General features: G+C 63.1%; 35 protein-coding genes and 5 pseudogenes (2 of these 40 cut by a window edge). 13 read left to right on the plus strand and 27 right to left on the minus strand.

The annotated features are described in order from the left end of the window. Positions 1-824: the 5' portion of a 2,3-butanediol dehydrogenase gene (locus BWQ92_RS04895; protein WP_076798548.1), read on the minus strand. It extends 232 nt beyond the left edge of the window; only the first 824 of its 1,056 coding nucleotides appear in the window; it begins with the start codon at positions 822-824; its stop codon lies beyond the left edge, outside the window. A 14-nt stretch (positions 825-838) separates the two neighbouring features. Beyond that, positions 839-2,638 (minus strand): NAD(P)/FAD-dependent oxidoreductase, encoded by a 1,800-nt coding sequence (locus BWQ92_RS04900; protein WP_076798549.1) that lies wholly within the window; start codon positions 2,636-2,638, stop codon positions 839-841. Between the two features lie 171 nt (positions 2,639-2,809). On the opposite strand from BWQ92_RS04900, the gene BWQ92_RS04905 reads away from it, so the two are divergent. Then, a complete protein-coding gene (locus BWQ92_RS04905; RefSeq protein WP_076798550.1) occupies positions 2,810-4,096 on the plus strand; it encodes a GAF domain-containing protein in 1,287 nt (428 codons plus the stop codon). A 363-nt stretch (positions 4,097-4,459) separates the two neighbouring features. Here BWQ92_RS04905 and BWQ92_RS04910 read toward each other — a convergent pair whose 3' ends face one another. Together BWQ92_RS04910 and BWQ92_RS04915 are read right to left on the minus strand one after the other, a co-directional pair. Continuing rightward, positions 4,460-5,458, minus strand: a complete 999-nt coding sequence (locus BWQ92_RS04910) for a nucleoside hydrolase (RefSeq protein ID WP_076798551.1) — start codon at positions 5,456-5,458, stop codon at positions 4,460-4,462. Positions 5,459-5,492: 34 nt separating this feature from the next. Beyond that, a complete protein-coding gene (locus BWQ92_RS04915) occupies positions 5,493-6,923 on the minus strand; it encodes an MFS transporter (protein ID WP_172804248.1) in 1,431 nt (476 codons plus the stop codon). Positions 6,924-7,065: 142 nt separating this feature from the next. Between BWQ92_RS04915 and BWQ92_RS04920 the strand changes: the two genes are divergently transcribed. The 3 genes from BWQ92_RS04920 to BWQ92_RS04930 all read left to right on the plus strand — a co-directional run bounded on the left by BWQ92_RS04920 (position 7,066) and on the right by BWQ92_RS04930 (position 13,185). Beyond that, positions 7,066-7,908 (plus strand): ribokinase, encoded by an 843-nt coding sequence (locus BWQ92_RS04920; protein WP_076798553.1) that lies wholly within the window; start codon positions 7,066-7,068, stop codon positions 7,906-7,908. 941 nt (positions 7,909-8,849) lie between these two features. Then, the gene (locus tag BWQ92_RS04925) at positions 8,850-9,158 is read left to right on the plus strand and encodes a CU044_2847 family protein (protein ID WP_076798554.1); all 309 of its coding nucleotides are present in this window, start codon (positions 8,850-8,852) and stop codon (positions 9,156-9,158) included. 4 nt (positions 9,159-9,162) lie between these two features. Further along, positions 9,163-13,185 carry a serine protease gene (locus BWQ92_RS04930; protein WP_076798555.1) on the plus strand — a complete coding sequence of 1,341 codons (4,023 nt, stop codon included), beginning with the start codon at positions 9,163-9,165 and terminating at the stop codon, positions 13,183-13,185. Positions 13,186-13,435: 250 nt separating this feature from the next. Here BWQ92_RS04930 and BWQ92_RS24680 read toward each other — a convergent pair. From BWQ92_RS24680 to BWQ92_RS24170, 4 genes and pseudogenes are all read right to left on the minus strand, one after another. Continuing rightward, positions 13,436-13,831, minus strand: a pseudogene (locus tag BWQ92_RS24680) (ISL3 family transposase); the annotation flags it as partial. Between the two features lie 21 nt (positions 13,832-13,852). After that, positions 13,853-15,490: pseudogene (locus BWQ92_RS04940) on the minus strand (IS1634 family transposase). A gap of 66 nt (positions 15,491-15,556) precedes the next feature. Further along, a pseudogene (locus BWQ92_RS24465) lies at positions 15,557-15,721 on the minus strand (transposase); the annotation flags it as partial. Positions 15,722-15,745: 24 nt separating this feature from the next. Further along, the gene (locus BWQ92_RS24170) at positions 15,746-15,991 is read right to left on the minus strand and encodes a hypothetical protein (protein ID WP_236783107.1); all 246 of its coding nucleotides are present in this window, start codon (positions 15,989-15,991) and stop codon (positions 15,746-15,748) included. A gap of 112 nt (positions 15,992-16,103) precedes the next feature. On the opposite strand from BWQ92_RS24170, the gene BWQ92_RS24685 reads away from it, so the two are divergent. Then, positions 16,104-16,736, plus strand: coding sequence for an ATP-binding protein (locus BWQ92_RS24685; protein WP_442856743.1), 633 nt, complete (start codon positions 16,104-16,106; stop codon positions 16,734-16,736). Between the two features lie 88 nt (positions 16,737-16,824). Here the strand turns inward: BWQ92_RS24685 and BWQ92_RS04960 are convergent, their stop codons facing one another. The 6 genes from BWQ92_RS04960 to BWQ92_RS04980 form a co-directional block, all read right to left on the minus strand. Continuing rightward, positions 16,825-19,044: a 3'-5' exonuclease gene (locus BWQ92_RS04960; RefSeq protein WP_076798558.1), complete on the minus strand. Its 2,220-nt coding sequence runs from the start codon at positions 19,042-19,044 to the stop codon at positions 16,825-16,827. Further along, the gene (locus BWQ92_RS04965) at positions 19,044-25,103 is read right to left on the minus strand and encodes a DEAD/DEAH box helicase (RefSeq protein ID WP_236783108.1); all 6,060 of its coding nucleotides are present in this window, start codon (positions 25,101-25,103) and stop codon (positions 19,044-19,046) included. The genes BWQ92_RS04960 and BWQ92_RS04965 overlap by 1 nt, the downstream gene beginning before the upstream one ends. 302 nt (positions 25,104-25,405) lie before the next feature. Next, positions 25,406-29,998: an Eco57I restriction-modification methylase domain-containing protein gene (locus tag BWQ92_RS04970; RefSeq protein WP_076798560.1), complete on the minus strand. Its 4,593-nt coding sequence runs from the start codon at positions 29,996-29,998 to the stop codon at positions 25,406-25,408. Position 29,999: 1 nt separating this feature from the next. After that, positions 30,000-30,143: a hypothetical protein gene (locus tag BWQ92_RS23950; protein ID WP_216639969.1), complete on the minus strand. Its 144-nt coding sequence runs from the start codon at positions 30,141-30,143 to the stop codon at positions 30,000-30,002. A 58-nt stretch (positions 30,144-30,201) separates the two neighbouring features. Beyond that, positions 30,202-32,724: a helicase-related protein gene (locus BWQ92_RS04975; RefSeq protein ID WP_216639970.1), complete on the minus strand. Its 2,523-nt coding sequence runs from the start codon at positions 32,722-32,724 to the stop codon at positions 30,202-30,204. 307 nt (positions 32,725-33,031) lie between these two features. Next, complete coding sequence (locus BWQ92_RS04980; protein ID WP_257787668.1) at positions 33,032-36,151, minus strand: DUF3427 domain-containing protein; 3,120 nt, start codon at positions 36,149-36,151, stop codon at positions 33,032-33,034. 292 nt (positions 36,152-36,443) lie between these two features. Between BWQ92_RS04980 and BWQ92_RS23450 the strand changes: the two genes are divergently transcribed. Next, the gene (locus BWQ92_RS23450) at positions 36,444-37,112 is read left to right on the plus strand and encodes a hypothetical protein (protein ID WP_157365100.1); all 669 of its coding nucleotides are present in this window, start codon (positions 36,444-36,446) and stop codon (positions 37,110-37,112) included. Continuing rightward, the gene (locus BWQ92_RS23455; RefSeq protein WP_157365101.1) at positions 37,109-37,846 is read left to right on the plus strand and encodes a hypothetical protein; all 738 of its coding nucleotides are present in this window, start codon (positions 37,109-37,111) and stop codon (positions 37,844-37,846) included. Before BWQ92_RS23450 ends, BWQ92_RS23455 begins: the two co-directional genes overlap by 4 nt. 315 nt (positions 37,847-38,161) lie before the next feature. Here the strand turns inward: BWQ92_RS23455 and BWQ92_RS04985 are convergent, their stop codons facing one another. The 5 genes and pseudogenes from BWQ92_RS04985 to BWQ92_RS05000 all read right to left on the minus strand — a co-directional run bounded on the left by BWQ92_RS04985 (position 38,162) and on the right by BWQ92_RS05000 (position 41,266). Beyond that, on the minus strand, positions 38,162-38,572 hold the full coding sequence (locus BWQ92_RS04985) for a hypothetical protein (RefSeq protein ID WP_076798562.1): 411 nt from the start codon (positions 38,570-38,572) through the stop codon (positions 38,162-38,164). Further along, positions 38,565-39,008 carry a helix-turn-helix domain-containing protein gene (locus BWQ92_RS23460; RefSeq protein ID WP_157365102.1) on the minus strand — a complete coding sequence of 148 codons (444 nt, stop codon included), beginning with the start codon at positions 39,006-39,008 and terminating at the stop codon, positions 38,565-38,567. Before BWQ92_RS23460 ends, BWQ92_RS04985 begins: the two co-directional genes overlap by 8 nt. Continuing rightward, positions 38,983-39,384 carry a hypothetical protein gene (locus BWQ92_RS04990; protein ID WP_157365103.1) on the minus strand — a complete coding sequence of 134 codons (402 nt, stop codon included), beginning with the start codon at positions 39,382-39,384 and terminating at the stop codon, positions 38,983-38,985. Before BWQ92_RS04990 ends, BWQ92_RS23460 begins: the two co-directional genes overlap by 26 nt. Before the next feature lie 267 nt (positions 39,385-39,651). Then, positions 39,652-40,309 (minus strand): annotated as a pseudogene (locus BWQ92_RS04995) (amino acid permease); the annotation flags it as partial. Positions 40,310-40,360: 51 nt separating this feature from the next. Next, positions 40,361-41,266, minus strand: a pseudogene (locus tag BWQ92_RS05000) (aminotransferase class I/II-fold pyridoxal phosphate-dependent enzyme). Between the two features lie 1,703 nt (positions 41,267-42,969). On the opposite strand from BWQ92_RS05000, the gene BWQ92_RS24690 reads away from it, so the two are divergent. After that, positions 42,970-43,155 (plus strand): hypothetical protein, encoded by a 186-nt coding sequence (locus tag BWQ92_RS24690; protein WP_442856744.1) that lies wholly within the window; start codon positions 42,970-42,972, stop codon positions 43,153-43,155. 93 nt (positions 43,156-43,248) lie between these two features. Here BWQ92_RS24690 and BWQ92_RS05015 read toward each other — a convergent pair whose 3' ends face one another. From BWQ92_RS05015 to BWQ92_RS05020, 3 genes are all read right to left on the minus strand, one after another. Further along, on the minus strand, positions 43,249-44,133 hold the full coding sequence (locus tag BWQ92_RS05015) for a GmrSD restriction endonuclease domain-containing protein (RefSeq protein WP_076798565.1): 885 nt from the start codon (positions 44,131-44,133) through the stop codon (positions 43,249-43,251). Positions 44,134-44,389: 256 nt separating this feature from the next. After that, on the minus strand, positions 44,390-44,530 hold the full coding sequence (locus BWQ92_RS23835; protein ID WP_172804249.1) for an MFS transporter small subunit: 141 nt from the start codon (positions 44,528-44,530) through the stop codon (positions 44,390-44,392). A 1-nt stretch (position 44,531) separates the two neighbouring features. Further along, positions 44,532-45,926, minus strand: a complete 1,395-nt coding sequence (locus BWQ92_RS05020; protein ID WP_076798566.1) for an OFA family MFS transporter — start codon at positions 45,924-45,926, stop codon at positions 44,532-44,534. A 295-nt stretch (positions 45,927-46,221) separates the two neighbouring features. On the opposite strand from BWQ92_RS05020, the gene BWQ92_RS05025 reads away from it, so the two are divergent. Further along, entirely contained in the window at positions 46,222-46,410 is a 189-nt protein-coding gene (locus BWQ92_RS05025) for a hypothetical protein (RefSeq protein ID WP_076798567.1), read from the plus strand. Positions 46,411-46,697: 287 nt separating this feature from the next. Beyond that, positions 46,698-47,690 (plus strand): TM2 domain-containing protein, encoded by a 993-nt coding sequence (locus BWQ92_RS05030; protein WP_076798568.1) that lies wholly within the window; start codon positions 46,698-46,700, stop codon positions 47,688-47,690. Between the two features lie 283 nt (positions 47,691-47,973). Here the strand turns inward: BWQ92_RS05030 and BWQ92_RS05035 are convergent, their stop codons facing one another. Further along, on the minus strand, positions 47,974-48,495 hold the full coding sequence (locus BWQ92_RS05035) for a hypothetical protein (protein ID WP_076798569.1): 522 nt from the start codon (positions 48,493-48,495) through the stop codon (positions 47,974-47,976). 146 nt (positions 48,496-48,641) lie between these two features. Between BWQ92_RS05035 and BWQ92_RS05040 the strand changes: the two genes are divergently transcribed. Then, positions 48,642-49,082 carry an HD domain-containing protein gene (locus BWQ92_RS05040; RefSeq protein WP_076798570.1) on the plus strand — a complete coding sequence of 147 codons (441 nt, stop codon included), beginning with the start codon at positions 48,642-48,644 and terminating at the stop codon, positions 49,080-49,082. Between the two features lie 12 nt (positions 49,083-49,094). On the opposite strand, the gene BWQ92_RS05045 is transcribed toward BWQ92_RS05040, so the two are convergent. Beyond that, positions 49,095-49,343 (minus strand): hypothetical protein, encoded by a 249-nt coding sequence (locus BWQ92_RS05045; RefSeq protein WP_076798571.1) that lies wholly within the window; start codon positions 49,341-49,343, stop codon positions 49,095-49,097. Positions 49,344-49,570: 227 nt separating this feature from the next. Between BWQ92_RS05045 and BWQ92_RS05050 the strand changes: the two genes are divergently transcribed. Further along, positions 49,571-50,806 carry an MFS transporter gene (locus BWQ92_RS05050; protein WP_076798572.1) on the plus strand — a complete coding sequence of 412 codons (1,236 nt, stop codon included), beginning with the start codon at positions 49,571-49,573 and terminating at the stop codon, positions 50,804-50,806. 694 nt (positions 50,807-51,500) lie between these two features. Beyond that, positions 51,501-54,014, plus strand: a complete 2,514-nt coding sequence (locus BWQ92_RS24175; RefSeq protein ID WP_442856745.1) for a CBM96 family carbohydrate-binding protein — start codon at positions 51,501-51,503, stop codon at positions 54,012-54,014. Positions 54,015-54,163: 149 nt separating this feature from the next. Here the strand turns inward: BWQ92_RS24175 and BWQ92_RS24180 are convergent, their stop codons facing one another. The 3 genes from BWQ92_RS24180 to BWQ92_RS05080 form a co-directional block, all read right to left on the minus strand. After that, positions 54,164-54,979, minus strand: coding sequence for a helix-turn-helix transcriptional regulator (locus BWQ92_RS24180; RefSeq protein ID WP_076798573.1), 816 nt, complete (start codon positions 54,977-54,979; stop codon positions 54,164-54,166). A gap of 119 nt (positions 54,980-55,098) precedes the next feature. Next, positions 55,099-55,635, minus strand: a complete 537-nt coding sequence (locus BWQ92_RS05075; RefSeq protein WP_157365104.1) for a response regulator transcription factor — start codon at positions 55,633-55,635, stop codon at positions 55,099-55,101. A gap of 574 nt (positions 55,636-56,209) precedes the next feature. After that, on the minus strand, positions 56,210-57,671 hold the 3' portion of the coding sequence (locus BWQ92_RS05080; RefSeq protein WP_076798575.1) for an MFS transporter. Its footprint extends 53 nt past the window's final position; only the last 1,462 of its 1,515 coding nucleotides appear in the window; its start codon lies off the right edge, out of view — the gene reads right to left on this strand; it ends in the stop codon at positions 56,210-56,212.

A 57,671-nucleotide genomic window follows, 5' to 3' on the forward strand; every position in this document is an offset into this window, starting at 1 on the left:
CCCCAGATGGACACGTTGACCACAACGGCGCCTGGCCGGACGGAGTCGAGCATGGTGTCCAGCACCGCGTTCACGCCGGCGCATTCGAACGCGACGTCGGCCCCCGTCCCGCCGGTCAGCTCGCGCACCCGCGCCGGGACGTCCTCCTTGCTCGGGTCCAGGACGTGGTCCGCCACGCCGCTGGAGGTGGCTTTTTCCTTGCGCGCCTGGGTGAGTTCGCTGATGATCGTGGTCACCCCCATGCCCTTCAGGACGGCGGCGGTGAGCAGCCCGATGGGCCCGGACCCGCCCACCAGCGCTGTGTCGCCCGCCTTCACGCCGCTGCGCGCCACGGCGTGGTGCGCCACGGACAGCGGCTCGATCAGCGCCGCCTCATCCAGCGGAATGTCCCCGATGGGGTGCACCCACCGCTGGTCCACCACGATCTTCTCGCTCAGCCCTCCCCCGCCGCCGGACAGCCCGATGAAGCCCATCTGCCGGCACAGGTGGTAGCTGCCGGCCTGGCACATGTCGCAGTCGCCGTCCACAAAATAGGGTTCGACGACGACGTTGTCCCCTTTCGCCAGGCCCGTCACCCCTTCGCCGATTTCCGAGACAGTGCCGGAGAATTCGTGCCCCAGGGTCACCGGGGATTCCTCGTGGGAGAGCGGGTGCGGCTGGCCGGGAGGAGGACAGAAGATGGGCCCTTCCAGGTATTCGTGCAGGTCCGTGCCGCAGATCCCGCACCACGCGACGTCGATCTTCACCGCCCCTGCGCGGAGTTCCGGCTCCGGGATGTCCTCGATGCGGATGTCCTTGCGGGCGTGGAATCGTGCTGCCTTCATGATGGGTTCTTCCTTCAGCGGGTGTGGTGGCTGGGCTGGAGTTCGTACACCGGAGTCTCCAGCCCTTCCATCCGGGCCTTGAGCTGCAGTGCCAGGTAAGAGGAATAATGCCGGCTCTGGTGCAGGTTGCCGCCGTGGATCCAGAGGTTGGGAACGTTGGTTGGTTTCCACATGTTGCGCAGCTCCCCCTCCCAGGGGCCAGGGTCTTTTGGCGTGTCTGAACCGTATCCCCAGCATTTTCCTACTTTGTCCGCGATTTCGGGAGAGACCAGGTCCGCCAGCCAGCCGTTCATGGATCCGTAGCCGGTGGCGTAGACAATGAGGTCGGCCTCCAGCTCGGTGCCGTCGTCCATCACCACCGCGTTGCCGGTGATCTTGGAAACCTGCCCGGACTTCAGCTTCACCCGCCCGTCGATGATCAGCTGGGAGGCGCCGACGTCGATGTAGTAGCCGGAACCGCGCCGCAGGTACTTCAGGAACAGGCCGGAACCGTCCACGCCGAAGTCCAGGTCAAACCCGGCGGCCTCCAGCTGCGAGTAGAACTCGGCGTCCCGCCGGGCCATCTCCTGGTACACGGGCACCTGCGCCTCCGGCAGGATCCGGTACGGAAGGGACGCGAACAGCAGGTCCGCCTTCTCCGTGGTGACGCCGTTGGCGAGCGCCTTCTCCGAGTACAGGTCACCCAGTGCCAGGTCCATCAGCGATTCGCTGCGGGCAATGTGGGTGGAGGAGCGCTGTACCATGGTGACGTCGGCGCCGTGCTCCCACAGGTCCGCGCAGATGTCATGCGCGGAGTTGTTGGAGCCGATCACCACCGCCTTCTTCCCGGTCCAGTCCCCGCCGCCGGGGTGCTGGGAGGAGTGCCGCTGCTCCCCCAGGAAGCTCTCGGCACCGTCGAACGCGGGGATGTTCGGGTAGCCGGAGACACCCAGGGCGAAGACCAGCTGCCTGGGCCGGAGCGTCACCGGTTCGCCGTTGCGGAGGACGCTGACCGCCCATTCCTGCGTGCCGTCGTCGTACTCTGCGCCCACGCACTCGGTGCCGGCCCAGTAGTTCAGCTCCATGATCCGGGTGTAGTGCTCCAGCCAGTCGCCGATCTTGTCCTTGGCGGCGAAGACGGGCCAGTCGTCCGGGAACTTGAGGTAAGGCAGGTGGTCGTACCAGACGGGGTCGTGCAGGTGCAGGGACTTGTAGCGGTTCCGCCAGGAGTCGCCCGGGTTCTGGTTCTTCTCGATCACGATGGTGGGCACGCCCAGCCGCTTCAGCCGGGCGGCGAGGCCGATGCCGCCCTGCCCGCCGCCGATGACCACGCAGTAGGGCTGCTCCTCGTAGCCGAGCCGCGCTTCCTGTTCCTCCTTGAGTTCCTTCCAGGAGCGGCGGCCGCGGATGATTTCGTGCGCTACGCCCTGTTCCCGGCGCGGGCCCTTCTTCTCCTCGAAGCCCTTCAGCTCCTGCATGGTGGTGAGCAGTGTCCAGCACCTGCCGTTTCGCAGCCGGAGGTGGCCGTAGCCGCGGGCGGCGCCGGTTTCGAACGTGATCCAGGCTTCTACGGTCCCGTCGGCGGCGGCGCTACCGGTGGCGTCCTCCGCGAGCGCCCAGCTTGCCGGCCGGACGTGGTCCAGCGTGGCCTCGAGCATGCGGCCGATGTCCGCCTTGCCTTCCAGTGTTTTCAGGTTCCAGGTGAACGCCACGAAGTCGCGCCAGTAGCTTTCGTCCTCGAAGAGGTCCAGCGCGGCGTCCACGTCGCGGCGCTGCAGCGCGCCGTCCAGGCTGGCCAGCCAGGCCTGCGCGGCGGCGGTGGGTGTTTCGGTCATCTCCACTCCTTTGTGTGCGGTCCCTCGGGTGGTCCGGGCTGCCCCGTCCCGCCGGTGTCCCTGCGGTATGCTGGTGCGGGCGTGAGCTGCATCACTATTGGAACGCGGCGGGGGTAACAACCGCGTTACACGGGCACTGCCGGCAAGGACGCCGGCGGTGAGGAGGAGACGGTGGACTACGGCCTGAGGTTCTCGGACCCGGCGAAGTACGCGCGCGCCCTGCGTCGGGCGCACGAGCTGGTCATCTCCGGTGTCCCGCGCCCGGAGATCCCCGTGCCGCTGGCTGAGTCGTGGCGCCGGTCCATGGCGCTGGGCATCAGCCCGGACCAGCACAGCCCGCGCCACGTGCACGATCCGTCCGAGGTGCTGCAGCTGCGGCGGGAGCACCGGCTGCAGCGGGTGATGCCGGCGCTGCAGGACCTGCTGGCGGACGATTCCAGTTCCGGCCGGCACCTGCTGGTGCTCACCGACGCGAGCGGCGAGATCCTGTGGCGGGTGGGCAGCCGGGAGGCGCTGCAGCGGGCGGACCGGCTGGAGTTCTCCGAAGGTGCGGACTGGTCCGAGGCGGGGATCGGCACCAACGCCATCAGCGAGGCGCTGGTCACCGGCGGCCCGGTGCAGCTGTTCTCCGCCGAGCACCTGGTCCGCACCCACCACGACTGGACCTGCACCGCGGCGCCCATCACGGACCCTTTGACGGGTGCGCTGCTGGGCGTGCTGGACGTCTCCGGCCCCCTGGATACCATCAGCGCGGACACGCTGCGGATGGTGCGGTGCGCGGTCCGGGTGGCGGAGACGCTGCTGGGCACGTCCGACGGCGGCGCCTCCTTGGGTGCGTCGTCTTCCGTGCGTGCGTCCCGGCAGGATGCGCGGCGGGGTGTTGCCGCTGTTTCTTCGCTGGAGCTGCTTGGGGACCGGCCTGCCGCGGTGTTTGCCGACGGCAGCCGGGTACCGTTGACGCTGCGCCGGGCGGAGATCCTGGCGCTGTTGGACTCACGGTCGCAGGGATGGAGCGCCGACGAATTGGCGTATGAGCTGCACGGGGATGCGGGCACACCGCAGGCCATCCGGACCGAGATGTTCCGGGTGCGGTCGCTGCTGGGCGCTGCCGTGGAGTCGAACCCGTACCGGCTGGCTGCAGGCTTGGCCGGCTGTTCCGACTCGGGGCGTGTGCTGCGGCTGCTGCGGGAGGGGCTAGTAGCGGAAGCGCTGGATGCGTACTCCGCTCCCCTGCTTAGCCGGTCTGGGGCTCTGGCGGTGCAGCTGCTGCGCGACCAGCTGGACCTGGCGGTTGGTTCGGCGGTGCGGTCCAGTGCGGATGCCAACCTCCTGGTCCGATGGTTGTCCACGGATATGGGGTGCACGGACGCGGAGGGTGTGAAAGCGCTGGGACAGCTGGTGGGCCGCGATGATCCCCGGTATTCGGCGTTCCGCGCTTCCTCTGCGCTCTGTGGCTGAGCTGGCAGAACGCCGTAATTAGCCTGGCAGGAGCCCCGTGACCGCGTTCGTCGAAACCAGGCGTCCGGCGGGGCACGGGACCGGAAGGCGGACCGTTGGTCGTAAATGCATCCCGTTCGTCCTTACCGGTCACGCATACACTGAGCCATGGCTACTTACACACCCGCGGAACTGGCTCGCGAGTTGGGCTACACCGATGAGCAGCGCCCGGGACTGATCGTTCGTGAATATCTCCGAAAAAAAATACCCGGACCATCCGAAGTACCAGCGGTGGCTACTGGACGAACCCCAAGCAGCCGACGTCCGCACTAACGTTCCACGAAAGCGCTAAACGCCGACGCCTGAAAGCGAGCCCACAGAAGGCTACGCGATGGCTGCATCCCATTTCGCTGGCAGGGGAGCATTTTCGAAGTGCCCCAGCAGCGTCTCCACCAAATGCGGCGCGAAGTCGTCCTCCAGCGACAGCACCACCCGGCAGCGGGCGCCGGGCTGCTCCGGGAAGTCCATGTACAGCCCTCGCATGTCACAGACGGTCTGCCCGCGGCCGGGTCCGGACGTGGTGTCGACGTCGACATGCACCATCGGTGCAACGGCAGCCCTAACTGAACCAACCGCGAGCGCCGCGGCAAGCGGATCGTGCATCGCGGAGCAGGCGCGCCCGAACAGGCCCTCGTAGAACCGGAAGTAGTAGCCGAGCATCTCCCCCAGCGCCCGCGGCACGGCACCGGACGATGCAAGCAGCTCCTGCCGGTGGTTCTCCTCCAGCACGTTGGTCATGGTCACGTCCAGCGGCACCAGGGTCACGTTCCAGCCGGCGGACAGCACCAGGGCGGCAGCCTCGGGGTCGTTGGCGATGTTCGCCTCCGCCACGGGCGTGAGGTTCCCCGGGGCCAGGGCCGCACCGCCCATGATCGTGATCTCCGCAACCAGCTGCGGCAGGGACGGCTCCAGCCGCAGCGCCTCGGCGATGTTGGTGAGCGGGCCGATGGCCAGGACCCGCAGCGTGCCGGGGTGCTCGTGCGCCAGCCGCACCAGCATCTCGGCCGCGGTCTCCGGCGCCAGTTCGGCAGCCGCCGTCGAAAGCTCAACCTCGCCGATGCCGTTGGCGCCGTGCACCCACGGCGCTCCCCCGCCGAAGGAACCGGCAAGGGGGTCGTGCGCGCCGAGGGCGACGGGGATGTGCGCGTGCCCGGCGAGCTCTAGCAGGTCCAGGGTGTTGCGGGCGCCGACGGCGGCACTGACGTTGCCGCTGACGGCGCCGATGCCCCGCACGTCGGCCTGCGGGGAGGCGAGCAGGTAGGCCAGGGCGAGGGCGTCATCAATGCCGGTGTCGCAGTCGAGGTAGAACGGGAAACTGGTCATGGGAGTGGTTCTTCTTTCGGTCGGTGCGGAAGGTCTAGTGGGTTTCGCCCTTGGGGGCGGGGACAAAGAGGCTGACGATGAACGCGGCGGCGGTGATGCCCACCGAGATCCAGAGGGCGGTGGCGTACCCGCCGGCGGTCGCCTGCGCGGCGAACGGGGCAACAACCACGACGCCGAGGCTCGCCCCGATGCCGAAGGAGGCACCGTTGATGCTGGGCAGGGAGGCGGGTGCTTCCTTGGGCGAGAGCAGGACTGAGAGTCCGTTGATGGCGGTGAGGAAGAGGCCGTTGTAGAAGATGCCGAGGGCGGCGACGGCGATAATCACCGCGATCTGGTTGCTCGAGAACGCGGCGGCAGCGGCGGCGCAGGCCAGGCTCATCGCGGTGCCGGTGCGGAGGACCTTGATCCAGCCGCGTCGGCCGGCGAGCCAGCCGGCCAGCGGCGCGGCGAAGACGCCGATGAGCGCGGCCGGGGTGAGGAACAGCAGGGCGGACAGCGACGGGCTGAGACCGAAGCCGGAGCCCTTGTCCTGGCTGAGCAGCACCACCGTGAAGTTCATGACGGCGAAGATGCCGGCGAGGGTCAGGACCGTGGAGGCGATGACGGGCCACACCTGGCGGGAGCGCAGGTGGTGGACGGCGATGAGCGGGTGGCTGCGGCGCTTCTCGATCATCCAGAAGGCGGCGAAGGACACGATGGTGCCGGCCAGCAGGGCCAGGGTGCCGGGAGCGGTCCAGCCCGCGGCCGATCCGCCGGAGACAAAGTACGTGATGAATACCAGGAACACCGAGAGCGAGCCCGCGCCCCACCAGTCCATGGCGCCGCGGACGTGCTGCGGCCGCCCCTTCGGGACGGTCTTGAGGATGCAGCCGGCGGCGATGGCGGTGAGCACCAGGACGACGACGAAGATGGACCGGAAGCCGAGGGTCTCGGACATCAGCCCGCCGACGTAGCCGTCCACTCCCCCGACGCCGCCGTTGACGGCGGCGATGATGCCCACCGAGGTGCCGAAGACGCGCGGCTGCAGGTTCTCGCTGAGCACGATGTAGGACAGCGCGAAGACCGCGCTGGAGACGCCCTGCAGGAAGCGGCCAGCGACCAGCAGCGGCAGCGTGGGCGCCGCGATGCAGAGGATGGTGCCGGCGCCCATGATGGCCAGGACCAGCAGGAGGGCCGTGCGGCGGCCGATGAAGTCGCTCCACCTGCCGATCACGGGGCCGGCGATGGCGCCGGCGAGGAAGAACATGGACTGCACGGGGGCTGCGGCGTCGGCGGCGTGGCCGAAGCTGGCGGCGATCTGCGGCAGCGCCGGGGTGACCATGCTGGCGTTGAGCTGGAAGGACAGCACGCCGAGCAGCAGGGTGGTGATCAGCAGGGCGGCCGGGCGGCCGGCAAGTTTAGTCACGTCGGTTTCGCTTTCGACGGCGGCGGGCGGCGATGCGGTCGCGTTGGCTGGGGTGTTCACATCAAACTCCATTGTTCTCTGCAGGAGGTCCTGCCGTTGGGAAATCAGTTGTTATACAACCATGTATGACGAACAAGTACAACCATGCCGTACACTATTTCCTAATTCAGCCGATCTTGGCTCGACCTGATAGGACTTCCTCATGGGCACTCAGCTTCCCGCCGTCACCGTCGTCGGCAGCATCAACCTGGACATGATCGCCACCACCGACAGGCTCCCCACCGCCGGGGAGACCATCGGCGGGGGCGTCCTGAGCCAGCAGCCCGGCGGTAAAGGAGCGAACCAGGCCGTGGCCGCAGCACGGCTCGGCGGCTCTTCTCGGATGATCGGCGCGGTGGGTAACGACGCGCAGGGCCGGCTGATGCTGGAGGCGCTGTCGTCCGCCGGCGTGGACACCGCGGACGTGGCAGTGCTCGACGGCGACGCGACGGGCACCGCGCTGATCGTGGTGGACCGTGACGGTGAGAACCAGATCGTCGTGTGCCCCGGTGCGAACTCGGGGTTTTCGCTGGAGGGCGTTTCGTTCGGGCCGGATGAGTCGGTGCTGTGCCAGCTCGAGGTCGGGCTGGACGTGGTGTTGGAGGCGGCGCGGAAGTCTTCCGGATTTTTCGTGTTGAACGCTGCCCCGGCCATGGACCTGCCGGCCGAGCTGCTGGAGCGGTGCGATCTGGTGATCGTCAACGAGACAGAGTACGAGCTGATCCCGGCGCTGGCCGACGCGAAGCTCGTTGCGGTGACGTATGGAAAGAACGGCTCGGCGATGTTCGAGCACGGCCGGAAGGTGGCGAAGGCTCCTGCTGCTGCTGTGACGGTGGCGAACACGATCGGGGCGGGTGACGCGTTCTGCGCGGCCCTGGTCTTGGCGCTGCGGTTGGGGCTTCCTTACCAGCGGGCGCTCGCGGCAGCTAATGCCGTGGGGGCGGACGCGGTTGGCGACGATGCATCGCAGCCGGTGCTGGGGCGGTTGGAGAAGTACCTTGCCTAAGATGTTTGAGTCCGGAGAATCGCCCAGTAGGCCAGCCTCCACGATGGGTATTTCGCCACCACCCGACATGGCTGAGCTAAAACATTGAATACCCTGGGAGCTTGCTGAGGTCTGACTGGCCGAAGCATCAGGCTCGTCGCTCACCGCAGCGATGCTCCTTTCAGGGCGGAATACGCCCAACTTCCACTTGGAATAAGGTCGATTTTGGAACGATCTTGCTGTTGATCCCGCGGATCAATGGACGGGCAGCACTTGCTCGCATACGCAGAATATTTGCCGACCATTGACTTCGTGGGAAGTGCATTTCTGGCGTGAGTGAAATGCCGCCTTCCTGACGGCATTTCTCCGAAGGTAAGCAATATATTAGCTATCGAGGTTGCGGTAGCCCGTGGGTGGTGCGTTTGCTGCTTTCATCCCGGTGCTGTTCACCTGCCGCAATGTGGCCGCCCTGATGAATCTCTAGTTCCGTTCTCACTGTCCCCTGTCCTCCAGAAGCCCATGCACGGCAGCGCCCTGAGCTGTTCCTTGACCTCCCAGACAGCGGATCCTCCGTGCGGCCGCTTAGTGAACACTTCTTTCGCTGTGCTGCTGACATCTGCGTGAGCATCTTTACCCGCGGCCAGGAGGAGCAATGGGCGAGTCCTGTGCTTGCCGACAGACCTGCCCCGGCGACCCTGGACGTTCTACGACAAGTTCTGCTGGTCTCAGTCCTGATTCGATTCACAGGGGGATCGGATGGAAGCGATCGATCGCGACGACGGGGCAACCCATGGTCAGGCATCTGCATCAACATTGGACGTTAGCAGCGTGCTTTCATGTCACAGCAATACTTTTCGGCAATACTAGTGAAGTAGCGGCGTTGGAGAATTCTCGACGGGAATCCTCTTCGTCGGACTAGCTTGCAAGCCTCAAGAATCGTACAGGACCCGGAGGGCGTCAAAATGCCGAAAACCCCCATCGTTGAGATATCCATGGCCAACGGTGACGTTATTCTCAGTACAGCTGAGGTTGCAGATCCGGAACAGGAGGTTGGCGACGGAAAGCTCGTCATAAAAGCCAGAGAGTTGGTGGCTAAACTGGGGCCTCTCGCATCAGAAATAAAGGAGAGCCTCACGGAGCTCACCCCCGACGAAATGACGGTAACGCTCAAAGTCGGGCTTGCGATTGAGACCGGAGCGGTCGTCGCTATTTTGGGCGGCGGACGAGTAGAGAGCGGAATCGAGGTCGCAATGACTTGGTCACAGGGTTAGGAGCATGCACGCAGCACTCGAGCAGGCACTGTGGCGTGTGGCATTTCCCGTTATTGGTGAGCGTAGAGGGACTGCCTACTACGTCGCTCCCACACTCATAGCGACGAGCGCACATGTTCTGGGGAAGTCTCAGAAATTGGAGTTTACTGGAGGAATCGAGTGCTCACAGGTAGTTCTTTTGCAGGACTTCGAACGGGACCTAGTCTTAATTCGCGTAGACAAGATTTCCGACATCTGGCTAGTACCCACTAGGGAGCCGGCTAGGCTCGGCCAACGAAGCGTTGTCATTGGCTGTCCAGGCGGCCGAAGGGAATCGGCTTTGCTCGTGTTCGAAGGGAATGGCCACACCAACAAGGGCGACCTCGTCGCGAAGTTTGGCCAAGGTCAAATCAAGCCTTCATACAGCGGCGGCCCCGTCGTCTCGTTATCCACTGGCAGGTTGCTCGGCCAGATGCGACTAACACGCGACGAGTCAATGGACTTAGGTGGGTTGGCAGTATCATCGGCGATGATCGCTGAGGCTCTGCTTACCGTTGAGCAAAACGAGCGCAGCGCGGTGATGGAACAACAGTGGGACGCTCTCGTTCAAGGCGCGGCGCAAGAGAAGGCAGCCAAAGTCCGTAAGCTAACGACGATGCCTGCGGTTAAGAACCCCGTCTTGGGTCGTGAATCCGAGATCGCTCGACTGATGGGAATTCGCGACTCCGGAAAATTTATAGAACTGCGGGGGCCGTCAGGATCCGGCAAGACGCGCTTCCTTGCGGAGTTTTTGACGCTTCCCTACCCCTTTGAACAGGGTAGTTCTGCCGCATATATAGACCTTCACGGCTATACCGCCGCGCCCCCAGCTATCTTACGTGCGATGGTAGATCAGCTTGGCATCACTGTGCCTCAGTCTTTGTTCCGCGCCCATGCCGGAGCTGACGGTCTCGCGGGTCTTCGTCACAGAGTATTGCGGGCCTTCAAGAACCGGGCCATTGTCATCGCTCTCGACCACGGCGAGAATTTGCTCACAGTTCCTACTGTTATGGCAGAGCTAGAGGACCTACTGCGCTCCGGTAACTTTGGCGACGCGATCGTCGCCGTGGTTCTGTGGCCAGGAAGCAGTGTCGACGTGGGCTATATGAAGTTAGAAGATCCGATTTCCCTCGGACCTTTAGATGCTCACAGCATGGCTCTCTTGGTCGCAGAAAAATTTGACGTTCCTCTAGAGATAGCCAGCGACGCGGTCGCTGTGCTGGACGACGCCGTCAGGCAACCAGGCTACGTCGCTCGAGCCGCCAACGCCGCCCTGGAAGCCGGTAGGAATCCGGAAGATATCGCCGTAGCAATCGACGGTGCCGCTCGCATGGTCACACTTCGTCAGCTCGAAGCCCTGCTGATTAGCCTTACGGCAACTAGCCCGATGCCTATCGCCTCGGCTATTGCGCACGGCATCCTGGACATGAACTGCTGTAACGCGCTGACAGGCTCAGACGAAGCCATTCGCATCCATGCGTTGACGGCATCGGCAAGGCGCCTTCTCGATGCAAACCAAAGTGCAAACCGAAGTGAGGGGTTGATGAAACTCCTGTCCGCTGAGGCGGCGCTCAAGAATGCCGTCTACGACGTTCTAACAGCTCACCTGCAAGAGCCGAGCATAAGTAAATTGCAACTAGAAGCAGTTGTCGGCTTATTGTCCAATGAACGGGATGAAGCAGGACGCGCCGTCCTAGAAACTGCAGAGAATCTGCTCGCGGAGAAGACCGTCACTGCGCCTTATGGTCCGCTGGTTAGCATCTCGCGACCGGTTCCTACTAGGTCCGGTTCTGCGGCCTTTCTGTATCTGGCTCGCACGGCGCCGTCGGCCTGGCACCTCCAGAATGAGATGCGGACTGAGTCTTGTGAATATGAATTCGTCCCGATCGAGGGGCCGTCTGAACTGGCTGTCTACCGCCAAGCTCTACTCGAGCTTGATGCTAGAACTGATTATGACAGGAACGTCGAGCATCTCCGAGAAACGGTCATGAACATGGCATCGGACTTAGTTTCGACAATCGAGTACCTCTCGCTTTTGTCAGATTCCGCATTTGCATCCGCAATCCAGGGTAAGCAGAAAACTGTGGAATCAAAGGTTGCGGCTATCCAGAATTTTACGTCCGCAGTGCTCCCTGATACAGAGCATTACGATCGTCGTCTGATTGGGGTCCGAGCAGTAATCCAACTGGTTCTTGTTGGACTTGCTTCTTTTCAGGATCGCAGTGACGAAGTGCTGCATGAGCTTGCGGAATTGGTTGCAGTAAATGAAGTCTATGGTGAGGCGGTCTCCTTGCAGGCTGACTTCGTACGAGCTGGAATTGCCCAAGGTGTGCCCCTGCAGGACTTGAAGCGTCATATCGACGCTTTAATTAAGGCCTTACGAACCGCGCCGCCCGATGCGGATATTCTCGGGTTGAGCGCTCAGGTTTCATCAGTAATTCGCCGGGCTGGTATTTATGCTGAACATGCCTCCGACGGCGAGGCGATGTTGCATTTAGCCCGTGCCCTCCTGCTCCCGCTGGAGCAAGACGCGAAGGAGCGGGCACGACTGGGCGACAACCGCCCCCTCCTCGCATTGGCCCGCGTTCAGAGAGCATCCGCACTCTTGTCTGGTCAGCTCGGTGAAACTGGCGCGTTCGAGACTTCCATGTCCCAAAGCACCGCGATCATGAAGTGGATTTCAATAAATGCACCAAGTTCGGGTGCGTGGTGGACTTACCTCAAGTCTATCTCTTTAGAAGGCAGGGGTGTCGAAGGCTTTGATACTTTTAATGAAGAACGAAGAGCACACTATTCAAAACTTCTAGATAGAGAACTTGCACGATATCGCCACTGGGCCCGCCGGAAGAACACCAGGTCATCCCGAGATGTCCAAATCGAGGTATGGGCACTCTCTCTTCAGTGGGCTAAGGAGGGGTCTCTGCACTCGCTCGCAAACCGAAGGACTAGTGCCAGCGGCGACCGTTCGGTTGCCCAAAGACACTCGGCGTTGACAAGTGCGCGAAACCAGCGCATTTCGGTTCTGGAAGGCTTCAAAAAGTCGTACGGGCCAAACAGTCATATCGTGGTGGCGATGTGCGGAATAGAAGCGCAGTATCAGCGCCTGTTGGCGCATGCCGGGGAGCATAATCATGGGCCAGTGATCGCCATGTATGACCGTGGCCTTGCCGAATGCTTGGCCGATCCATTAATTCTCTTGCATAAGGCCCAGTACCTTCGCCGCCTGTGGCTTTACGACGAGTCGTTCCGGATATTTCGGGAGCTCGAACATACGCTCACTGCGGATGCTGCTCTGGTGAGGACAATGAGGATCAGTTGGGCTGAGGCGCTTGTAGCCTCTGTGATCCAGGGCAAGGTTGATCCGGCCGAGGTAGGTGCCAGGTGTCGTCACGCGCTGAGGCTCGTGGACGGCTTGGAGGGGCGATCATCAGTGGCGGCAATCGTTGGCCTGCGTGCACGGTCGGAGCTGGGCCACCACAACCTCAGCGCCTACGTGAGGGAGCTAATCTCGATTTTTGCTGATAAAAAGGGTTATCTACATGCCGCGGCAAATTTCAGTGCTTCGTTTAGGCAAAATGCCGAGAGCAACCGAAAAGAATCGTGCAACTGGGGCCATATCCTAGTCGCCGACGACTTTACATCTCCGGATACATTGCTTAAATACTCAAATTATCTCATTCGTGAATTTGAGCTTCGGCCAGAAAAGAGTCTTCTCTTGATTCGCGGAGCACTAAGTTGCTTAGAGGGTGTCCGTGTCATGTCATCACATAGCCAGCAGAATTCGGAGCAATCTTTCCTCACAGGGAAGGCTTTACTAACAGCCATAGAATATACGCGATCCACGAACCCGATTGGATGGTCGGACATTTATAATTCGCGCTCAAAAACTCGAATGATCGACTTGGCCATTGCTGAAGCGCGGTTGGAGAGCGCCGAAGCGCAGGCCGTCGGAGCGTTTCGAACCTTGATCCGGACCTATAGGGAACGAGCCGTTGCCTTTCGAACATAAAACATGTGGACGACGGCGCGTCGGGTTCACAGTGTAGGTGCAGGTTGCCGCCGGTACTACTGATCAACCTGGCATGTGCACGAATTCTGGTCTGCGCAGCGAGCGTTGCTTTCCCTTCACATGTAGGAGCGGTTGGTTTGTTTGATTCGATTCGATAGGGGCGGTGGCCGCCGGCGACGAGTAGGCATCCAAGTCTGTAGTTGGTGAAGTTGCGGAAGCCGCGGGCGATTCTGCGGGTGGTTTCGATGACGCTGTTGATCGCTTCGGTGGGGCCGTTGGAGGCGACGAAGGTGCCGAAGTAGGCAAGGATCGCTGTCTTCCATTGCTTGAGGTTGCGGCCCGGCCGTGAGATCTCGGGGATCGGGCAGGCCGGGAATGAGGCGATCACCTCGGTGACGGGTTCTCTGCCCCTGGCAGGGCTCGTGTGATAGATGTGGCGGAGCTTCTGGTAGCACTGCCAGGCCAGGGTGACTTCGTGGTCCGGGTCCCCGAGTGCGAGCTTGGCGTCGAGCCGGGCGGCTTGTTTGGCGGTGAGGTGTCCGGCGCCGATCTGCAGCATCCTGCGGATGCCGAAGAGGGGATCGCCCTTGCGGGCGCGATGGCCCAGAGTCTTCTGCTTGACCCGGCGGCGGACCTCATCGACCATGCCGATCGGACCTGACTTGGCTCATTTCCTTAGTGCGTGACTTTTTGGGCCGTGAATCGCGTCGAGGATGGCTTGCTGCTCTGCGCTGATGTCGGGAGCGAATCGTTGTGTGGTGCCGTTGATGGCGATGGTCGCTGAGCGCAGGGGCCGGAGCTGCTTGATGACGTTGGCGACCGCGAGCCCGGTTCTGTTCTGGATGGTTCGGGAGACGGCCAGCGCGGTGAACACGATCGTCAGGTGTGCCTCGATTGCGTCGCGGGTGCGGTGGAACATGGGTCTGGCCCGGAGGTCTGTTTTGCTCATCCGGAAGGACTGCTCGACGTGCCAGAGGTCGTGGTAAGAACCGATGACTTCCGTAGCCGTCATGACGTTAGCGGGGATGTTCGTGACGTAGCCTTTCAGGCCGGCGAGTTGCCGGGCTCGTGTCAGTGATGCCTCGTCGAGGCATCGTTTGCCGCCGGCGGTCTTGACGAAGCGCGGGGTCCGGGCCGCTTTCTGTCCCTCGATGACCTCGCGGGCCCGGTTCTCCTGGGCCGTGAGGGTGGTCGCGTCGCGGACCGCTCTCTTGCGGGAGTAGGCCCACACCGCCCGCCAAGAGCCGGGATTCGTGGCGGGGTCCCAGACGGGTTCGGCACGCAGGTCGGGGTTATTCTCCTTCGTGTGGCCGGTTCTGGGTGTGATGTGTCGATCAGTGCCCGTCGGTGAACGCGTCGCCGTGCCAGCGGAAGTGCGAGGCCAGGCCGGTCGGTGCCTTCGTCATCCGGGAGCCGACGATGAACCGCAGGTTCGCCTCGTCCAGTTCGCGCAGGTTGCCCGCGGAGACATGCCGGCATCGGCCACGACGACCATGTCGGCCAGCTGGTGGCGGGCCTGGAACTGCTTGATGATCGGGATCATGGTCGCGGTCTCGGCCTTGTTGCCTTCAAAGCAGCCGATCTCCAGCGGGAACCCGCCCGGTCAACGAGCAGGCCGACGACGATCTGGGGATCGACGCAGCGTTCCTTGGAATAGCCGACCTTTCGCAGCTCGTCTTCCTTCTCGGCCTCGAAGTAGAGCGTGGTGACGTCGTAGAGCACCAGGGAATGTCGCCGCTGGTGCTGGCGTGCTGGAAGCACCAGGTCGCGATCCGGTCCCGGTACTTGCCCGCAGCCGCGCGGCCGAGGGTGCGCTTCATCGTCGCGTAGCTGGCCGCGGATTGGCCCAGGTCCCGCAGGACTCTCCCGGCATCCAGCAGCGATGTCGGTTCGACCACCCGGGCGATCACCAGGTCCGGAACACCTCATCATCCAGCCCATCAAACCCCAACGCCGTGAACACGCCGGCCAGCGCATCGAACAGGATCCTGGAGTCCGTGCCGACCACACGTCCGGGACCGTCACGACCGGCTGATACCGCCGCGTCAGGAACGGTGAACAGACCCGGATCGCCGACCGGGGCGACCAGGCCTTTCACCGAAGGCGTGGGCTCGATACCGAGCTCGAGGACGCCCTGGGCAGGGTTGGCCAGCAGCTCACGGGCGCGCTGCAGCAGCATGCCGAGTTCGGCCTCCGTATGCGCCGAGCCGACGTGCTCCACAATCCGCTGCCGGCCACGGACGTACTCGGCGATCTGCACGGCCGTCGCTCCCGAGGCCGTCCGCACCCTCCTGATGAACGCCACACCGTGACACTAAAACAAAACCCCTTAGTGCGTGAAAAAGCACCATTCCGCCGACATCACCGCAGGTCAGAGCGTTGCGCGACCGCGAAACCACGACCCGTGAGCCAACTCAGGTCGGAGTTTCACGACGTGGAACGCGTCCAGCACTGTGATGGCTTCGGGCAGTTCATCGCGGATCGCGTTGGCGTAGCCGCGGAACGGATCCAGCGCCGCGGTTTCGATGTCTGCCGTGAATTCCTCTCTGCCTTCTTTGAGTCAGTCGGCCTTCCCGGACCGGCGCGGAACAAGGTCCAGCAACCTGCCGTGCACCACACCTTGATCGTCGCGGGTGTGATCCACGATCCCGGTGACCATGCCAGTGCCGGGCGGGCCGGTATGGGACCAGACGTGCTCATCAACGCCGAGCGCGTCCACTCCTGTCAGCCGGCCTGCCATGGCGATCCGCGGGGCGGCTTCTGCCTTGATCAGTTCAAAGAGGCCCTGACCTCTCTCATCCCGCACCACGGCGCAGCGGCATCAGAACACACTCCCGGCCCTGGCGTCAGCCCGCCCTAACCACGCTCATCTGCGAAGGGCCCTCAAACGCGACATCATCGCCCACCCTGCCACCGGCGTGTTCCTCACTGAAGCGTCCAACATCGTCCTGCTCGGCCCGCCGGGAACCGGCAAACCCCATCTCGCTATCGGACTCAGCCCTCGCGCCACCCAGCTCGGGCAGCGCGTCGCCCGTGTACCTGCGGTCATCGAGCTCTCCCATAGCCTCGGCCAACGCTTGGTAAACGGTGTCCTCGAAGCCGATGATCTTTGTTTGCGAACGCATCGAAAGTTCGCTTTGCCGGAGACCCATTGGACGTGGACCTTTGCCTGGTTGGCCACAGCAGCGGCCGGTGCTCGTCAGTTGACTACGAGAAGATTTTTCCGCGTCAAAGATGCCGACTTGGCCGATGTAGAGCTTCGAGTCGGCCTCGTAGCCGGTTCGGCTCAGTGCCACGGGGTCATCGGGAGAGGCGACCTTGCGTTTCTCTATTGCATTCTTGTAGGCGCGGCGCTCGACAGCGGTGTCGGCGGAGGCACCCGCCATGGACCAGGCTGCGTGCTGGCTATCGCGATGTTGCTTCGCCAAATCGAAGAAGTTCTGCTGTCGCTGCAGTTCAGCGGCTTTGGCGGGAGATCCGACGCCTACGTCTGCACTCGCTTTTGCCCCCATTTTTGTGGCCCTTTCCGGCCGCATCTACCTCAGTCGTAATAATGTAGCTGTGACCACCGACATTTTTGGAATACCCCCGCCTGATTGTCGGGATTCACCAACCGACCAACGGGAGAAGCATTAGGCATTAGGCACCAATTCCCAGCAGTTCCGACGGCTTCCCGCTCCACGAGACCACCAGTTCATCCCGCGCCCGCGTCGCAGCAACATATAGCAATGACCGCTCCTGCAATAGTGCATCCGATTTCTCGGCGTCACCGAGATCCTTCAGCGCCCACTGCAGAGGCATGCTCGCCTCCCCTACTCCGAAGAGGATGACTTTGGAAAACTCCATGCCCTTTGCCCGGTGCATGGTCATCACAACCGGCTCGTCGGGGTGGGCCTCTTTGTCACCGGAGACTTTCTGGACAGAGACTCCACGCTCAAGCAGTCCGCTGACGACGAAGTCCACCTGCTTGCCCGAGCGCACGAGTACGCCGATGGTTTCCGGCGCAAAGTCCGCATCGTTGCTCCATGCCTTGATCCAGCCAGCGGCATTATCTAGCTCCTTGGAAAGCGATTCCTTACCCTCGAGCTGGGGGTGCGGCCCGCTTCTGGCCGACCGGTAGTCTGCAGACTCCTCCGCCGTGTCCTCAATGTCAGTGAACGGAACCCCGGAGAGGAGACCGACGGCGAAAGCGAGGTTCTGGGCCGTCGTCCGGTAGTTGAGCGTCAGACGCCGCGAACGCCCAACGATCTGGATACCAAACCTGCTGAGGGGCACCTTCTGCCCATAGATCCGCTGGTGGGAGTCCTCCGCGATGAACAAGTCGTTCGCACCAGGCGCCACCAGTGCACGCAGCAGGAGCCAGTGGCCGGCGTGAAAATCCTGAGCCTCATCAACAATGACGTGGTCGAAGGGGCGGTCCCCTGCCCCAGCGGCCCGCTGATCAAGGACCGCAGCGGCCAGTGCTGCGAGTTCGGGGTAACTCACGGCTCCCTTGCTCCGGCAGATCCGCCGATAAGCCTCAATGACCTTCCAAACCTCGATCCGTTTCATCCGGTTCAAGGCCGTGCCGCGACCTCCTCGCGGAACGGTCAGGTACCCGTCCCTATCCGTCACTGAATTCGCAAGGACGATAGACAGGTACTCCTGCCCCAGGAATGTGGGGTTCGCCAGAGCGGGCTCGAGCTTGTGCTCCACTTGCTCAAGGGCCTCATCCCATTCCTTGTCACTGGAGCGGCTCGTCGCCGCGGCATCGGGAGTCCCAAGCACCACCCTAAAGGCGCCGGCTTGTTCCTCAGGCGACGCCTTTGACCAGACCTGGGCGGCGACGGAGTCGATGCCGGCTACAGTCACCCGGGATTCATCGAGCCTGTCGCTCTGCTTCAGCCCCGGATCCAGACGCCCCACGTTTTGAGCAAGACTATCGGCCAGCGTCTTCGTAAAGGTGGTCAGAAGGATACGCGAGTCCGGATGATGGTCCGCCAAGTGCTTTGCGCGGTGGATCGCCACCACAGTTTTGCCCGTACCCGCCCCGCCCGAAAGCCGGAAGGCTCCGTTGCGGTCCTTGACCGCGTACTGGGCTTGGGCCGGGTGCAGGAATACCAGCCAGTCCTGAAAACTCTCGTTGTTGATGACGTACTCGAGGTCTTCGAAGCCCTCGGCATACGTGAACTCAAGCTTCGAGGCAGGGTGTTTGAGCGCCTCGGCAAGCTTCTCGTCATCCGACTTCGTGGGGTCATCGACGTAGTCGCCAATCCCCAGGCCTTCTTTGACTTCCTGGAGTGACTTCCCTGCCTCAAGGTCAATAAGGGCAAGACCCTGCCATTCCGGGACTGCTTCGTCGGTGACCACCAGTTCGAACGCTTCCACAGAAGCTGCGTCGACCGCGGCTGCACCTGTCCGTTCGGGGATGCCCAGCTCCTCGAAAAGGTACGACGGCGTATACCCGGCCTTTTGGAGGCCGTTCTCATATGCGGGACCCGTGGCTGCCGGGGAAACGACGGCGGCCGCCTGCGGGGGCGCCGATCCCTCTACCGGTGCACTGATGAGTTCCGCGATACCACTAACAGGGTTGACAGTCAGAATGCTCGTCTGCGCCTTCTTGATCGCTTCATCGTGGTTATAGGTGCCCGCATAGACGTAATGCGGTTCAGTCCCGGCAACCAGCTTAAAAAGCACCGCCCGGAACTGCTGGTCAACGCGGCCTGTGCGCGCCCGGGAGTCCTTGTAGGTCTTCATCGGCTCGATGTGGAGGCCAGGCGAAGTGTCGTCTTCCTGAAGCTTGTAGAGGAAGTCCAGGACCTTGCCCTTGAGCGATCCGTCGACCTTGTTGGCCCCCTTCATCAGGGTTACCGATGCCATCAGTCGTTCTCCTTCAACTTAAATGCCTTCAAAACTTGTGCAGCATCGCCGGCCATAAGTGTCCAGCCTTCATACTCGCCCGCCGGATCGAAGACGACAGCCAGTTTGTGCTCGGGCCATGCAATGTCCAGCGGTGTCCCATCGTCAAGCTCGTAACCGAGCTCCGGCAGCGGCAACTCGTCGACTTCGGCGAGCACTGCCAACAGCTCGCGCTCGGCGTTTGTAGCGAGGTCAAGGATGTCCTGCCATTCCGGCCGGAGGTGCTTACCCAGCGCTCCCGGTTCCACAATGACCGGGACCGAGGGCATCGCGAGAGTAACCGCGCCGATAGCCGGGGCTGTCCGCCTGAATCCGAGCAGGTTGCTTAGGCGCAGCCATTCGCGCCACACGTTCTTATACCCGGGCTCCGCCACTGCTTCGTCCCGTCCATCAAGGACGAGCACGACGTCGGCGCTCACCATGAGCGGCGACGTCAGGTTTGCGGCACATCGGAGAGGACCTTCCGCGTACATCCATGCGCGCCCCACCCCCAGTTCAGGCGCCGCTTCCGGGTCATCCAAAGTGGCCTGCACGAAGTCCGGAAGATCCACAACGGATCCCGCGAATGTGGTGCACTTCCCCAGCATGAGCAGAGGAATGGCATCGGACAGGTCGGCCCAGGCGTCAATGTTTGGCTCCCGGATCCACTGCCACAGCTGGCTCATGGCGTCGGACTTGACGGCAGCAAGCAGCGCGGGCTGAAGCGGCGCCGCCCCGTTCTGCACGATGCTCGCCGCCTTGTCAGTGAACCACGGTGGCATCGACTGTCCGTCGCCGGAAAAGGCGTCAATATCTTCCCACGTCACCGCCCAGGGAACCACGCCAGCAGCCCGAAGGCCCTCACGCTTGGCCGCATCGTCAGCGACGCGGTTGTGCTCAGGCGACGCGTGGAATACGTAGCCGTCGGTGTAGATAGCCATTTTTGGGATGTTCGGGTCCGCCGTAGAGAGGACGAAGTCAGGTCGCGTACCGTGAATGTCCACCTGGGGTTCGAGCCACCAGATGTGTTTTGCGCCCGGTAGGCGGAACTCCACCTTGTCGGCGCGAAGACCGGGGGTGACCTTAACGTTGGCACCGACGGCGGTCAGCCTGTCCACGAGCGCCTTACGGAACTTGACCTCGAGGTGTGACTCCAGTGCTGGCGCAGGCGGAGGAACATTGGTCACGGTCCAGCCATCGAAGGTGGGATCACCGTCGTTGGGGACCCCGTCATGCCCGGCCAGGATGCTGCGCAGAAGACGCTCCGCGGTCACGCGGGCCACCTTATCCACGTTCCAAGGGGACGCGAAGGGAAGGAGGCAGCGATGGCAGGCGAGGCGCTCCTCGTCGCGGCAATCGCAGTTCCGCACCACATTCCATGCGGCCCGCAGGAGGTTCCATACCTTCTCCGGTTTGGCGAATTCGGCGAGGTAGCCCGTGCCCCCGGGGACTTTGTCGTGCAGGAGCAACGAGACGGCCGTGCCCCCGTCGGCAGGCTCGTTGATCGGCACTGCAGCGATGTGGTCGGGGGATCCGCCGATCACTTCACGGAGGCCGAGGAGTAACGCAGCGGTCAGGCTGGGGAGGGCGAAATCATCCCCCAAGACGCGACCGGCCGGGAGGCGGAGGGCAACCCCCTGCGTCGCGAGGACACGTGCGAGCGCTACCTCTGCCACGTGCTCGTCACCGGACTTCCGGTACTTGCACCAGAAGCGGTGCTCATCAGGGTTGTTCGCACGTCCGGCAGAGTCCAGCTTGCCGCAGTACGAACAGACGCGGAATAGGGGTGCCTTGGACTCATTGCCAGCGATAATCCGGGGCGCGGCGTTGGCAGAGGCACGTCCCAGGTTGAGCCACCGGAGCTGTACCCGGTTCGCGTATTTGGCGCCGAACTCAAAGTCCTCGAGGAACCATTCGTCGGTGAGGTGCTCGGGATCGATATCCGCTGCGAGGATCGTATTGAAGCGTTCCTTGACACGTTGGTCAGAGCGATCGCCGATGGCCACCTCGTCGCGGCGCACCTCCGCTGAGACGTTCTTCATGACCACGACCTCGAATTGCTGGCTGACGTCGGCGATACCGCTGAGATGGCACCGGCCACACGACTTGACCGGGCCTGCGGCGTCCACGTCGGTGTGTATCCACCCGCACTCCGGGCATGCCTGCCAGCGCTGGATGTGGCTCTGCTGTGGGCCGAGGTCCACGGCATCGATCTTTACCTCGAGGCCACGCGAGTAGAACGTGGCACCCGGAGCAAGCTCGTTGATCGCGATGGCAGCGCCACGCTGCAGCGAGATCGTCTCGGTGACGTAGTCCTGGGTTTCAACTTCCTGCCAGGTCACGCCGATGTCCAGGTTCACCGAGTCGTCGAGGAGCGTGTAGTTCGGCAGCAGACCGTACTTCTCGAGCACTGAGATCCAATATTCGTCGCGCAGGCTGAAGAGCTGTCCGCGCAGCATGCGCTGTGTGGCCTCGGCGGATTTCGGGGCACGCTTGTCCTCGTCCGTGGCGGCGTTGGACTCGGCCATGGCCTTCAGCTCGGGCATGACCTTCTCGATGTCGTCGATGCGGGCCTTGAGTTCGTCGCAGTCGTCGGCCCACAGCCTTGCGGCCCGCACCACGTGCTCGGCGAGCTCACTCGACCCGTCAGCCCGGGGTGCAGCCCATTCCCGGAGCCTAGCGGCGCTGTCAGGAGCGAGAAGATCCCCGAACTGGCCGAGGAACTCGCTGATATATTCCTCCGCATTGGAGTGAGCGGTCTCGATCAAATCCCCCAGAAAGGTTCCAGGTCCGTCGCCGGCGAGTGCGCCGGCGGCCTTCCGCGGGTGAGGACGGCCAGCGTCGCGCGCGAACCTGTCCACCAGGTGGGCGAGGTACTGCCTTTGCAGGATCTCCTCGGCGTCAAGAAATGTGGCAGGCGGGCGGACTTGCCCATTGATCACAGACAAGGGGTCGTGAAGCTTGGGCAGGTGCTCTCCGCGGCCGCGCGCGTAGGCAAGGACGAGTGAGTTCCCTGTCAGGCGGCCGGCGCGCCCCACTCGCTGCAAGTATGAAGAAACGGACGTGGGCAGTGAGGCTAGCATGACGCAGGAAAGGTCACCGATATCGATGCCCATCTCCAGAGTGGGTGTCGCGACCAGTACGTTGGGTGCCTGAGGCGTCTGGACCGAGGCTTTGAACTCATTCTCGGCGCGCACCCGCTCCTCATCAGGCAGCAGTGACGTGTGCTCCTTAGCGACGACGCGCTTCGGCTCCCGCGCTCCGTACAGCTTGAGATAGAAGTTCTCCTCCTCCGGCTGGCGCGCGAGCCGGCCGGGACATCGAACATATAGACAGTGCGCACCGTCGAGCTGGTCCACCACAGTCGCGGAACCCGGTGTAACCGCGCGGCACACGGAGCACGCGAGGAAGTGGCGGCCCGCGCCGAGGCCCTCGCCTGTGGGTGCCTGAAGGAGGATCCGGTCGGTGGGAAGCGCATAGATCGTGGCGCCGTCCTTGGCCTGCACGGTTTCGAGCACGCATTGGCCGGCGAGCTGCCCAAATAGGGCCTTGGCCACAAAGGTCGCGTCCGCCTTTGGGATCTTGAGGCACAGCGCGGTCCATCGCGTGTACCAGCTCTGGGTCTGGGCTATTGGGTCCATGTAGCCGGAGTCGCCGCTGCCGAGCCGCGGGAAGGCTGGCTTGGACCGGCCGGTGGGGAAGGCGGGCATACCCTCGCTGCGGCGCCGGCCGCCCCACACCTTCCAGCGCTGGGCCTTCTCCCCCGCCTCGACCATGTAGTCGTTGAGCCACTGGTGGCGGATGCCGCCCTGGGTGCGGACGCGCTCGACTACGCCGCGCACCCACGCGAGCAGCGCGCCGTCGTCTGTGAGCTGGTCTTCGAGACCAAGGGTGCCGGGCGCCGCCTCGAGCGCAGTACGGGCGGCCGCGAGCATCGCGGGGGGTGTCCCGGCGTCGGTCTCGGCGACAATGCTGCCGGTGAGCTCGAGGGTGCGGCCGAGGCGGGACTGGAGGCCGAACTCGAGGGAGGCGTCGAACAGGACGCGCTTCTCCGCGTTTCGTGTCGCGTTCCGCTTCTCCTGGGCGTTGGCCTCCGGATCCCAGTAGGCGCGGAACTGCGGCCTGTCGGCGTAGTCGGGGGCGATGAGCTGGTACTTGCGGACGGGAGTGGCGGCGTCCGCAAGTGCCCTGGCGACCAGCTGCTTGAGGGTGACGACTCCCCCGTCCGGTGCAGCAGCCTCGAGCGCATTGCGGAAGGCGGCTCGCAGGGTGAGGATGTGCGAACGGGCTTGAACGAAGCCGGCACGGTGGGCGGCGTCCTGGACACTGTCGGTGAAGACGAGGGCCTTCTTCTCCCCCGAATCGAGGCCATCGGCGCCGAAGAGGTTTGAGATGCTCACGGAAAGCATGGTGGCGATGGCGCTGCCCAGGAAGCGGATGCCGTCCGCCGTTTGGCAGGCAGGGCAGACCTCGCGCTTGGAGTCGTCGTCCGCGTCCTGGCCCCGGAGCATGAGGACGGGGACGATGTGGCCCTCGTGGGCCTCGGCGGTGTCCTCGGCGGGCGGCTCGTGCAGGATGCTGCGGTTGACCGTATCGAGCCAGACGAGGCTGTCGGCGATCTCGCCCTTCTCGGCGCGGAGGGCGTCCTCGTTGGGGGCGTGGATTAGCGCGCGGAAGCGCGGGTTGCCGGTGGCCTGCTCGCGGCGGATCTTCGAGTCGTCGTTCTCGAGGTCCGTGCCCGTGGGGCCAAGGACGGCGCCCCAGCCGGAGCGGCCGCAGTGGCGGCAGAAGACTGCAGGAAGGTAGAGGGTCCGGTCGGTGTGGGGGCCATCGTCGCCCCAGCGGTAATGGTGCTCACCGTCAACTGATTTGTCGAGGCGGGACAGCTCACGCACCCAGAGGTGCGTCTCAACGGAGATGGCGTTGCGGTTCGGTTGGGGGACCGCGCGGGCGTGGCTGATGAGGGCAAGGAAGTGGGCCACAAACTCTGTATGCCGCTCGGCGAGAGTAACGCGGCGGCGGGGCCCGCCTGAGATGTTGAACTCGCCGAAGACGCTTTCGGCCAGGTCGGAGAGGACGACGGCGTCGCTCGCCTCATGGAGCACTGCGCGGGTGAGCGGACACTTGCGGATAGCGCCGAGGAGGTCAGCTGGCTGCTCGCCGAAGAGGAGCTGGGAGACATGCTCAATGATGACGGCGTTAGTGTCTTCGGCTCCTGCGCCGAGGACCGCCTCGATGGCCTTGCCGGTGTCCTCGATACCTTCGGCAACGCGGGCCATCTCGGCGGCAGGATCACCGGACCACGCCTCGCACCAAGCATCGATGCTGAGGCGGGATTCGGTAACGACCGCGTCGTCAGGGAAAGTTTCTCCGAAGACAGTCTGGGCAAAGCGGAGCATGGGCTCCGACTCGCCCTTCGCGCCAAGCGTCGCAGACGTCGCGACCGGTGTTATGCGTCCGAGCGGGCGGGCCCGGTCCTCCTCGGTCGGGCCGTGCGGAACTGTGCTGAGGTCGTTAGGCCAATGGCTCTTGAGGGCGAGGCCGAGGCGGCGCAGTAGCATTGCGACGTCGGTGCCCTGTGCTCCGTCGTAGGTGTGGAACTCGTCGAGGACCACGTACTGCAGGGAGACTGCGGACTGCTCCCAGATCGACGCATCCTCGCTGCGGAGCAGGAGCATATCCAGCATCTTGTAATTGGTCAGGAGGATATCCGGTGCTTCGCTGCGGAAGATCTCGCGGGTGTTGATGAGCCCGGCGGCGGAAACCTTCGTGTGCTTCTGACCGTCCTTCTGACCGGTGTAGATGCCGGCCGTGATGCCGCCGAGTTCAGGGTTCTCGGTGAGCAGGCTGGCGAGGCGCTGCGCCTGGTCGTTGGCGAGGGCGTTCATCGGGTAGAGGATGAGCGCCTTCATCCCGGTGACGCCCGCAGCCTTGGCCCGAAGTACGTGGTCAATGATCGGGTAGAGGAATGACTCTGTCTTGCCGGAACCTGTGCCGGTAGTGACCAAAGTTGGTCGCGGACGGCGGAATGCGCTGCTCACGGTGGTTGTGTCTGTCGACACATCTGGCTTAGACGTCAGCCTCTGAAATGCCAGCGCCTGATGTCCGTAGGGTGCAAAGCCCCTGTACCAGTCAAGGCAGTCACGCCACCCGTCGGCCGCAGGCTCGAAAGGAAGCCTGAGTCGCACGAAGGGGCCCTTGAATATTCCGTCCTGTGGATCCTCGAGGAATCCCTGCAGGCCGTTGCGCGCATCCCGATCGGTAAGGGCAAAGGTTGTGGACAGATAATCAATCAGCCCAACCTGGAGTTCCTCGACCTGATACGTCGGGAGGAGAACGGCCATCAGCTCTTCTCCGCCAGGAGCTTCTCGAAGTGTGCATAGGCCTTCCGCATGTCGTCTTCGCGGTCGTATGAGACGAACGGAAACTCGAAGACGTAGTCGGCTCCGCTCTGTGGATGAGTCCAGGTCCGCTCCACAAGCGTCAGGTCTTCACCGCGTGTCATGAATGGACGAGCGATCTCCGCCGGGACCTTTCGCCCGAGCAGGTCATACAAATCCTTACGCTCATATCCATGCAGCACGGGGAATTGAGAACGGTATATGTCGCATAGTTCATCAACACCTATCCCGAAAACGAGCGCTATGGCGGCATCTAGCTCGACCGACAGAAGCCGCCGTTGGGAAGCAATACGAATAGGGCTTGAGCGGGTCCATTTTTCAGGCATGACAGCATTCCACAAGTCCGAGTAGGCCGAGGTCAGGCAGGTGAGACGAGCGCTTCGTTCAACGATTTCCACAAAAAGAGGATGGTCCGCAGGGATCGCGGGAACTTGCCCGACTGCCGTGGCGCTGATCTCAGAACCCACGGAGGACCGAACCTGTAAGTCAGCGCCGATGAAGTTCATAGACGCAAGCACAGCGAGCAGCCGGCTTGCGCTGTCACTTCCGACGAACGCCGCTGCTCTCACTGCATGCACATGGGCCGTGCCGGGAGGGACGACAGACGCACGAAGAGTCCTCTCCCCGGTGGTGGCAGCCATCGACCGCCAGACGACCCGAAAAGTCGAGCGAACGCTTACAGGTTCGGCTTGCTCACCCTGCCAGAAACCATAGTCCGAATCATATCGCCGACGTTCCTCATCGGGCTGGTAGCTGGTTCGGGGTATGAAGTCGTCAGGGAGGGCCTCCAGATCGATCTCAGTCCAGTCAAGATTGTTCTTCATCGTCGGGTTGGGCTGCTTCGCGAACGGGTTGGCCACGGTAAAGTGAGGGCCCTGCAGGATCACGTCGTTCCAAGACTCGGGTACAGCAGAACCGACCTCAAAGTAGCCCTTTTTGCGATCTGTCGTCTCGTTCCAGCCGCTTGAATACTGCAATCCCAAATCACGAACACGAGGAGCCTTGCTTAGTTTCTCGAGCACGGATGCGCTAGAACGGTTTACCGGATAGACCATTCGAGCTTGAATCGGCGGCGCTCCAGGCTCGTCGAGAATGTCGGCCCAGACAGCGAGCACCGTTTCATCGACGTTGACGATCCGCTCCGGGTGGGGCCGCAGGTCCCAGTTGCCTTCGTCGTCCTTGAGGCCGGGCACGGGTCCGTTACCGTCGTGTGCCAACGACCGTGTGACGGTGTCCGGGTGGTATAGCGAAGACGCCATCTGGAACTGCGGGCGCTCTAGCCGGTGACCATAGACGTGAACGCCGTACGAAACATGATGGTCAATCTCGAAAAGCGACAACTCGTTAATGAACTGCCAGTGCCGCCGCAGTCGACGGTAAGTCTCCGCGCGAAGCACCGTGGCCTTCTTTTCGGTGAAGTGCGATTCCGGGTGGATTAGCGCGACCACGCCCCGTTCGTTCATGGATGCCCACGTCCTCGCCATGAATGAGCGGTAAAGGTCCGGTCGAAGGGCAGATACGACCGGGTACATGCCGATGTCAGTCAGATGCTCACGTACGGAAACGACAGACGTTGCTTGGGAGCACATGAATGCTTGCTGTTCAACATCAGCTATGGCAATTGCTTTCTTCGTACTCGCTTCACCTTGAGTCGGCTTTTCGGCCAGCTGCCACCACGGATCGAACTCAGCGAATGTAGCCTTCTCGTCCCAATCAGGCCTGACCCATGGCGGATTTCCAACCTGCAAATCAAATCCTCCGCGCCCGAAAACGGAGGCGAAGTCCAGCTGCCAGTGAAAGAATCCCTGGTCTCGAGCCACGCGGTCGCATACAGACAACCACTGATGCTCTGAGAGCAAATCCTCCACGTCCCTCGCCAATGCGAGCTGGAGATCGGCGTGCTCGGCATCGTTCAACTCATCCCAGTTTGCCCCCGCACTGAGGGCGCGCTGACCCACCATCCGGGATTCCTTACCGGTTCGTCCGAGCAGGGCTTCTAGAGCGTCGAGCCATTGGTCGAGGCTCGGCGGGACGGCTCCCTTTGTGGCTTGCTGGGTCAGCGGCCAGAACCATAATGCGTTCCAGGCATCCATCACGCGACGGAGTCGCTGGTAAGCGCCGTTTGGGTCGTTGATTGCCTCTTCAATCTCGGCTCGGGTCACGGCTCGTGTGGTTTCAACAGGCTTAGGCGCCGTCGGTTTGCCGAAGTAGTCGATCTCCCGGCGGGCTTCCTGATCTGCGATCTCAAAGCGGCGCAGCGTGAGCTTCCACAGAGACTCGACCCGTCGGGAAAGACTGAGCAGGCGGTCGACCTGCTGCTTTGAAGGCTTTGCGCGCAGAGACTTGCGCCACGCCCCAAGGGCCTTCTGCGCGTCGCCGGCGAGGTCCTTGACCTCCTTGGCGTCCGAGGCTGCACCCCACCCCTGAGCAGGGAGGAGGAAGTGGTGGACCCGTCCGACCACGGCGGGATCGTCGTCGTCCGTCCCCAGCCCGGCAACCAGCCCGCTCACGGGCGCATCCTGCGGAGTCGAGGTGAGCCAGGACTTGTCCCTGACCTGACCCGCAGAGTATGTCGCGCGGCGGGCCCCAATAAGCGAGTTGCCGCGGCGAAGCCGGAGGCCGAACCACGGCGCCTGCAAACCTGCCACCATGGTGTCCAGCCACAGGGAGACCTCGGCGAGCTCGACCGCCGTCGCGTTGAGGTCCACGCCGTGCACCTGGTGCAGGGCGATCTGCGCTTTCACCTTCTGCAGCTCGAGCGGGTACTCGTCGGCGGGGATACGGACGTCGAGCTCCTTCTGCTTGCGCTCGAGGTACTGTGCGGCGAGCTGACGCACGGCTTCTATCGCGAACGCGCCAGAACCGAGGGCGGGCTCGCAGACAGTGAGCGTGAGGACGTCGTCCGCAGGCGTAGTCACACCGTGCTGGTCGAGCAGCTCTTCGAGCGCCTGGGAGACGACGAACTTGGTCAGTACCTCCGGCGTGTAGTATGAGGCCGACTGCTGGCGTTCGCGGCCGGCAAGCCGGAAGACGAAGGTGCCTTTCTGGTGGAGGACCGGCTTGGGCTGTCCGCTGATCTCGTCCTGCATCATGACGAAATGCTTGGCATCGATCTCCGCGGAGCGAGTCACGGGAATAACCCATGAGCCCTTCGACGAGTCGCCGTCCTTGGCGACCTCGTGGAGGTCCTCCTGCGCAATGAAGCCTGTGTAGGACATGAGTCCCTCGTACACAGCCCCGAGCTGGTTGACGCCGAGCTCAGCGTAGGAGATGAAGCCGCGGTCCTTGCCCCGTGCCTCCTTACTCAGTAGGAGGTGCTCGAGGACTTTCTGGAGCGGGGCGTTGCCGAGCTTGACCGCGTCAATGTCTGCCGTTCGGGACGGTGAAAAGAGATCAGCTTCGAGGTTCTCGAAGGTCAGCGTGTCATCGGCCTCCGTTGGCCGGTGTCCCGTGTTCACCAAGGTGAAGAGGAGGTTGAGGGAGTCGTAAAGGTGGGTTCCGCGCTTGGACTTTTCCGAGGTGATCGGGTTGAGCACGAGCTCGCGGATTCGGTCCAGGCCGTAGCCCTGGTCGTACTGCTCGTCGCCGACGGGGATGACTCCCATCTCCGGGGAGGCTTCAGCGTAGAGCAGGAACAGGATCCGGTAGAGGAAGCGCAGGGACTGACGTGCAAGCGACTGTCCGTCGACATCGTCGTTCGACATCCCGGCTGCGGCGCGGCGCGTAAGGACGTCGTTGGCGATGATTTCGATGGAGAGCCGGATGCCTTCACGGAGGTCCTTCGAGACGCCTACGGTGTGCTTGACCGAGGACTCGATGACGCTGTTCCACAAGATCTGCTCGTTCGCGTCCGGGTGGAGCGAGTCGCGCCCGAAGACGGCGAGGAAGCGGTCCAGTTCGCCTCCACGTTTGGTGTCGTTCCGTTCGACGGCGAGCAGCGCATCAGCGGCGAGGTACCGGCCTTCGGGCCACCGCTCGCGCTCGGTCAGGATGAGCCAGCGGCCGGCCATAAGGACGATGAACTGCGGGGCCTCATCGGTCTGGTAGAGCTCGGAGATGAGCTTGCTGGCCGAGTAGTTGGCTTCCTTGTCGTCCACGAGAGGCTTCTGGAGGAGGTCGCCGCGGTCCTTGGCGAGGGCCTCTTCGAGGGAATCGGCAGGCTGGGCTTCAACGAAGAGGAGGTCGTTGTTCGGTGTAGACCAAACATTGTGGGCCAGGAGCTCGGCACCGCTTCGTTCGGCCTTGAACGTGGTGCTCGTGCCCTGGAACCCGAGTGCTTGGCGCAGGTCACGGTAGATGCGAGAGGCGTTACCGGGCTCCTCGGCGAGTGTGCCGAGGTCGATCTGGAGTTGGCCGCGTGCCTTTCGGAATCGGTCCAGCGGGGACTCGTGACCTTCTTTGGACGTGTCGTCCCATTGCTTGCGGAGCTTGAGAACTTCGGACTGGAAGGACTCGCCGGCCTTGGTGGTGTCCGTGGTGAAGAAGTGCTCGCTGACGAAGTCCTCGCCGACGACAAATGAATCGAACGAGGGCATCTCAGTGCTCTCCTTCCGCAGGGGTGTTGAGGGGCACTACGACGAGCAGCGGCCGCACGAGGCGCCGATCCGGGGCAAGGGAGGAGACGATCTCCTGTTCCTGATCGACGCGTGCTTTGTTCTCTTTGAGGCGTCGCGTACTCATGCCCGGGAGCTGTGCCTGTCCGTGGATTTCGCTCCAGGCGTCCGCTCGGCCGTGCCATTCATCGAGCCGATAGTCGGCGGCCTGGGCGGCGGCCTCGAACGGTGTTCTTGACGGCCCGGGCGATGTAAGGCTGGTACGCCCCGGCGTCTGCGACGGGCCCGGTGTTGATCGACTTGTCGGTGAGGCCGATGCCACGGAGGTACTCGGCGAGGCTGCCAATCTGCTCGGGGATGCATAGCTTGCCGCCCTGAGTGGCGAAGAACGCTTGGGAGATGACCTGCCCTCGGCGGTTCATCAGTGTGCCCATGAGGAGGATGCTCGGCTCCTCGACGTCGGCGCGGACCACGGGCACCTCGTTGCCGGCCATCGACGCGAGGGCTCGGTCACTGGCCCATTCGAGAACTGGGTGTAGCGGGCCGAGGAAGTGGGCCTCTGGCCACGTGGTGGCCTTCTCACCCTTCGCCGGAATGGCCTTCTTGGCCGCGTCGAGCTCGTTCTGGCCCTTGTCCAGGGTTGTGGCCAGTTTGAGCTTTTCCGTGACCTTGCGGTCGGCGAGGTAGCCCTGCGGCAGGTGGGCGAGCCGCTGCTGGAGGTCGCGGGGCGGTTCGAGTTCGACGACCTGGTGCTGGGCGTGGATCCTCCAGTTCACCCCTCCCCCAGCGCCGTTGGCGGGTGGCTCCTCCGGGTTACCGAAGGCCTCGTGGAGGGCGTCGTCGAGGTATTCCAGCTCGCTCGAATAGAGCCCTCCCCCGGTGTCCGTCGGCACCCGGGGCGAGCCGCCGCCGTCGTCCGCGGTGAGCTGCTCGAAGAAGCTGTCGAAATCGTCGAAGGAACCGTTGTCAGTGTGGACCGGGTCGAGGACATCCTCGACGGTCCGCACGGCCTGATTCTCCGACTTCTTACCTGCAAGGACGGCAAGGATCGCCTCTTCCTCGGCCTTAACGCTGTGCTCACCCATGAGGGAGCCGACGTCGTTGAGGGCGCCATGGGCCTCGTGCTCGCGCTCCATGAGGCGGGTGATGACCTTGAGGTCTCCGGCAAACTTCTCGTGGTTCGGGTGTAGAAGAAGCGTGGTGATCTGGGGATTCTTCTTCTGGCCGTACCGGTCGATGCGGCCGTTGCGCTGCTCAATGCGAATAAGCGACCACGGGATGTCAAAGTGGATGAGGTGGTGGCACTGGCTGTGGAGGTTCACACCTTCGGAAGCGACATCGCCCGTGACAAGCACACGTATCGGCGAAGCCTCCTGCTTGAAGCTCTCGACGATCTCCTGCTGCTCGACGTCGCTGAGGCCGCCGTGCAGGATGCGGACATTCTCCGGCTTGAGGCCGAGGTCCTTGGGCAGGTGACGCTCGAGCCACATGAGCGTGGGGACCCGCTCGGCAAAAACGACGGCGCGCATGTCTGATTTGGGGCCTACCCCGATTCCCTTGAGGTAGCCGGCGAGCTCCTGGTACTTGGCTGAAGGCTTCTTGAGTGACTCCTCGGTGAGGGTCCTGAGGTGTTCAAGGGCTTCGTGCTCCCGGTGCTCCGCCGGCAGCTTCGGGTCCGCGACCTTGCGGAGGCGCTCCTTGACTGTTTCGAGAAGCGCTGCCGGGCTTGAGAGGAAGGCTTTGGCGAGGGTCCAGGGGAAGAGGGAGCTGTTCGCGCCAGAGTAGGGGCTGGAGCCGTTTTGGGGATAGAGCCACGCATCTGCGATTTCCTGGGCGACGGCGTTCTCGGCAGGACTGGCCGCGATCAGGCGGTTGTCTGGTTCGAGGCGCTCCATCCAGTTGGCGCCAACCTCGGCGGCTACCTCGGGACTGTGACGGTGACGCCGGATGATGAGGCGCTGAATATCGTTTCCGTCGAAGGTGCCGTCCGGACGGATGGCCGTGGGGTCGAGGAGACGGATCAGTTCGGCAAAGGATTCCTGTTTGCCGTTGTGAGGGGTTGCGGACGCCAGGATGAGGGCTTCGGTGTTGGGGGCAAGGATCCTCGCGAGCTCGTTGTTGAGCGTTCCTGCGTTGGTGAGGTTATGGGATTCGTCGATGACGACGGCGTCCCAGCGGATCTTCTGCAGGTGCGCTTTGTAGCGGGCTGACTTCAGAGTATCTATCGAGATGATGGCGCGCTTGAAGTAGGTGAACGGGTTGCGCGTTGCGGGAAGGGCCTGGCGGACCTTCTGGATGCCAGCTGAGTCGAGCCGGACGAACGGGAGGGCGAAGCGGCACCAGAGCTCGTGCTGCATCTGCTCGAGGACATGCCGGGGTGTGACAACCAGGACGCGTTCGGCACGGCCTCGCCGGGCAAGCTCGCTCAGAATCATGCCTATTTCAAGCGTCTTCCCGAGCCCGACCGCATCCGCAATCAGGATTCTTGGGCGGACGTTCTGGGGGTCCAAAGCGCGGGCGACAGCCATGCGCTGGTACTCGAGTTTGTCCGCAAGCATGCGAGTGGAGACGGTGAGGCCCTCGTGGTCCTGCGGAATGGGGGTCTTGCGGAGGGTGGACTCGAGCCACAGGCGGGCGCGGCGGTAGTTGGGGCTGGCATCAGCGACAGGTATGGCCTCTGCGGGGTCGATGACTTCGATTTCATCCAAGCTCCGATAAAAGGCCGCCGTCGTGTCGCGGACAAGCTCACTGAGTCCACGGACCCTTATGAGGAGGCCGTCGCCAGTTTCCTCTACCCCCGTAACGAGCCATTCCTCGTCTCGAACGTGAACGACTGAACCTGGTGCGACGTTGAGCTCGACCTGCTCGTTGACTGGAGCTGACACTAATCCTTGCTTTCTCTGTCCCCATAGCTGCCGGGTAAGGCGTAGGCAGCCTTGACCCAAGGGTCAAAACACATCTAACCATCTACATGCGCAAAGGGAGCAAAGCGGGCCATATCCCCCGCGTTTTCAATTATTGCGCAACGGCAGCAGCTGAGGCATACACATCGGCGGGCATCGGTCGATGGAGCCTCCACGTGATCGCGATGGGCTTCTCCCCGGAGTGCTGCACGTAGTCCACTTGACCAAGGCAGGTGTACGGCACCGTCAGCCCGGTCTCGTCATCCGCCGTGTCTCTTGTGAAGATCAGAATCCTCGAGCCGTGGGAGGCCCGGTCAAGGTAGCGGCGGCCTGTGGGGCTGCTGGGCGAGGTCGCGTTCTGCGACTCCCAATGAAATAGCTCTGGGCTGATGGCGTAGTCCCTGTACATCGTCGTCACCGAGTGCTTCTTGTCATCCTTGTTCAGGGTGACAAAGAAGGCATCAGTCGACGTCGCAGGACACCACGCAACGCCCTCACGGTGCTGCACGTTCTTGCCCTGCTCCAGCGAACCGTACTGCAGCGCCGCCAGCACCTCCTCGCGCCGATAGGTAGCGTGGGACAGCAGCGGGACGTGCTGCAGTCCTGCGCCAAGGCTCTTGGCTGCGTGTTTGGACGCCGCCACTCCAAGCTTCACGACCTGGCTGATCTCGCGGCACACAAACTGATAGCCGCGCAGGTGGTCCAGCCCGTCGTCGTACGTCTTGAATCCGCCGCCGTCGTCCCACAGCGTGTAAAACAGCATGCGTGCAAAGGCCTGCTCACGCATTCCAAGCTCCGCATAGCGGGGCGCGTCGGGAGCAACCAGCATCGAATAGCCGGCCGCACGTTCCGGATCGTCCACGTGGATCAGCGCGGCCATGCGGCCCAGCAGCTTCTTCTCCTCCGCGTCCGACAGCTCCTCGATCTTCCCGCGGAGCACGGTCTCCAGGGGCGAGAACCCTTCGATCAGCCCTGCCTGGCGGAGGTAACCGGTCCAGGAGTCCCTGGTGGACCGGTAGATCGTCTTCACCTCATTCCCCGACCTCTCCAGATAGGCCTCCAGCTCAGTCTCGGCGTACGAGGCAATGTCCCAGACCAGCTGAGCACGGTTGAACCGCAGCTGTGCCTTGATGTTGTCCAGCACCACCTTCTGCGCCACCCGGTCCAGCACGATCTGCGAGCCGGACGACAGGTACGGGAACTCGTCCTCGACAGCCTTCTTCAGCTCTTTGCGCCCGTAGCCGGTCAGTGCCCGGTAGCGAAGATCAAAGCGGAACTCACGGCGCTGCTGGCCGATGAAGTCCAGGACCGTCAGTACCGCCTTGCCCTCCGCACGGCGCAGCCCGCGTCCCAGCTGCTGGAGGAAGACAGTCGCGCTCTGCGTGGGCCGGAGCAGCAGGATGGTGTCTACCTGCGGCAGGTCCAGCCCTTCATTGAAAACGTCGACGGCGAAGATGCAGTTGATCTCTCGCTGCCCCAGGCGCATCAGGGCTTCCTCGCGGTCAGCATTGTCAGTAGTGCCGTCGACGACGACGGAGACAATGCCGGCCCGATTGAACACCTCCGCCATGTAGCGGGCGTGTTGGACGGAGACGCAGAAGCCGATGGCCCGCATCTGGTCGGTGCTGGTGACCTTATCCCTGAGTTCGCGGATCACCTTGGCGGCGCGGGCGTCGTTTCCGGTGTAAAGGGCGCTCAGCTGGGTGGTGTCGTAGTTGCCGCGTTTCCATTCCAACTGGCTGAGGTCGACGTCGTCCGAGACGCCGAAGTAGTGGAACGGCACCAGTAGATCAGCGTCCAGGGCATCCCAGAGGCGCAGTTCACTGGCGGTGCGTCCTTCGAAGAACTGCTTCGCGACGTCGACGCCGTCGCCGCGTTCCGGAGTCGCCGTGAGTCCGAGGAGCTGCTGCGGTTTCAGATGGTCCAGCAGGCGGCGGTACGTGGGCGCCATGGCATGGTGGAACTCATCGATGACGACAACGTCGAAGAAGTCGGGCTCCAGCTGCTCGATGCCGAGGGAAGACAGCGACTGGACGGACGCGAAGATATGCTTCCACTCCTGTGGCTTGTGGTCCCCCACGTAGAGTTCACCGAAGGCGCCGTCCTGCAGGACGTCACGGTACGTGCGCATTGCCTGCTTGAGGATCTCCTGCCGGTGGGCGACAAAGAGCAGTTTGAGGCTTCTGCCGGCAGCTTCGGACAGCCGTTTGTAGTCCAAGGCCGCAATGACCGTCTTTCCGGTTCCGGTTGCGGCGACCAGGAGGTTGTGATTAAAGCCCTTTAGGCGCTCAGCTTCCAGGTCCTCCAGCATCTCCTCCTGGTGCAGGAAGGGCTGTACCTCAAGCCCCGTAATCGCATCCGGTGCCGCTGTGCGGCGTCCGCCGTTGCGTTCCAGTGCGGCGTCCAGCTTTTCGCCGTCGCGGTCCGGGTCGTAGCTTTGGAAGGCCCGCTGCTCCCAGTAGCTGTCGAAAGTGACCTCGAACTTCTGGAGGAGGGCGGGCGTTGCCACGGAGCTGAGGCGGACGTTCCACTCCAGGCCGTCCAGGAGTGCGGCCTGGCTCAGGTTGGAGCTGCCCACGTATGCGGTATCGAAACCTGTGTTGCGGCGAAATAGCCAGGCTTTGGCATGCAGACGGGTTGCCTGGGTTTCGAAGTTGATCTTTACTTCGGCCCCGTACCTGTTGACGAGCTCGTCGATGGCGCGACGTTCCGTGGCACCCATATAGGTGGTGGTGATGACCCGGAGCTTGGCGCCGCGCTCTTTGAGTTGTTCGAGTGCTGGTTCGAGTAGGCGGAGGCCTGTCCAGCGGACGAAGGCGCAAAGGAGATCCACCGTGTTGGCGGACTCCATCTCCGCCCGAAGCTCTGCAGCAAGGTTGGGGTCGTCTTTGCTGTTTGTAAGCAGAGCCGAGTCACCCAACTTTGTAGTGGGCCGGCGAAGCTGGCGTCGCTTGAGCGCATCTGGGCGATGTAGAGACTGGAGTTGGCTCGGGCCGTCTGCGATTCGGTCTCTGTGCTGCAGCACTTGGAGGACGCGGTTCGCTAGGGCGACCCTGTCAGATGGCTCGACTGCGGACAGGGCCTGCCGCATGGCATCCATCATGTATCGCGAGAGCACGTCCGGAGTATCTTCGTCGTCGATAGCAACGAACGAAGATCGAAGTGCTGCTTCCTGGTCAAGCCGCTGATCAAGAAAGTTTGTTCTAAGCAATTCATACAAACCATCCGGCATTTCCTCGGGTAACGCTCCCCCAATGGCTGTAGTCATCCAGCCAGGGTACCCGCCTCCGGAGACAAGCCACTCCATTTGCTTACAGGAGGCAACGCTCCGCATAGTGCTCTGGCCCACTCATCTGATCACCCGAGTGCTTGCCATCCCCAACGCGCTCTTCTCCTGGTCAACTCTTGCAGCGATCGAAAAGAAGGGACTGCGCAGTTACCACCCGTGGAGCGTGCGAGAGCTGGTTTCTGGCCCCCTATGATTCATTGAGGAGAACTGGACTGGCACCAAAGAAAGGAAGCTCATGGAGGACAAGGCCACGGCAACAACTTTCATAGAATTCTGCGATGCCGCGAGAGATGCGCTCCAGGAAGAGAGCGATCGTCTGCTAGATATGACCCTCCCCCGACTTAAAACGGAAGAGTGTCGGTGGCATCCAAACGGCTTCGCCGTGTTTCACATCGACGACCATCACAAACTCGGCCAACTACGGCTCCACATCTGGCCCAATTCGCCGCGGGTGTTGCGTCCGGACGCACCACCCATCCATTCACATGTTTGGCATCTTTGCAGTCAGGTCTTGGTGGGAACGTACAGTGAGACACTCTTCGAAGAAATTCAGGGCCCAGGTTTGGAAGTTCAGGAGTATCAGAGTGCTGACATAGACTATCTGGTCGACCGAAATTCCTTTGGCCCGACCAAAACGTCCTTGATACGCCCTACGTCAACCGTGACCGTATCTGCGGGACAACTTCACGTCGTAGAGGCTGGTATTCCTCATGAAACACAAATCCAATCTGAAGCATTTGTGGCAACATTAATGATCGCATCTCATCCCAGAATGCAAAAAGCGACAGTGTATAGCGACAGTCAGATCGCTTCGAATTCATACGACCGACCCCTCGTGCCGCAGGAGGAAAAACTTACTATGCTTAATACTCTCAATCAAGAACTAGCAAGGTCGGTAGTGTGAGCTTCTTTGCTTGGGCCTTGAAGGACATAAAATCGCGTCAAAATCTGGACGTTTGGATATTAGCGGCACTGGCAGTCATTTTTGCGGTTTTAGGCATCGTCGGCCTTGATGCTAAGTTTTTGGGCCCTTGCATGCTCGGCCTCCTAGGCGTCCTTGCCATTTCACAGATAAAAAGCAGGGACCAGATCTCAAAAGTTGCCACCACTTGGCAGCGAGGACGAACGGACATTTTTTCAGACGATTTCCCCGAAGAATATTATAATGCGAGGGCAAAAGCTTCTTCACATTATTTTTTCGCTGGAATGTCCATGAAACGAACACTTCCTACGATGGAGCGCGACATCAAGCGGATATTGCGAAACAATGGAACCGTCCGCATATTGTTGCCAGATCCGACGGACGAGAATCTTATCCAAATGATTGCGACAACTCGAAGTCAAAATAGTGAAGAGGTTATAGTAGACATTCAAAACAGTCTAACTTCGGCAAAGAATATACGTTCCCAACTTGGGACAAATTTGGAGATACGCACCACACGTGTGTTGCCGCGCGTAGGGATAAATGCTTTAGAACTCGGACTTCCGTCTGCAACTTTAATGGTTCAGATGTACGGCTTCGCTCCGGCAAATGAAGCGAAGCCAATATTCTTGCTGACCCCCGCCGACAAAGAGTGGTTCGAACACTTCGAGGATGAGACCGACAGGCTGTGGAAGGCTGGGAGCTATTATCCATAATGGCCGCTCGACCCAAATCGTGGGCCCTTAGTACTCACTATAGACAAGGGTCTTGATCTCCCTCAAACTGCGCCGTGCACTTAGGCCGCTAACTGCGCTAGACCCTAACAACCGTGTAGAAGCACTGCGGCTGAACTGCTATAAAGATCCCTCCCTTTGCACCCCCTAGAGCGGTACCGTAAATGAACAGTGGAGTGCCTGCTGAAATTAGAGAACCTTCGGCATCCCCTATGACGGTCATTTGCCCTGCCCAACGCGTACCCGCCCGCCTGCTCTAACAAGCAGAGTGAATTAGAAACCTCGCCTTGCTATATGTCAGGACACGAGCGGACCGCTATGTTCATGCGGTTCTTTCAGGTCAACGGAAACCTTGGGCGCCTTGGTGGCGAGGTCAAAGCTGAAGTCCATCACAGCAGCCTGCATGTTTACAGATCGCCTCGCAAGGTCGTACATAGCCTCTATACACCCCGAGGCAGCAACGCTGTTCCTTGCCTCTTCGACGTCGGCCTTCGACCCGTCGAGGGTAGTTGGCAGCAGAGCTCCGTGCACCAAGGCCTGTCCCATCCCGGCATCACAATGAGTCCGCAATACGCCGGTCAGCAGAACAAATTGCCCTGCTTCCTCGATCGCGACATCCCATTGCGAAGGTTCCTGATGGACATCCGAACTGGGGCCCCGGATTACCTCAATGCGCGAGAGGAAAGCCTCGTACTTATACTCAGCCATTCTCAGCCCGTACAATTTCAATAACAGCTGACGCCGCCGAGCGCTCGGTCATAGCGTCAGACCAGGAGACATGAACCCAAAGATCATCAGAAACAGACCCGTGACGCCAGAATTTTTCGCTAATCCTCGAAAGGCTTTCGACTGCACAGGCGTGAACGCGAAACTCAACAACAGCTTCAATCGCATACGCATACTGCCGCAGTTCGGTAAGGTTCGGCTCATAATCACCGGACTCGATATCCTCGACGATTTCGGTTGTTGCACCGAGAAGTTCGGCAACCTTTTGAACCGTGAGACCGCGCATCATTCGAGCTTTAGCCAAGTCCATCAGCAATTTGTGCTGAGAGCTGTTATTGGCATCGCTAACGAGTTGGGTATTAGCAGACGGACCTTGAGCGACTCTACGTCCGTTATTGGATTGCGTCGTCAGTACCATTTGCCTTTTCCTTTCCCGTCGCCAATTGCTTTGAATACAATGACCATCCGTCAGCCCGATATCCTGCTTCCCGGATTGCGGCGTTCTGTTCGCTATTCACATCTTGCCCGTCGGGCTTTGTCGCCAAGTGCAGTGCCACCAACTGATCCGTCAACCAGAGTGGTTCTGCGTAATACAAACGTACCAGCCTAGCAGGTTTGCCGAACACAGTAGCTGCGCCCTTCTTCGGACGAAGCTCGATGATGTACGCGTAGCCCGGTAGTTCCATCACCTTTGCATCAGGATTGCGCGATTCGAAGTCAATCTTCCCCGCTCGGGCCTTGGCCATGAGATCAGACAACTTGGAAAAAGCGTCGGCGTGGGCCGCCTCAGACATGCGCTCATCCAACTTCTTGTCCCTTAGGAGGCTAAACTCTGTCCCGCACTCTGGCACTCGCTGCCACTTGGTTGTGAGGCCCGTTTCGTCATGGAGGTTTTGGCAAGACCGGATGCCGACCGGTGTACAAACTTCCACTCTTTTGGCCCCCACTGATCGCACTTCGGTGAATGAAAAATACCATAGGGAGAAGGAGTCCAACGACGCCGTACGCGTCGCGAAATCGTATTTGATGCCCGTAGCTGGGTACGCATAGCAGTTCTACCGCAAGATCTCCGTGCCGCCGAACGCGAACGCCACCACAAACAGCGCCGTCGCAATCCCGCCGAACCGCTGGGTGCGAAGCCGTCGCCCATAAAGTTGGCCAGGCCGGGCGACTGCACGCCCGGCAGCCACCCGAAGAGCAGGGCAGCGCCCACCAGGAGAAACCCGACGATCGCCGCCACCTTGAGCAGGGCGAACCAGAACTCGAACTCCCCGAAGTTCTTCACGCTGGTCAGGTTCACGGCGGTGAGCACCTGAACACGAGGGCCATCAGCCACACCGGCAGGGCGGGGAAGATCGTGGCCAGCAGACCGGCCGCGCCGAGCCCTTCGGCGGCGATGACCACCACGAGGTGGATCCACCAGAGCCGGCCGACCGTGGCGCCGGCCACCGGGCCGTAGGCCTTGGCGGTGTAGACGGAGAAGGCGCCGCTGGCCGGGTCGGCGGCGGCCATCTCGCCGAGCGCCCACATCACCAGGATGATGAGCGTGCCAGCCACGAGGTAGGAGATCAGCACCGCCGGGCCGGCAGCCTGGATGCCCGCGCCCGAACCGATAAACAGGCCGGCACCGATCGCGCTGCCCAGCCCCATCATCGTGAGCTGGCGTGGTTTGCGGGCCGCGCCGAGGGCGTGGGCAGACGTCTTTGTCTGTTGTTCCATCGGAATTCCTCTGTTTGTAGGTGGAACGGTTTGGTAGAAGTCAGAAAGTTGTCAGGCCGCGTGGGCTGCTAGGAGCCGGAGCACGCGGTCATTGGAGGCGGGGTCCGCCACGGTGGTCCGTACGCCGTCGACCGGGTACGCGCGGACCAGGACGCCGGCAGCGTTGAACGCGTCCACGAGCCTCGCCAGGAGGGGGTAGTCGGCGCGGATCCATAGGAAGTTGCCCTGGCTCGGCTGCAGCTTCCAGCCCTGGGCTTCCAGCTCGGCGGCCATCCGGGCGCGCTCCTGCTTCACCAAAGCAACGCGCGCTGCCATCTCCTCCCCCGCGTCCAGCGAGGCGATGGCCGCCTTTTGCGCCAGCGCGCTCACGGCGAACGGCAGGGCGGTGCGGCGCAGACCTTCGGCGATTGCCGCCGTCGTAATTGCGTACCCGACGCGCAGGCCGGCGAGCCCGTAGGCCTTGGAGAAGGTGCGCAGGATGCAGACGTTCGGGTACCGGCGGTAGAGCGCCAGGGAGTCGGGGCCGCTCCCGGCGTCGGCGCATTCCACGTAGGCCTCGTCGATCACCACCAGGACGTCGGAGCGGACGGACTGCAGGAAGGTCTCGAGGCCGTCGTGGCTGATCGGCACGCCGGGGGGTTGTTGGGCGTGCAGAGCAGGATGACCTTGGTGCGGTCGGTGACGGCGGCGGCCATGGCGTCGAGGTCATGGCCCCTCGGCGCCGTCCAGCGGGATGCGGACCGGCCGGGCGCCTGCCAGCTCCACCAGGATGGGGTAGGCCTCGAAGGAGCGCCACGCGAAGACCACCTCGTCCCCGGCGTCGCACAGTCCGGTGATGATCTGCTGCAGGACACCCACGCTGCCGGGTCCCACCGCCACCTCCTCCGCGGTGACGCCCAGGTGCCGGGCAATCCGTTCGCGGCGTTCGGCGGCGGCCATGTCCGGGTAGCGGTTCATCCTGCCCGCCGCTTCGGCCACGGCAGCGGTGGTGCTGGCAGCGGGGTGTAGAGGCTTTCATTGCTGGCGAGGGCGGCGATGTCCGCGCCGGCGCTGCACCGGCCCGCAAGCCCTCAGTGCGCGACCGCCGCGGCGGTCACATACACATCTGCCGGCATCGGCCTGCGCAGTTTCCAAGTAATCGCGATCGGTCTCTCGCCCGAGTGCAATGACCGTGCTTGGTCAACGGAGAAGAGTAACCGTGTCACCGCCCGAGCGTGGCAAGCCCTCTCGCTGGCGGCCCTGAAATTCGGGGACAGCCTGCTCCAATTACTGCCCTTGCCAGTCCCCTCACCCTCGTTCAGCGGCGGCGACGGCGCCGACCGGCGAATCGGCTAAATGTGCCTGTTGGCCGCCCTGATGATTGAAATGACCTGCTTCACTTTCTGCTTCAGGCTGTAGGGCCATTCGTCTCCCCAAATCTGCGTAGCGGCTTTAGAAACCGCGGCCTTACTCGGTTGCTGAATACCAAGTCGAGCCGTCGACAAAGGATTTTCGTAAAGTTCCTGAGTTCCCGCGAACCAGGTCGACCACATCGGACCCGGCCACGATCATTGCCTGGACAACCAGAGCCGTAAGACATAGATCGGCACTTCAGGAAGACCTCAAGGCGCGCCCGGCTACACAGGGCGAGCCCTTAAGCGCCCAAATCATCATCAAAGAGTTCACAGCCCCTGTTTCAGTCGGTTAGCACCAGTGGCTTCTCCCGGTCCGACGATGGGCAGAACCTTCCGGTTCCGGTGGTTCATCCGGTTGGCCACTGCCAGGAGCGCCACGAGCGCGAACGTGCTCAAAAGCTGGGGGGCGGGAGTCCTCGCCGATGAAGCCCACCGGTGAAGATCGCCGCGAGGATGGGCAGTCCGTTGCCCGTGAGCCACGGGAGGCCCGCCATCCGCAGGGGAAGCGGCGAGCCGCGGTTTTGGGAAACATTGATTCATTCCGCGGCTAATCCTGAGGAAGCAGGGAGACGATAGTAGCTCGCTGATCGTCAAGGAGCCGCTTAATCGCAAGGAGGTCCAAGTGTTTACCAGGTGTTGGAATAGGGCGGCTTGCTGTACAAGCACCGGACAGCACACCCCATACCCTACAAAGGAAGGCACGCGACCATGATCGGGAGCATGTCCAGCAAAGTGCCCCCGCGTGCGAACCGGGGAGAGGACTACAACTGGGACGCGATGGCGCTGCTTGCCATTCAGCACCCGGATAAGTGGGTACTCGCAGCCGAACACGTACCGGAATCTCGAGTGAAGTCACTTCGCGGATACACCCGCCACCCTTTCCGGCAAGAAACTGGACGCATCATCATAGCCGTCAGAAACTCCGCCGTCGAAGCAGATGGGATTCGCTACGGCGACGTCTTCCTTACATGGCAGGAGTGCTGACACCGTAACGGACGGTATCGACATCGGCGTTACCGACTTTCGGCCCGATGCCCCCAGGGCAGAAAAGCGAATACCAACCGGCATCACCCTCGGTTGCTACCACCAACTGTGGATGTGGAGCAGGCCTCTGCCTCTGCCTCTGCAGAAATCTTTCGCAGCCGGACTGCTGGTGCTCGCCGCCGTTACCCTGCACAACGGACTGGGCTACGCCTCGGTTATGCCGCGGCGCGCCTTTGCCGACGGCCAATTCCCTCCCGGCGCACCACCGCGATCGAGGTCGGCATGCAGAATTCGGGCCTCCCGGCAGTACTGGCGCGGCAGGACCTCACCCCCGAAGCGGCCCTGCCCGGCGCCATCTTCTCCGTCTGGCACAACGTTTCCGACGCCGTTCTGGCCGCCTACTGGCGCCGGCGCAGCACTTCTGCCGTGCGCGACGGCGAGCGGGTTCCGGCGGCTGTTACCGAGTAAGCGCAGGCGCCGCGGCACAAGCCCGGGCCCCACTCGCAGTACCCGCGGTCGCTGCAGCGACGGCACCAGAGCCAAGCGCAGCCGTCGTACGCTCTACCCCTCGCAGGCCGCCCCGTCGCCGTCCCCGTCCAGGCCGGACCGGTAGCCGGCGGAACCGGCGTACAGCGGCGCAGCTCCGGCGGCCACCACTTCCGCGCAGTTTGCGTAGTAGACGGCAGCCGGGGCGGCGGGCTCAACGGAAGTCGGTGCCGGCTGGCCGGGGCAGCCGGCGAGGATGCCGGCGATCGCATCGTGTTCGGCCTGCGTCACCCACAGGCCGTACCGCGCCTTCACGGAGACCTGCCGGGCGACGTACTCGCAGCGGAAGCCCCTGTTCGGCGGCAGCCAGGTAGCGGCGTCTCCGTCGCCCTTTTGCTGGTTGGTGGGGCCGTCGGTCGCCTGAAGGTTCAGTGGATCGTTGGCGAATGCCGTCCGCACTTCCGTGCTCAACAGCTGGGCGCCCTTCTGCCACGCATCGCTGAGCGCCACCACATGGTCGATCTGCACGGCGCTGCTGGTGGTGGTGCCGCGGACGAAGCTGATGGTGGTGCCCGTGTACGGGTCCGCGAGGATCCCCGACTGCACCTTGCACGGGACGCTGTTGGTGTACGTCACCCCGGTCAGGTCCCGGCGGAGGATGTCGTTGCGGGTGTCGCAGCCGTTCTGGTCCACGTCAGCCCACGTCGGTCCGAACAGCGACCGTTCATATCCCGTCTTGGGCGCCCGCCCCTTCACCGGAAGGGTGGCCAGCAGGTCGGCCGCCGTGGTCGAGCTGTCCAGAGTGGTGCCGTCTAGCGGCGCACCACCCGCCGCCGGCACACCCGCGGAAGTGAGCGACAGGAAAGCAGCAAGAACGACGGCGGCCACCCTGCGTTTCGCAGGCAGCCGCTCCCCGGGCAGCCAACCCCGGAAGCCGGAAAAGGACGTGTCGTTCGGCATGCGGTTCCCCCATTGTGTGCGCGGCAATTCCCGGCGCAAAGCATCAAGGCCGCTTTACGCCGGGAACGAGTTTAGAGGCCGGCAAGCAGCCCGAACTGCCCGTTTTGGCCAGGCTGGGGCAATCCTGCCGGACTCCTGCGCCGATCCTGCGCCTGGAGGAACAGAGAAGCGGACCTGCAGCAACAAAGGTGACCAAAAGGGCGCGGCGGCGGGCCCGGGATGGTGCGGGCCGCCGTCGAACTTCTTCAGAGCCGGGTCAGCCGAACAGCGCCGCCACGCGCGTCAGGGTCTGGAACACCCCGTAGCCCAGCGGCACCCCGACGAGCGCCCAGGCCACGGCAAGTTTGCCGGCGGATACTTTGACCGGCGCCAGCGCGCGGGGAGTGTTGTCGCTCATTTCAGGCCTCCATGGCAGGTTCGTGTTCCCGTCCGCGGTCTGGGCGGGGTTCGTGGAATCGTGCGTCCACCGGCTTCACCAGCAGGTTGGCCAGGAACCCGACCACCAGCAGCGCCACCATGGTCAGCAGCGCCGGCTGGTAGGACGCAGCGTTCAGCTGGCCGGGCTTGCCCTGGGCGTCCAGGAAGGCGTTGACGATCAGCGGGCCGGCCACTCCGGCGGCGGACCAGGCGGTCAGCAGCCGGCCGTGGATGGCGCCCACCTGGAAGGTACCGAAGAGGTCCCGCAGGTAGGCCGGCACGGTCGCGAACCCGCCCCCGTAGAAGGAGATGATGACGAACGCGAGTGCCACGTAGAGGACCGTGGTGGCCGACCCGGCCAGCGCCAGCACCGTGTAAAGCACCGCCCCGACGCCGAGGTACACCATGTAGATCCGCTTGCGGCCGGTGATGTCGGAGGTGGCGGACCAGGCGAAGCGCCCTGCCATGTTGCCGATGGAGAGCAGCCCCACGAAGCCGGCGGCGACGGCGGCACTCACCAGGGAGCCGCCGTCGGACTGCCGGAAGAAATCCTGGATCATCGGCGCTGCCTGCTCCAGGATGCCGATGCCGGCAGTGACGTTGCAGAACAGCGCAATCCAGACCAGCCAGAACTGCCGGGTTTTCACGGCGTTCCGGGCCGAGACGTTCTCCGTGGTGACGAGTTTGGCGGCCTTCACCGTGGCGGGGTCGAACCCTGCCAGTCGCCAGCCGTCGGCCGGGACCTTGATGGTGAAGGCGCCGAAGAGCATGTAGGCCAGGTAGACGGCGGCGAGGGTCAGGAAGAGCCTGCCCACGGCGTCGCCGCTGGCCACCCAGTCCTTCGCGCCGGAGTTGGGATCGTACGCCTTGAGCAGCGCGGTGGAGACGGGGCTGGCGATCAGCGCGCCGCCGCCGAAGCCCATGATGGCCATGCCGGTGGCGAGGCCGGGCCGGTCCGGGAACCACTTGATCAGGGTGGACACCGGCGAGATGTAGCCGATGCCCAGGCCGATGCCGCCCACCACGCCGTAGCCCAGGTAGACGAGCCACAGCTGGTGGGTGAAGATGCCGAGTGAGCCGATCAGGAAGCCGCCGGACCAGAACACGGCCGAGGTGAACATCGCCTTGCGCGGGCCGTTCGTATCCACCCAGGTGCCCATGACCGCAGCCGAGAGTCCCAGCATCACGATGGCGATGGAGAAGATCACGCCGATCTCGGTCAGGCTGGCACCGAAGTGCTTGACCAGGGCGGTCTTGTAGACGCTGGTCGCGTAGGCCTGCCCGATGCAGAGGTGGACCGCGAGCGCCGCGGGCGGGACCAGCCAGCGGTTGAACCCCGGCGGGGCAATGGTTCGTTCTCGGTCCAGCCAGCTCATAAGTGCTCCTCGTTCATGACGTCGATGTCCCCTGCGCGCGTCCGGTGCCTGTCCCGGCACTTGTCTTGGGGCAATGCCGGGGCGTGTCCCGGCAGGTGAAGCGAACGGCGCGTTCAGCCGCCGCTGCCTCCGGCAATCATGGTGCATGTCACATCCCGGTGCCGCCGTTCTGCGCCGAACGGCGGCAGTTTCGCGGCGAGCGGTAGGTTCTCGCGCTGGAACGGAAGCCCGTCCGGCGCGTGGAGTGCCCGACGGAGGATGCCCTCGGCGCCGCGGATGATTGCATCGACGACTCATGGACGAAGGCTGGGCGAGCAACCAGATCGCGCTGCTGACGACCAAGTCGAGGCATCCCGTCCACCAGGAGCGTTTCGACATCGGCTCCATCGCCGAGTACTGGCTGGACTTCCACGCGAACAACGACGTGTTCTACGGCCACGTGCTCGGGTTCACGACGGAACGCTCCATCCCCTCGGCGGCGTGATCAGGTTGGGAGGGACCGCGTGCTTCCCTGCGGTTACTGCCCCAAAACTATGTAAAGCCTGTGTCAATCCTGACCGAAACCATGTCGATGCGCGGGCATGCTTAACGGGCAGTACATCGCAAACGTACTCTTGGGGGAACAAACGACACTTCAGCCTGCCGTGGTGCGCGAGCCATCCGCCCGCACCACCGCCGCTCGGTACGCCGCCGAACAGTAAACGGCGAATCCTCACTCCCGTCACGACCCACGGGCGCCCGGCATCAGGGCGCCGTTTGGAAAGGAATCCGATGAGTTCAACTGACCCCTACGGGGCACCGCAGCAACCACAGCAGGTCCCCTACGGGCACGCGCCCTCCTACGGCGCACCGCAGCAGCCGCAGCAGGCCCCTTACGGGCAGGCACCCGTGTACACGCAGCCTTACCCCGGCGCCCCCGGACCCTACCAGGGCGCCCCGGCACCATATCCCGGAGGCCCGTCCCTTGGCCCATACGGCGTGAGCAACAAGTCGTTCCTCGTGACCTGGCTGCTCTCCCTGCTCCTCGGCATATTCGGCGCTGACCGTTTCTACCTGGGCAAGGTCGGTACCGGCCTGCTCAAGCTGTTCACCTTGGGTGGCATTGGAATCTGGGCACTCGTTGACCTCATCCTCGTTCTGACGAACAACCAGCGCGACAAGCAGGGCCTGCCGCTGGAGGGCTACGACAAGCATAAGAAAGTCGCCCTCATCGTCACCGGCGTGGTGATCCTTCTCAGCATCGTCTTCAACTCCACCCGAGCGGCCTCGGACCCCGTCTCCGCACCAGCCACCGGCGAACCCGCAGCCGAGGCTCCGGCAGCACCCGCCGTTCCGGCGGACGCACCCGCAGCCAAAGCACCGGCTGCATCCTCGGAGAAGAAGGTCGGCCAGGCGTTCACCGCTGACATGGGGAACGGAAACACCGCCAGGATCACCATCCTTTCCGCCACCTACGGTGACGCGATCACCTCCGGCCCGTACGCCAGCCCGGCGAAGAACGGCGGCTACCTGACCCTCGATGTGCTGTGGGAGACGGAGAAGGGGGAGACCAGCAGCAACCCGCTGTACTTCAAGGCCAAGGACGCTGACGGCCGCTCCGCCAACGTTGAGCTCTTCATGGATGACCCCCTCGGTTCCGGTGAGATCCCTGCTGGCGACAAGGCGCGCGGCAAGGTAGCCTTCGACATCAAGCCCGGCACGTCCACCGTCATCATCACAAACCCGATCCTGCAGGAAGTCGCGCGCATCAGCGTAACCCCGTAGCCACCGGTGTTCCTACGGAGCCCCCGCAAACAGTTCATTCACGCTTGCGGGGGCTCCTCTCGCGCCCAGAAGCTGCCGCTGTCCGAGGCGCAGGCGTGGCAGCCTCCGCGCGGCAGGAGCAGCTCAGTCGGAGCCATCTTCCTTCATGGGGTTGACGGCCGCGGATCGGGGGAAACAGCGGCGTGTCGTCAGGCTGGCGCCGGTCCACGAAGGACCGGTCGCGATCGGGTCAAGGCTGGAGAGATAAGGCTTATCCTTCGTCTCCTCATGGAGTTTCCGGAGGTCACCTACCGTCGCATCGCTCCACATTCTTGTTCGCCGACTTACCGTAAACATGAAGTGCTGCACCGTAGCCCAAAGGCAGCCCGTGGCCGTTCAGCCACGACACCATCACTTCACAAGCCGCCGCCAGGCTCAGGTTCTGTGACGGAGCGACTCCTGTGTGTGGCTCGTTCCCCGCCTCATCTGCCAAAGGTCCCAGTCCGATGCGCCAGTTATTGGTGGTCCCACCGCTGACCATTGCAACCTCTACTTGGTAACCGCTTCCCGTGCTCATGGCCTGGGCGTACCTCCCGTAGCGCGTCACATCGATATACCTGGTCTGCACAACCAGCCAGTTGCCGTCGTGACGGACCGCTTGAATAAGGCCACACAGATGGGAGGATGACTCCACGTCGTGCCAGCCCGTGTCCCACGTCCCCACCTGGGCTTTCCATTCCAACGCTCCCTCGGGCTGAAGTTCCGGCATTAGCTCCAGTGAGGACTCGGGAAGTGCGATCGTATCCAGCATGTCGGTGCCTTTCATCTCTAACCGATACCCTCATTGTCAGAGCCCCCACTGACATTTATTCGGTCGAAGCGATTCCTGCCCGCGCTGACCATATGTCAGGGGCGTTGGTACTCTGCCTGTGGCTGAAGGAGGCCGAACGCTCGGCAAAAAAGGGGGTACCAATGGAAAAGCTGGTAGCTAACCCGGAAGTGGCTGCGGCGAAGGCGATCGCGACCATCGCTCACAGGTTCCAGACCGACAAGCTCGGTGATCCCTACATCGAGCATCCCCGCAGAGTGGCAAACAGGCTGGATGACCCGAAGCATGTTGCGGCGGCATGGCTGCACGACGTCATCGAGGACTGTTCCATCACAGCCAGGGATCTGAGGGCCGCCGGCATCAGCGACGAGGTGATTGACGCCGTCGTCCTGCTCACCCGCACCGTGGAGGACAAGGGTGACCGGTACTACGAGGCCATCCGAAGCAATCCCATCGCCTTGGAGGTGAAGCTGGCGGACATCGCGGACAACACCGATCCGGTACGGACGGCGCGCTTGGACCCTGACGTGCGGGAGCGGCTGGCGGGGAAATACGCTAAGGCGCTGGAGCTACTGGCGCACTGAGAGCCCGCGCCGTCACCACCAGCGGTGCTGGCACTCCGGGTTCTGGCATGCCCACTCCGGCACCCCGGTCTCGACCTTTCCTGTGGCGGGAGAGATCCTTTCCTCCACTATCACGCAGCACCCGGCAAACTCCGTCTTCGGATGCTCGGCCCACGCGTCGGACGTCATCATGCCGTACGCGATCCGCCACGACTCGCGGCCGCAGATGGGGCACTTCCGGACGGCTTCCCGCTTCCTTCCAGGCTTCACTTCATCGGTCATGGCTGCAATGTATCCCTGGGTACGGACAACTGCAGCAGTTACAAAAAACTCTTAGGGCTATGCAATTTTTGTAACTGCTCCCGTGAGGTGCCGTACACCGAGTGCTCCCAAACAGGGACTGGCAGACCCTGCCTCAGGGAGAATAAATCCGGTAACTTTGTGGTTGGAACTTCCGGGCCAGCGACGTCCCTTTCCGCCCCACCCCCTTTGAATGGATCCGCTCCCCCATGTCCTCCGCCCTGCCCTCGCCTGCGCCCAAACGCTTCCCGCTCGCCGCGATGCTGGTTCTGGCCACCATCGCCTTCACGGCCATCACCACCGAGCTCCTGCCGTCCGGTCTGCTGCCCCAGATCAGTGAGGGCCTGGCCGTGTCCGAGCCCGTGGCCGGCTACCTGGCCGCCGCCTATGCCGCCGTCATCGTGGTCACGGTGATCCCGGCCGCGCGGCTGCTGGCCCGGGTTCCGCGGAAGACCCTGCTCGTGTCACTCGTCCTGACGTTTGCGTTGAGCAACGTGCTCGTGGGCCTCGCACCGAACTTCAGTGCAGCCATGGGCGCCCGGCTGGTCGGCGGCCTGGCGCACGGCCTGCTCTGGACCACCATGGCGCCGTTCGTCTCGCGCGTGGTCCCGGCCGACAAGGTGGGCAAAGCCCTGGCGATTGTGTTCAGCGGCAACAGCCTGGGCCTGGCCATCGGCGCTCCCCTTGGCACGGCACTGGGCACGCTCTTCGGCTGGCGCGCGGCCTTCCTCTTCCTCGCCGGCTTCGGCCTGCTGCTGACCGGGCTGGCCCTCTGGCTCCTGCCAGGTCTCCGCCGGACCCCCGACGCCGTCCGCCCCTCCATGCGGCTGGCCATCGCCCAGCCCGGCGTGAAATCCGTGGCGATCGCCTGGCCGCTGCTGGTCCTGGCCCACTTCGCACTGTTCACCTACATCGCGCCGTTCATCCGCGAAGCCGGCCTGCCCGACTACGCCATCAGCCTCTCCCTCACCGTCCTCGGCGCCTCCGGCCTCATCGGCATCTGGATCGCCGGCATCACCGTGGACACCCGGCCCCGCCGCTCGCTGCTGATCACGACGGCGGCCATCGCCGTTGCGATGCTCCTCCTCCCGCTCGGCGGCGGAATCTTCCCGGTTGCCATGGTCCTCATGGCCGTCTGGGGCGCCGGGCTCGGCGCGATCGGCATCTACAACCAGGCCGCCATCCTCCGCGCCGGCGGCGAATACCGCGATGCCGCCAACGGCCTCACCGTCCTGACCATCCAGCTCGGCATCACCGTCGGTGCCCTCTACGGCTCCGCCGCCCTCGTCCTGGCCGGCCCGCTCATGGTGCCTGTCGCCGCGGCGCTGCCGGTCGCCGTCGCGCTTGTCATTACGCTGGCCGGGAAGCGGCACGCGTACCCGCCCGGCCGCATAGAGCGCGGCTGGACCGAGGCGGAAGCCGCGGAGCCGGCGCTCCAGCACTGAGTCATCACAACCGGTCAGTGTTGAGTATTCGCACAGACCGGCGAGTGTCGATACACGGCGTAGCGCTCAACGGGAGTATGTCGAACATCCCGCGCGTTCCCAGCCTGCTCCGCTTCCTCCCCGTCCCCAGGTGCGTGGCGGGCCTGCTGTACGTAAGGGTGCGTATAGGACCAACTGCCACTGCTGAATATTGTGGGTGGTGGAAGGGGTTCTTCCTTCTGGCCGAGGATCCAATGGCATCCACAGTCCCGTTTCGGGCAGCAGTCAGGGCGTGGCCCGCACTGTATCCGGCGTGTGGTCTCCTCCGCGTGGCACGTCACGAACGAAGCTGCTCAGCTTCATGGCTTCAAAAGGCCGCACCAGATGTGCGTCGCCCAGCTTTCCGATGTTTCGCGTCATTGCCCGGACGGCTGCAGCTCAGCTCGCCCTCCAGTGATTGCCACCCGTTCCGTGCGGTTCCGGTTAGAGACCGCCGCCGCATCGAAATACTTTCAACCGCAAATGCCGGTTCCTGGCGTCCGTCAGGGGCCCGTTCAGGGAGTCCACAATGATCACTGAACTTCGAACATTTCTGGTCTCATTTCTCACGGCGGTAACCATTGCCGCATTTGTTCTGCTCTTCCCAGGGGGCGGTGGTGACTCTAAGGCCGTTGCCGCCACAACTGACCCGTTCGACTTCGCTGCTGTAGGTGACATGAACCCGTCAGGGAACACGTCCACCACCTCCGCATCGGGCAGGAACGCCGCCAGTATCACCGCCGGGCTGAACGACGGGTCACTGCACAATTTCATCGGTATCGGTGACTTCCAGTACGAAAAGGGAACCTGTTCGGCCCTCGGGGCGTGGAACACTCTCTGGGGCGGGGTGAAAGCCAAGACGTTCTGGACGGCCGGGCCCAACCACGACGTACAACCCGGTACCAACGATGACCTGGACAGGTTCATGAATGGTGAATGTGTGTCCACGACGAAAAGCGCAACGAGCACCACCTTGGGCCGGTTCCAGGACGCCCTTGAATGGTACTCGGTGGATCAGGGCAACTGGCACATTGTGTTTGCTCCCACGGCTACATGGCTGTACAACGCCATAAGGGCGCAGGCCATGACCGCCGAGATGGACGCCGATATGAAGGCGGCGAAAACGGCCGGGAGGCATCTGGCTGTTGTGTATCACGACCCGTACTTCACATCGAACACATCGGCACACACCCGCTTCACTCAGGCCAAGCCGTGGATCGATATGTTCTGGGCGAACCGGGTGAGGGTGCTGCTTTCCGGCACGCAGCACAATTATGAGCGGACCTGCCCGGTGAACAACGCGGACCAGTGCGTCGCGGACGGGATGCAGCAGTTCCAGGTGTCCACCGGTGGCATCGGCTTGCGGTCCTTCACCAGCAACCCTGCCTATGTGGAAAGGAAGTTCAGCGACACGTGGGGCCATTTGAGGATGAGCCTGAAGCCTGATGGCTCCTACACATGGGAGTTCCGCCCTGTCCTTGGCGGGATGCAGACAGATAGCGGTTCGAGGGATGGTACGACCCCGCCCCCGAATGATACGACGGCTCCGACGGTGACGGGTACGTCTCCGGCTGCTGGTGCAACTGGTGTGGCGGTGACGGCGAATGTGACAGGGACGTTCTCGGAGGCGATGGATGCGGCCACGATCACGCCGGCCACGTTCACACTGCAGACCGGAGCAACGACGGTGCCCGCCACCGTGACATACAACAGCACGGACAGGGTTGCGACGCTGAACCCGGACGCGGACCTAACGGCGAGCACGACGTACACTGCCACGATCAAGGGCGGCACCGGCGGCGTGAAGGACCTTGCCGGGAACGCCCTGGCCGCGGACAGGACCTGGACATTCACCACCGCTGCCGCCGGCGGCGGCACTGAGACGGTCACCCTGACGCCCACCGCTGACAGCTATGTCTCGAGCGGGTCGACCGGGACGAACTTTGGCACGTCCACCGTACTGCGTGTCGATGCAAGCCCGGTGGACACCACGTACCTGAAGTTCGACCTCTCACCATACGCGGGCAGGACACTGGAGAGCGCGGTCTTGCAGCTGCGCGCCGCCGGGAACCCGTCCACGGGCCGGCAGAACGTCAAACTGGTCACCAACGACACCTGGACCGAGACCGGCATCACCTACAACAACCGTCCGGCACTCGGAACCAGCATCGGCTCGTTCGGCCCCACAACAGCCAATACGAACTACAACGTTCCACTGACCGTCAGCGGCCTGACCGCCGAGCTCGGCCAACCACTCTCCCTTGGCATCGACACCACCAGCACCGACGGCCTGGAACTCAGCTCCAAAGAAGCCGGGAACACAGCCGCACCCAAACTGGTACTCACGCTAAGTGGTGGCGGCGGTGATACGACGGCTCCGACGGTGACGGGTACGTCTCCGGCTGCTGGTGCAACTGGTGTGGCGGTGACCGCGAATGTGACAGGGACGTTCTCGGAGGCGATGGATGCGGCCACGATCACGCCGGCCACGTTCACACTGCAGACCGGAGCAACGACGGTGCCCGCCACCGTGACATACAACAGCACGGACAGGGTTGCGACGCTGAACCCGGACGCGGACCTAACGGCGAGCACGACGTACACTGCCACGATCAAGGGCGGCACCGGCGGCGTGAAGGACCTTGCCGGGAACGCCCTGGCCGCGGACAGGACCTGGACATTCACCACCGCTGCCGCCGGCGGCGGCACTGAGACGGTCACCCTGACGCCCACCGCTGACAGCTATGTCTCGAGCGGGTCGACCGGGACGAACTTTGGCACGTCCACCGTACTGCGTGTCGATGCAAGCCCGGTGGACACCACGTACCTGAAGTTCGACCTCTCACCATACGCGGGCAGGACACTGGAGAGCGCGGTCTTGCAGCTGCGCGCCGCCGGGAACCCGTCCACGGGCCGGCAGAACGTCAAACTGGTCACCAACGACACCTGGACCGAGACCGGCATCACCTACAACAACCGTCCGGCACTCGGAACCAGCATCGGCTCGTTCGGCCCCACAACAGCCAATACGAACTACAACGTTCCACTGACCGTCAGCGGCCTGACCGCCGAGCTCGGCCAACCACTCTCCCTTGGCATCGACACCACCAGCACCGACGGCCTGGAACTCAGCTCCAAAGAAGCCGGGAACACAGCCGCACCCAAACTGGTACTCACGCTAAGGCAGTAATAGAGGTGACGCTCTCCGCAAGACCACATCGGCGGCACCCGCCGCCGATGTGAGGACCTCAACGAGGCCATCTGTGAGCGACGTGGGGGAAACGCCCCGGCGGGCACGCCGGGGCGCTTCGTTGCCACCGGGACGTCATCGGCGATGGATCAAGGTGCGTGCTGGCTCGACTGGCCGATATGAAGGACGTCCGGCGATTCCGGGGTTAGGCCGCATTCCCGTGCCCGTTGCACTGCCATCAGACGGTCGCACACATCCAGCTTCCGGTAAATGTGCTCCAAGTGCTTTCCGGCGGTACGCGGTGAAATGCCGAGCCGCCTGCCCAGGGCCTCGGCGGTCAGCCCCTCGGTCAGCAGGGACAGGACCGTCATCTCGCGTGCGGTCAGGTCCTGTGCGGAGCCGTCCAGGGTGGGTCCGCCGGCTGAGTGTGCAGTTGCAAAGTGCACAGCAAGGGAGGTCAGAATCGGGTGCAACAGCTTGGCAAGGTCGAGCTCCTGGTCAGTAAAGTCGCGGTCAGGTCTGGAGATGAGCAGGGAGTCAAGATCGAAGCCGCCAATTTGTAGCGGGATGCACAGCTGGTGGTTCACGCCCCACGGCCGGGCAACGTCCTCCCAGGCCTGTTTGAGTCTGCTGCTGGCCAGCGCTTCAGGAACCCGGCCAAAAGTCTGGGGTCCTGTCTCCCCGGAAAATGCATACCAGCGCAACAGGGGTTGCTGCCGGAAGTCATAGCCGCCGGGCGGCTCTTCGGGTATCTCGGTGGGTATGTAGTCGCGGGGCCAGCAGGCGAGAATCCTGTTCTCCCATTCAGGGGTCACTGTGTTTCGCGTCGTTAAAGCGCCGTTAAACGATTCGGTGAGCAGTTCCAGCAGCTGAGCCTCGAACCTCTGGGACAGGCCAAGCGGCTGCTGAAGGACTTCTCCAATGAACTCCAGCCACGTCCTGTACTGCTCAGCATTACGGGCCACGCGTGCATTTTAGGCCCCCACGCGTTGGAGCAACACTGGGAAATTCTTCCCGCGGGGGCTCCAGCCATCAGGCGGCCGCGACGTAAAGACCGTCTCCAGACAGCAACCGAGACTTGCCATCAGCTTCGTTCAGGCGCCAACAGGCCCAGCTCGTGTGCTTTTTGAACAGCCATCAGGCGGTCACACACATCCAGCTTGCGGTATACGTGTTCCAAGTGTTTCCCTGCGGTTCTCGGGGAAATGCTGAGCCGTCTGGCCAGACCTTCCGCGGTTAGGCCCGTGCTCAGCAGGGTCAGTATCGTCGTTTCGCGCGCCGTCAAACCCTGGCTCGAGCCGTCCCGGAGCGCCCCGCCGTTCGCTGTGACGACGTCGAAGTGATGGGCAAGGCCGGTCAGAACTGGTTGAAGCAGGGCGGCCAAGGCTAGCTCTTGGTCTGTGAAGTCCCGGTCAGGGCGGTGAATGAGGTAGGCGTGATGGTCGCCGTCGGGAAGCTTTAGCGGGATGGACAACTGGTGGTTCAACCCCCAGGGCCGGCCAATGTCCTCCCACGCGCGCTTGAGCCTGCTGCCGGCAAGCGCGTCAGGAACTCGCCCAATTGTTTGAGGGTCGGCATGCTTAGTGAACACAAACCAGCGCAACAGGGGCTGCTGATTCATTGCATAGTCACCCGGTGGCTCGTTGGGCACGTAATTCTCGGGCCAGCAAGCAAGGACGTGATTGCCCCATGGCAGGTCCACCCTGTTCCGGGTGGTGCAGGCACCGTCGAACGACTGCCCCAGGAGATCCAGCACCTGCCTCTCGTACCCGGGGTCATGCCAAGCGGTTGCTGCAGGATTTCACCGAGGAACTCCAGCCACGTCCTGTACTGCTCAGCATTACGGGCCACGGGTGAATTTTAGACCTCGTTCCGCCGTAACGGCACAACGAATTACCTTCAGCGCTGCACTTCGCGGGACCATGGACCGGCCGTACGTAGAACTACTTATGGCGACAAAGGAAGGGATTTTCCTAGCCTGAAGGTGTGACAGGAGGGTGGGGGTGCTCAGGACAGTTCGAGACAAGGTCGTCGGGGGCTGTCCTGGGCGGTGCCGTAGCTGCATGGCCAGTCGAACGATGCCGCCGTGGGAACTTCGTCCCGCTTACCGCGTGTGGGCCTCCCGCCTGCTCTACTTCAACGCGGGACATCACACACCTCCTCCTCGAAATGTCCTGATGCATCACCCGTCCCGTTCACATCACGGTCGGCTTGTCGGGCCGTCCGCCGTGCGCCGCCCGCGCCTCCTCGTAGCTGCTGTCGAAGGGCAACGTGTCCACATCCAGCAGCGGGTTGTGGTCCTGCGTCGCCACCAGCTCGCGGGCGGCTTCGTCCGAGTCCACGTTAGGCATGGAGCCGGGCAGGTGCCGCTGGGCGGATTCCGGCAGGAAGTAGATGACAACCGCCGCGATGGCCGAGGTCACCATGAGGTAGAACGCCGGCATCAGGTCGTTGCCCGTTGCCTGGATGAGTGCGGCGATGATGAACGGGGCCGTGCCGCCGAAGATAGCAACCGCGAAGTTGTAGGCGATGCCCATCGCAGAGTAGCGGTGGGCAGTGGGGAACAGTGCCGGCAGCGCCGACGCGAGAATGGCAACGAAGAACGCCACCGGAAACGCGACCAAGGCCAGGCCCGCGAGCGTGGCGGGAACGGTGCCGACCGAGATCAGCAGGAATGCGGGAAGCGCGAAAACCACCGTGCTGATGGCCCCGATCCACAGCACGGGGCGGCGGCCGATCCTGTCCGAAAGGCGTCCGGTAAGCGGGATGCACAGCGACATCACCACCAGCACCGGAACGGTCAGCAGCGTCCCGTGGACCTCGTCGTAGCCCTTGTTCGTCGTCAGGTACGTGGGCATGTAGGACGTGAGGGCGTAGCCCACCGTGTTGCCGGCGGCCACGAGGATCATGGCCAGCACGATGCGGCGCCAGTGGTCCCTGAAGATCGCCACCGGGCCTACGGGCCGGAGCTCGTCGGCGGTCTCGTGGTGCTTGGCGGCCACCGCTTCCGCCTCCTGCGTGGCCTTGAAGGCGGGCGACTCCTCGATCTTCATCCGGAAGTAGATGGCCACGATGCCCAGCGGACCGGCGATCAGGAACGGGATGCGCCAGCCCCATGCCTCCATCTGTTCCTGTCCCAGGGTCAGCTGCAGGACGGACACCAGCGCGGCGCCCAGTGCGAAGCCGAGGTAGCTGCCCATGTCCAGGAAGCTGACGTAGAAGCCCCTTCGGTGGTCCGGCGAGTGCTCGCACACAAACGTGGTGGCGCCGGAATACTCGCCGCCGGTGGAAAAGCCCTGCACCAGCTTGGTGACCACCAGCAGCACCGCCGCCCAGATGCCCAGCACCGCGTACCCGGGCAGCAGGCCGACGGCGAACGTCGCCGCCGCCATCAGCATCAGGGTCATGGCCAGGACTTTTTGGCGGCCGATCTTGTCGCCCAGCCAGCCGAAGAAGATGCCGCCCAGGGGCCGGGCGATGAACGTGGCGCCGAAGGTTCCCAGCAGGAACAGGTTCTGCACTGCCCTGTCCGCCTCGGGCAGGAACACCGGTCCCATGGTGGTGATCAGATAGCCGAACACGCCGACGTCGTACCACTCCATGGTATTGCCGACGATGGTGCCGCCGAGCGCCTTGCGCAGCGTGCGGTGGTTGACG

Origin of the sequence: Arthrobacter sp. QXT-31 (assembly GCF_001969265.1) — a bacterium.
In the GTDB taxonomy this organism is placed as follows: domain Bacteria; phylum Actinomycetota; class Actinomycetes; order Actinomycetales; family Micrococcaceae; genus Arthrobacter.

Bases quoted from the DNA above. Each gene is read 5' to 3' on its own strand.
- BWQ92_RS04900 (WP_076798549.1), bottom strand. From the start codon at position 2,638: ATGACCGAAACACCCACCGCCGCCGCGCAGGCCTGGCTGGCCAGCCTG.
- BWQ92_RS04910 (WP_076798551.1), bottom strand. From the start codon at position 5,458: ATGACCAGTTTCCCGTTCTACCTCGACTGCGACACCGGCATTGATGAC.
- BWQ92_RS04920 (WP_076798553.1), top strand. From the start codon at position 7,066: ATGGGCACTCAGCTTCCCGCCGTCACCGTCGTCGGCAGCATCAACCTG.
- BWQ92_RS04925 (WP_076798554.1), top strand. From the start codon at position 8,850: ATGCCGAAAACCCCCATCGTTGAGATATCCATGGCCAACGGTGACGTT.
- BWQ92_RS04930 (WP_076798555.1), top strand. From the start codon at position 9,163: ATGCACGCAGCACTCGAGCAGGCACTGTGGCGTGTGGCATTTCCCGTT.
- BWQ92_RS04960 (WP_076798558.1), bottom strand. From the start codon at position 19,044: ATGGCATCGGTAACCCTGATGAAGGGGGCCAACAAGGTCGACGGATCG.
- BWQ92_RS04970 (WP_076798560.1), bottom strand. From the start codon at position 29,998: ATGCCCTCGTTCGATTCATTTGTCGTCGGCGAGGACTTCGTCAGCGAG.
- BWQ92_RS23950 (WP_216639969.1), bottom strand. From the start codon at position 30,143: ATGAGTACGCGACGCCTCAAAGAGAACAAAGCACGCGTCGATCAGGAA.
- BWQ92_RS04980 (WP_257787668.1), bottom strand. From the start codon at position 36,151: ATGCCGGATGGTTTGTATGAATTGCTTAGAACAAACTTTCTTGATCAG.
- BWQ92_RS23450 (WP_157365100.1), top strand. From the start codon at position 36,444: ATGGAGGACAAGGCCACGGCAACAACTTTCATAGAATTCTGCGATGCC.
- BWQ92_RS04985 (WP_076798562.1), bottom strand. From the start codon at position 38,572: ATGGCTGAGTATAAGTACGAGGCTTTCCTCTCGCGCATTGAGGTAATC.
- BWQ92_RS23460 (WP_157365102.1), bottom strand. From the start codon at position 39,008: ATGGTACTGACGACGCAATCCAATAACGGACGTAGAGTCGCTCAAGGT.
- BWQ92_RS04990 (WP_157365103.1), bottom strand. From the start codon at position 39,384: ATGTCTGAGGCGGCCCACGCCGACGCTTTTTCCAAGTTGTCTGATCTC.
- BWQ92_RS24690 (WP_442856744.1), top strand. From the start codon at position 42,970: ATGCAGAATTCGGGCCTCCCGGCAGTACTGGCGCGGCAGGACCTCACC.
- BWQ92_RS05015 (WP_076798565.1), bottom strand. From the start codon at position 44,133: ATGCCGAACGACACGTCCTTTTCCGGCTTCCGGGGTTGGCTGCCCGGG.
- BWQ92_RS23835 (WP_172804249.1), bottom strand. From the start codon at position 44,530: ATGAGCGACAACACTCCCCGCGCGCTGGCGCCGGTCAAAGTATCCGCC.
- BWQ92_RS05020 (WP_076798566.1), bottom strand. From the start codon at position 45,926: ATGAGCTGGCTGGACCGAGAACGAACCATTGCCCCGCCGGGGTTCAAC.
- BWQ92_RS05025 (WP_076798567.1), top strand. From the start codon at position 46,222: ATGGACGAAGGCTGGGCGAGCAACCAGATCGCGCTGCTGACGACCAAG.
- BWQ92_RS05030 (WP_076798568.1), top strand. From the start codon at position 46,698: ATGAGTTCAACTGACCCCTACGGGGCACCGCAGCAACCACAGCAGGTC.
- BWQ92_RS05035 (WP_076798569.1), bottom strand. From the start codon at position 48,495: ATGAAAGGCACCGACATGCTGGATACGATCGCACTTCCCGAGTCCTCA.
- BWQ92_RS05040 (WP_076798570.1), top strand. From the start codon at position 48,642: ATGGAAAAGCTGGTAGCTAACCCGGAAGTGGCTGCGGCGAAGGCGATC.
- BWQ92_RS05045 (WP_076798571.1), bottom strand. From the start codon at position 49,343: ATGACCGATGAAGTGAAGCCTGGAAGGAAGCGGGAAGCCGTCCGGAAG.
- BWQ92_RS05050 (WP_076798572.1), top strand. From the start codon at position 49,571: ATGTCCTCCGCCCTGCCCTCGCCTGCGCCCAAACGCTTCCCGCTCGCC.
- BWQ92_RS24175 (WP_442856745.1), top strand. From the start codon at position 51,501: ATGAACCCGTCAGGGAACACGTCCACCACCTCCGCATCGGGCAGGAAC.
- BWQ92_RS05075 (WP_157365104.1), bottom strand. From the start codon at position 55,635: ATGAATCAGCAGCCCCTGTTGCGCTGGTTTGTGTTCACTAAGCATGCC.